This is a genomic window from Leifsonia sp. YAF41 (genome assembly GCF_052113185.1).
GTDB lineage: Bacteria > Actinomycetota > Actinomycetes > Actinomycetales > Microbacteriaceae > Cryobacterium.
Map to the genome: position 1 here is coordinate 284,218 of NZ_JBFRCS010000009.1, position 54,003 is coordinate 338,220.

58 protein-coding genes, 1 tRNA gene and 2 pseudogenes (1 of these 61 only partly in view) are annotated in these 54,003 nt (G+C 60.9%); 31 read left to right on the forward strand and 30 right to left on the reverse strand.

Features of this window, described 5'->3' with window-relative positions; all coding sequences use genetic code 11:
* Positions 1–363, reverse strand: partial view of a DMT family transporter gene (locus AB4Y63_RS11870; RefSeq protein ID WP_441791250.1) — the beginning only. Its footprint begins 579 nt before the window's first position; the window shows 363 of its 942 coding nt (coding positions 1–363); its start codon is at positions 361–363; the stop codon falls past the left edge of the window.
* Positions 364–426: 63 nt separating this feature from the next.
* On the opposite strand from AB4Y63_RS11870, the gene AB4Y63_RS11875 reads away from it, so the two are divergent.
* A complete protein-coding gene (locus AB4Y63_RS11875) occupies positions 427–1,365 on the forward strand; it encodes a LysR family transcriptional regulator (RefSeq protein ID WP_441791251.1) in 939 nt (312 codons plus the stop codon).
* 146 nt (positions 1,366–1,511) lie between these two features.
* Positions 1,512–2,105, forward strand: a complete 594-nt coding sequence (locus tag AB4Y63_RS11880) for a hypothetical protein (RefSeq protein WP_441791252.1) — start codon at positions 1,512–1,514, stop codon at positions 2,103–2,105.
* A 301-nt stretch (positions 2,106–2,406) separates the two neighbouring features.
* Here AB4Y63_RS11880 and AB4Y63_RS11885 read toward each other — a convergent pair whose 3' ends face one another.
* The 3 genes from AB4Y63_RS11885 to AB4Y63_RS11895 all read right to left on the reverse strand — a co-directional run bounded on the left by AB4Y63_RS11885 (position 2,407) and on the right by AB4Y63_RS11895 (position 5,382).
* Positions 2,407–3,168: an LmeA family phospholipid-binding protein gene (locus tag AB4Y63_RS11885; RefSeq protein ID WP_441791253.1), complete on the reverse strand. Its 762-nt coding sequence runs from the start codon at positions 3,166–3,168 to the stop codon at positions 2,407–2,409.
* 2 nt (positions 3,169–3,170) lie between these two features.
* Positions 3,171–4,847: an arginine--tRNA ligase gene (gene argS, locus AB4Y63_RS11890; protein WP_441791254.1), complete on the reverse strand. Its 1,677-nt coding sequence runs from the start codon at positions 4,845–4,847 to the stop codon at positions 3,171–3,173.
* A gap of 130 nt (positions 4,848–4,977) precedes the next feature.
* The gene (locus tag AB4Y63_RS11895) at positions 4,978–5,382 is read right to left on the reverse strand and encodes a cupin domain-containing protein (protein WP_441791255.1); all 405 of its coding nucleotides are present in this window, start codon (positions 5,380–5,382) and stop codon (positions 4,978–4,980) included.
* 241 nt (positions 5,383–5,623) lie between these two features.
* On the opposite strand from AB4Y63_RS11895, the gene AB4Y63_RS11900 reads away from it, so the two are divergent.
* The 3 genes from AB4Y63_RS11900 to AB4Y63_RS11910 all read left to right on the forward strand — a co-directional run bounded on the left by AB4Y63_RS11900 (position 5,624) and on the right by AB4Y63_RS11910 (position 7,717).
* On the forward strand, positions 5,624–6,283 hold the full coding sequence (locus tag AB4Y63_RS11900) for an iron ABC transporter ATP-binding protein (RefSeq protein ID WP_441791256.1): 660 nt from the start codon (positions 5,624–5,626) through the stop codon (positions 6,281–6,283).
* Between the two features lie 83 nt (positions 6,284–6,366).
* A tRNA-Arg gene (locus AB4Y63_RS11905) sits at positions 6,367–6,438 on the forward strand.
* A 718-nt stretch (positions 6,439–7,156) separates the two neighbouring features.
* Entirely contained in the window at positions 7,157–7,717 is a 561-nt protein-coding gene (locus AB4Y63_RS11910; protein ID WP_441791257.1) for a GDSL-type esterase/lipase family protein, read from the forward strand.
* 573 nt (positions 7,718–8,290) lie between these two features.
* Here AB4Y63_RS11910 and AB4Y63_RS11915 read toward each other — a convergent pair.
* The 5 genes and pseudogenes from AB4Y63_RS11915 to AB4Y63_RS11935 all read right to left on the reverse strand — a co-directional run.
* A pseudogene (locus AB4Y63_RS11915) lies at positions 8,291–9,235 on the reverse strand (manganese catalase family protein); the annotation flags it as partial.
* A 159-nt stretch (positions 9,236–9,394) separates the two neighbouring features.
* A complete protein-coding gene (locus tag AB4Y63_RS11920) occupies positions 9,395–9,973 on the reverse strand; it encodes a DUF3618 domain-containing protein (RefSeq protein WP_441791258.1) in 579 nt (192 codons plus the stop codon).
* Complete coding sequence (locus AB4Y63_RS11925) at positions 9,970–10,386, reverse strand: phage holin family protein (RefSeq protein ID WP_441791259.1); 417 nt, start codon at positions 10,384–10,386, stop codon at positions 9,970–9,972. The genes AB4Y63_RS11920 and AB4Y63_RS11925 overlap by 4 nt, the downstream gene beginning before the upstream one ends.
* Entirely contained in the window at positions 10,383–11,204 is an 822-nt protein-coding gene (locus tag AB4Y63_RS11930; RefSeq protein ID WP_441791260.1) for a hypothetical protein, read from the reverse strand. Before AB4Y63_RS11930 ends, AB4Y63_RS11925 begins: the two co-directional genes overlap by 4 nt.
* A 640-nt stretch (positions 11,205–11,844) precedes the next feature.
* Complete coding sequence (locus AB4Y63_RS11935; protein ID WP_441791261.1) at positions 11,845–12,954, reverse strand: YihY/virulence factor BrkB family protein; 1,110 nt, start codon at positions 12,952–12,954, stop codon at positions 11,845–11,847.
* 346 nt (positions 12,955–13,300) lie between these two features.
* Between AB4Y63_RS11935 and AB4Y63_RS11940 the strand changes: the two genes are divergently transcribed.
* On the forward strand, positions 13,301–14,188 hold the full coding sequence (locus AB4Y63_RS11940; RefSeq protein WP_441791262.1) for an SDR family oxidoreductase: 888 nt from the start codon (positions 13,301–13,303) through the stop codon (positions 14,186–14,188).
* 31 nt (positions 14,189–14,219) lie between these two features.
* The gene (locus AB4Y63_RS11945) at positions 14,220–14,717 is read left to right on the forward strand and encodes a DUF6328 family protein (protein ID WP_441791263.1); all 498 of its coding nucleotides are present in this window, start codon (positions 14,220–14,222) and stop codon (positions 14,715–14,717) included.
* A 70-nt stretch (positions 14,718–14,787) separates the two neighbouring features.
* Here the strand turns inward: AB4Y63_RS11945 and AB4Y63_RS11950 are convergent, their stop codons facing one another.
* Both AB4Y63_RS11950 and AB4Y63_RS11955 read right to left on the reverse strand, forming a co-directional pair.
* On the reverse strand, positions 14,788–15,132 hold the full coding sequence (locus AB4Y63_RS11950; RefSeq protein ID WP_441791264.1) for a hypothetical protein: 345 nt from the start codon (positions 15,130–15,132) through the stop codon (positions 14,788–14,790).
* Between the two features lie 468 nt (positions 15,133–15,600).
* Positions 15,601–15,780, reverse strand: a complete 180-nt coding sequence (locus tag AB4Y63_RS11955; protein WP_441791265.1) for a hypothetical protein — start codon at positions 15,778–15,780, stop codon at positions 15,601–15,603.
* 468 nt (positions 15,781–16,248) lie between these two features.
* On the opposite strand from AB4Y63_RS11955, the gene AB4Y63_RS11960 reads away from it, so the two are divergent.
* Positions 16,249–16,548, forward strand: coding sequence for a hypothetical protein (locus AB4Y63_RS11960; protein ID WP_441791266.1), 300 nt, complete (start codon positions 16,249–16,251; stop codon positions 16,546–16,548).
* Positions 16,549–16,673: 125 nt separating this feature from the next.
* Complete coding sequence (locus tag AB4Y63_RS11965; RefSeq protein WP_441791267.1) at positions 16,674–16,940, forward strand: DUF7218 family protein; 267 nt, start codon at positions 16,674–16,676, stop codon at positions 16,938–16,940.
* A gap of 104 nt (positions 16,941–17,044) precedes the next feature.
* Here the strand turns inward: AB4Y63_RS11965 and AB4Y63_RS11970 are convergent, their stop codons facing one another.
* Together AB4Y63_RS11970 and AB4Y63_RS11975 are read right to left on the reverse strand one after the other, a co-directional pair.
* Positions 17,045–17,521 carry a hypothetical protein gene (locus tag AB4Y63_RS11970; protein ID WP_441791268.1) on the reverse strand — a complete coding sequence of 159 codons (477 nt, stop codon included), beginning with the start codon at positions 17,519–17,521 and terminating at the stop codon, positions 17,045–17,047.
* Between the two features lie 66 nt (positions 17,522–17,587).
* A complete protein-coding gene (locus tag AB4Y63_RS11975; protein WP_441791269.1) occupies positions 17,588–19,474 on the reverse strand; it encodes a transketolase in 1,887 nt (628 codons plus the stop codon).
* Positions 19,475–19,861: 387 nt separating this feature from the next.
* On the opposite strand from AB4Y63_RS11975, the gene AB4Y63_RS11980 reads away from it, so the two are divergent.
* The 5 genes from AB4Y63_RS11980 (at position 19,862) to AB4Y63_RS12000 (ending at position 22,573) form a co-directional block, all read left to right on the forward strand.
* Positions 19,862–21,238, forward strand: a complete 1,377-nt coding sequence (locus AB4Y63_RS11980) for an Nramp family divalent metal transporter (RefSeq protein ID WP_441791270.1) — start codon at positions 19,862–19,864, stop codon at positions 21,236–21,238.
* Positions 21,239–21,532: 294 nt separating this feature from the next.
* Positions 21,533–21,703 (forward strand): hypothetical protein, encoded by a 171-nt coding sequence (locus tag AB4Y63_RS11985; protein WP_441791271.1) that lies wholly within the window; start codon positions 21,533–21,535, stop codon positions 21,701–21,703.
* Positions 21,704–21,749: 46 nt separating this feature from the next.
* Positions 21,750–22,046 carry a hypothetical protein gene (locus tag AB4Y63_RS11990; protein WP_441791272.1) on the forward strand — a complete coding sequence of 99 codons (297 nt, stop codon included), beginning with the start codon at positions 21,750–21,752 and terminating at the stop codon, positions 22,044–22,046.
* Between the two features lie 76 nt (positions 22,047–22,122).
* Complete coding sequence (locus tag AB4Y63_RS11995; RefSeq protein ID WP_441791273.1) at positions 22,123–22,305, forward strand: DUF2795 domain-containing protein; 183 nt, start codon at positions 22,123–22,125, stop codon at positions 22,303–22,305.
* 94 nt (positions 22,306–22,399) lie between these two features.
* Positions 22,400–22,573: a CsbD family protein gene (locus AB4Y63_RS12000; protein WP_441791274.1), complete on the forward strand. Its 174-nt coding sequence runs from the start codon at positions 22,400–22,402 to the stop codon at positions 22,571–22,573.
* Between the two features lie 89 nt (positions 22,574–22,662).
* On the opposite strand, the gene AB4Y63_RS12005 is transcribed toward AB4Y63_RS12000, so the two are convergent.
* The 6 genes from AB4Y63_RS12005 to AB4Y63_RS12030 form a co-directional block, all read right to left on the reverse strand.
* Positions 22,663–22,821, reverse strand: coding sequence for a hypothetical protein (locus AB4Y63_RS12005; RefSeq protein ID WP_441791275.1), 159 nt, complete (start codon positions 22,819–22,821; stop codon positions 22,663–22,665).
* Between the two features lie 45 nt (positions 22,822–22,866).
* On the reverse strand, positions 22,867–23,376 hold the full coding sequence (locus tag AB4Y63_RS12010) for a YciE/YciF ferroxidase family protein (protein WP_441791276.1): 510 nt from the start codon (positions 23,374–23,376) through the stop codon (positions 22,867–22,869).
* 924 nt (positions 23,377–24,300) lie between these two features.
* On the reverse strand, positions 24,301–24,813 hold the full coding sequence (locus AB4Y63_RS12015; RefSeq protein ID WP_441791277.1) for an RNA polymerase sigma factor: 513 nt from the start codon (positions 24,811–24,813) through the stop codon (positions 24,301–24,303).
* Positions 24,810–25,421, reverse strand: coding sequence for a hypothetical protein (locus AB4Y63_RS12020; protein ID WP_441791278.1), 612 nt, complete (start codon positions 25,419–25,421; stop codon positions 24,810–24,812). Before AB4Y63_RS12020 ends, AB4Y63_RS12015 begins: the two co-directional genes overlap by 4 nt.
* A 177-nt stretch (positions 25,422–25,598) precedes the next feature.
* The gene (locus AB4Y63_RS12025) at positions 25,599–26,024 is read right to left on the reverse strand and encodes a hypothetical protein (protein WP_441791279.1); all 426 of its coding nucleotides are present in this window, start codon (positions 26,022–26,024) and stop codon (positions 25,599–25,601) included.
* A 14-nt stretch (positions 26,025–26,038) separates the two neighbouring features.
* The gene (locus AB4Y63_RS12030) at positions 26,039–26,632 is read right to left on the reverse strand and encodes an RNA polymerase sigma factor (RefSeq protein WP_441791280.1); all 594 of its coding nucleotides are present in this window, start codon (positions 26,630–26,632) and stop codon (positions 26,039–26,041) included.
* Between the two features lie 1,072 nt (positions 26,633–27,704).
* Between AB4Y63_RS12030 and AB4Y63_RS12035 the strand changes: the two genes are divergently transcribed.
* Positions 27,705–27,800, forward strand: coding sequence for a hypothetical protein (locus AB4Y63_RS12035; protein WP_441791281.1), 96 nt, complete (start codon positions 27,705–27,707; stop codon positions 27,798–27,800).
* 668 nt (positions 27,801–28,468) lie between these two features.
* Positions 28,469–28,807 carry a hypothetical protein gene (locus tag AB4Y63_RS12040; RefSeq protein ID WP_441791282.1) on the forward strand — a complete coding sequence of 113 codons (339 nt, stop codon included), beginning with the start codon at positions 28,469–28,471 and terminating at the stop codon, positions 28,805–28,807.
* Positions 28,808–28,999: 192 nt separating this feature from the next.
* Here the strand turns inward: AB4Y63_RS12040 and AB4Y63_RS12045 are convergent, their stop codons facing one another.
* Positions 29,000–29,416, reverse strand: a complete 417-nt coding sequence (locus AB4Y63_RS12045) for a hypothetical protein (protein ID WP_441791283.1) — start codon at positions 29,414–29,416, stop codon at positions 29,000–29,002.
* Between the two features lie 109 nt (positions 29,417–29,525).
* Between AB4Y63_RS12045 and AB4Y63_RS12050 the strand changes: the two genes are divergently transcribed.
* From AB4Y63_RS12050 to AB4Y63_RS12070, 5 genes are all read left to right on the forward strand, one after another.
* Entirely contained in the window at positions 29,526–30,293 is a 768-nt protein-coding gene (locus AB4Y63_RS12050) for a TnsA-like heteromeric transposase endonuclease subunit (RefSeq protein WP_441791284.1), read from the forward strand.
* Positions 30,280–32,190, forward strand: coding sequence for a Mu transposase C-terminal domain-containing protein (locus tag AB4Y63_RS12055; protein WP_441791285.1), 1,911 nt, complete (start codon positions 30,280–30,282; stop codon positions 32,188–32,190). The genes AB4Y63_RS12050 and AB4Y63_RS12055 overlap by 14 nt, the downstream gene beginning before the upstream one ends.
* Positions 32,187–33,284, forward strand: coding sequence for an ATP-binding protein (locus tag AB4Y63_RS12060; protein ID WP_441791286.1), 1,098 nt, complete (start codon positions 32,187–32,189; stop codon positions 33,282–33,284). Before AB4Y63_RS12055 ends, AB4Y63_RS12060 begins: the two co-directional genes overlap by 4 nt.
* Positions 33,281–35,236, forward strand: coding sequence for a zinc-ribbon domain-containing protein (locus AB4Y63_RS12065; RefSeq protein WP_441791287.1), 1,956 nt, complete (start codon positions 33,281–33,283; stop codon positions 35,234–35,236). Before AB4Y63_RS12060 ends, AB4Y63_RS12065 begins: the two co-directional genes overlap by 4 nt.
* Positions 35,237–35,660: 424 nt before the next feature.
* Positions 35,661–35,990, forward strand: coding sequence for a hypothetical protein (locus AB4Y63_RS12070; protein WP_441791288.1), 330 nt, complete (start codon positions 35,661–35,663; stop codon positions 35,988–35,990).
* 517 nt (positions 35,991–36,507) lie between these two features.
* On the opposite strand, the gene AB4Y63_RS12075 is transcribed toward AB4Y63_RS12070, so the two are convergent.
* Together AB4Y63_RS12075 and AB4Y63_RS12080 are read right to left on the reverse strand one after the other, a co-directional pair.
* A complete protein-coding gene (locus tag AB4Y63_RS12075) occupies positions 36,508–37,140 on the reverse strand; it encodes an HD domain-containing protein (protein ID WP_441791289.1) in 633 nt (210 codons plus the stop codon).
* A 648-nt stretch (positions 37,141–37,788) separates the two neighbouring features.
* A complete protein-coding gene (locus AB4Y63_RS12080; RefSeq protein WP_441791290.1) occupies positions 37,789–38,130 on the reverse strand; it encodes a rhodanese-like domain-containing protein in 342 nt (113 codons plus the stop codon).
* 82 nt (positions 38,131–38,212) lie between these two features.
* Between AB4Y63_RS12080 and AB4Y63_RS12085 the strand changes: the two genes are divergently transcribed.
* Positions 38,213–38,656: a MarR family winged helix-turn-helix transcriptional regulator gene (locus tag AB4Y63_RS12085; protein WP_441791291.1), complete on the forward strand. Its 444-nt coding sequence runs from the start codon at positions 38,213–38,215 to the stop codon at positions 38,654–38,656.
* A gap of 171 nt (positions 38,657–38,827) precedes the next feature.
* Here the strand turns inward: AB4Y63_RS12085 and AB4Y63_RS12090 are convergent, their stop codons facing one another.
* The 3 genes from AB4Y63_RS12090 to AB4Y63_RS12100 all read right to left on the reverse strand — a co-directional run bounded on the left by AB4Y63_RS12090 (position 38,828) and on the right by AB4Y63_RS12100 (position 41,614).
* Entirely contained in the window at positions 38,828–39,436 is a 609-nt protein-coding gene (locus tag AB4Y63_RS12090) for a cysteine hydrolase family protein (protein WP_441791292.1), read from the reverse strand.
* Between the two features lie 212 nt (positions 39,437–39,648).
* Positions 39,649–39,879: a hypothetical protein gene (locus AB4Y63_RS12095; RefSeq protein WP_441791293.1), complete on the reverse strand. Its 231-nt coding sequence runs from the start codon at positions 39,877–39,879 to the stop codon at positions 39,649–39,651.
* Positions 39,880–40,729: 850 nt separating this feature from the next.
* A complete protein-coding gene (locus tag AB4Y63_RS12100; protein ID WP_441791294.1) occupies positions 40,730–41,614 on the reverse strand; it encodes an alpha/beta fold hydrolase in 885 nt (294 codons plus the stop codon).
* Between the two features lie 79 nt (positions 41,615–41,693).
* Here AB4Y63_RS12100 and AB4Y63_RS12105 point away from each other — a divergent pair, with 79 nt between their 5' ends.
* Positions 41,694–42,353 (forward strand): TetR/AcrR family transcriptional regulator, encoded by a 660-nt coding sequence (locus tag AB4Y63_RS12105; RefSeq protein WP_441791295.1) that lies wholly within the window; start codon positions 41,694–41,696, stop codon positions 42,351–42,353.
* Between the two features lie 25 nt (positions 42,354–42,378).
* Here AB4Y63_RS12105 and AB4Y63_RS12110 read toward each other — a convergent pair whose 3' ends face one another.
* Complete coding sequence (locus AB4Y63_RS12110) at positions 42,379–43,332, reverse strand: DUF5937 family protein (protein ID WP_441791296.1); 954 nt, start codon at positions 43,330–43,332, stop codon at positions 42,379–42,381.
* Between the two features lie 55 nt (positions 43,333–43,387).
* Here AB4Y63_RS12110 and AB4Y63_RS12115 point away from each other — a divergent pair, with 55 nt between their 5' ends.
* Positions 43,388–44,644, forward strand: coding sequence for an MFS transporter (locus tag AB4Y63_RS12115; RefSeq protein WP_441791297.1), 1,257 nt, complete (start codon positions 43,388–43,390; stop codon positions 44,642–44,644).
* 314 nt (positions 44,645–44,958) lie between these two features.
* On the forward strand, positions 44,959–45,198 hold the full coding sequence (locus tag AB4Y63_RS12120) for a hypothetical protein (protein WP_441791298.1): 240 nt from the start codon (positions 44,959–44,961) through the stop codon (positions 45,196–45,198).
* Positions 45,199–45,927: 729 nt separating this feature from the next.
* Here AB4Y63_RS12120 and AB4Y63_RS12125 read toward each other — a convergent pair.
* Positions 45,928–46,038 (reverse strand): annotated as a pseudogene (locus tag AB4Y63_RS12125) (IS110 family transposase); the annotation flags it as partial.
* A 331-nt stretch (positions 46,039–46,369) separates the two neighbouring features.
* Complete coding sequence (locus AB4Y63_RS12130) at positions 46,370–47,122, reverse strand: MBL fold metallo-hydrolase (protein WP_441791299.1); 753 nt, start codon at positions 47,120–47,122, stop codon at positions 46,370–46,372.
* Between the two features lie 613 nt (positions 47,123–47,735).
* Here AB4Y63_RS12130 and AB4Y63_RS12135 point away from each other — a divergent pair.
* Positions 47,736–48,521, forward strand: a complete 786-nt coding sequence (locus tag AB4Y63_RS12135) for a nucleotide-binding protein (RefSeq protein WP_441791300.1) — start codon at positions 47,736–47,738, stop codon at positions 48,519–48,521.
* 500 nt (positions 48,522–49,021) lie between these two features.
* Positions 49,022–49,300 carry a hypothetical protein gene (locus AB4Y63_RS12140; protein WP_441791301.1) on the forward strand — a complete coding sequence of 93 codons (279 nt, stop codon included), beginning with the start codon at positions 49,022–49,024 and terminating at the stop codon, positions 49,298–49,300.
* Positions 49,301–49,350: 50 nt separating this feature from the next.
* On the opposite strand, the gene AB4Y63_RS12145 is transcribed toward AB4Y63_RS12140, so the two are convergent.
* On the reverse strand, positions 49,351–49,590 hold the full coding sequence (locus AB4Y63_RS12145) for a hypothetical protein (protein ID WP_441791302.1): 240 nt from the start codon (positions 49,588–49,590) through the stop codon (positions 49,351–49,353).
* Between the two features lie 395 nt (positions 49,591–49,985).
* Between AB4Y63_RS12145 and AB4Y63_RS12150 the strand changes: the two genes are divergently transcribed.
* Positions 49,986–50,225, forward strand: coding sequence for a DUF2188 domain-containing protein (locus tag AB4Y63_RS12150; RefSeq protein WP_441791303.1), 240 nt, complete (start codon positions 49,986–49,988; stop codon positions 50,223–50,225).
* 414 nt (positions 50,226–50,639) lie between these two features.
* On the forward strand, positions 50,640–51,710 hold the full coding sequence (locus AB4Y63_RS12155) for a hypothetical protein (RefSeq protein ID WP_441791304.1): 1,071 nt from the start codon (positions 50,640–50,642) through the stop codon (positions 51,708–51,710).
* Between the two features lie 391 nt (positions 51,711–52,101).
* Here AB4Y63_RS12155 and AB4Y63_RS12160 read toward each other — a convergent pair whose 3' ends face one another.
* The gene (locus AB4Y63_RS12160) at positions 52,102–52,263 is read right to left on the reverse strand and encodes a hypothetical protein (protein WP_441791305.1); all 162 of its coding nucleotides are present in this window, start codon (positions 52,261–52,263) and stop codon (positions 52,102–52,104) included.
* Between the two features lie 150 nt (positions 52,264–52,413).
* On the opposite strand from AB4Y63_RS12160, the gene AB4Y63_RS12165 reads away from it, so the two are divergent.
* Positions 52,414–53,322: a nucleotidyltransferase domain-containing protein gene (locus AB4Y63_RS12165; RefSeq protein ID WP_441791306.1), complete on the forward strand. Its 909-nt coding sequence runs from the start codon at positions 52,414–52,416 to the stop codon at positions 53,320–53,322.
* 5 nt (positions 53,323–53,327) lie between these two features.
* Positions 53,328–53,981 (forward strand): hypothetical protein, encoded by a 654-nt coding sequence (locus AB4Y63_RS12170; protein ID WP_441791307.1) that lies wholly within the window; start codon positions 53,328–53,330, stop codon positions 53,979–53,981.
* The last annotated feature ends 22 nt before the right edge of the window (positions 53,982–54,003 follow it).

Sequence of the window (54,003 nt, forward strand, 5' to 3'; positions counted from 1 at the left end):
CAGGCCGGTGAGTCGCTCGCCCAGCAGTCCTGCCGCGATAGCGACGCTCACGAGCGGAGCGGCGGCCACGATGATGCTCGCGGTGCCGGCCGGAACGTCGAGTTCGCCCCAGTTCAGCAGCACTTGGTAGGCGGCCATGCCGAAGAACGCGCAGGCGAGAATCAGCGGGAGGTCGCGCCGGGCCGGAATGCGGACCTTGAGGATCGGGGCCAGCACCAGGAGCAGCAGGGCAGCGATCGCCAACCGGGCGAGGGAGAGGCCGGCCACGCCGAGCTCGGGGGCCGCAACGCGGATTGCCGGGAAAGCGCTCGCCCAGAGCACGACGACGGCCAGGCCGGAGAGGAGGGCTCGAGGGGATCGCATAACTTCAGCTTTGCCGACATTCGTCAACATATCTATTTACTTCTTCTGCTTAGAGGCGTAAGTATGGTTGATGTGTTGGACCTCCGAAAACTACGCATGCTCGCCGAGCTCGAGCGGCTCGGCACGATCGCCGCCGTCGCCCAAACGCTGCATTTGACCGCCCCCGGGGTGTCGATGCAGCTCGCCGCTCTCGAACGGGAAGTGGGACTGTCGCTCACCGAACGCAACGGTCGGCGGCTCACGCTCACGCCGGCCGGGCGGCTGCTCGCGTCACATGGGCGTTCTCTGGTGGAGATGCTCTCGCTGGCCGAAATGGAAGTCATCGCGCTGCAAGAAGGCTCGGCAGGCACCTACCGTGTGGCCGCGTTCCCGTCGATCGCGCGCTCAATCGTCGCCGACACCTGGGCGATCCTGCGCGAGAACCCGGAGTTGGGCGTGAGGATCGAACTCATCGAGATGGAACCCGAAGACTCGCTTCCGGCTCTCGCTGCCGGGGAGGTCGACATCGCGCTGAGCCACTCCTATTCGAATCTGCCGGCGACGCTTTCGCCCAATCTCGTGACCGCTCCCCTCGCATCCGAGACGGTATGGCTGGCCTCACGCGCCGATCCTTCCGATCCCTCCGATGTCGAGCTGGCCGGGTATGCGACGGCCGACTGGGTTGTTCCGCACCGCAACTGGTCCTGTTACGAGATGGTGCAGCGCGCGTGCGGCCTGGCCGGATTCACCCCGCGGATCGTCGCCGAGGCCACCGACTTCTCGGTCATTCTCGCGCTCGTGGCTGCGGGCGCTGGGGTCGCGCTGGTGCCGCAGCTCACCGTTGGCCAACTGCCGGCCGGGGTGACGCTGCGCTCCCTGACTGTTCCGGTGGTTCGGTACGACACGGTCGTGACGCGGCAAGCGACAGCCGCCGACCTGGGCGCGCAACGCATTCTCGCGCTTCTGGCCGACTCGGCTGGACGTCTGGTGCCGGCTCCAATCGGCTCCGGCGATGGCCACTGATCGGGGAACGCCGCCTCCACCTTGCACGGGGACTGCCCTTTTTCGCTTCTGAACTTCAGGCTCAATTGACCCTGTAGTTCAGAAGCGAAAATACACATCCCGATCTCGCGCCAGAGCGGCGCGGATCGACCCGGTACGCTCACGACATGACGGCCGACGACAAGGCGCACCGCGTAGAACTGCAACGCTTCGCGTTCGGGCGCGCCGACTCCCCCGCCGAGAAAACGCGCGCCGACGAGGCGCTGCGGCAGCTACAGGCGGAGGAAGCGGCAGCCGTCCGTGTTGCTGCCGATGCCCAGGATGCTGATTCCCACGACGCTGAAGGCGCCGCCACGGATGTTGGCGGCACTGGCTTGCAGCGCGCGGACGAGCCCGCGGGCAGGACTCCAATCGACGGCTTCGTCGAGCCAAACTCTCCCCATCGCCTGCTTCAGAGAGCTCCCCGTTGGCTGATCCCGGTGGTCGCAGTCGGCCTGGTCGTCATCGGAGCGATCGGTGGGGCCGCAGCGAGCGGCAGTGCGTCGGATTCAGCGGCTCGTCCGTCAGTGGCGCCGACGAGCCACGCTGCCGTCGCGCCGCTTACTGAGCGCGATTGGCCCGCTGATCCCCAAGCCGCAGAGCGTTGGTTCAACCGCGAACGAACCGCAGCGGACGAGCTCCCGTATCCGGTTGCCGATCTCGGATCGGGCAGCTCGATCGATCCGGCGACCTCCCGGCTTGTGATGCAGGCCCCCGGGTGAGTTCCCCTGGAACCTCTGGGTCGCGAGAACCAGCGCAGGCGGATACTGCCTGTACATGACGTACCCAAGCGACGGAACGTCGGATTACATCTGCAAAACGAGCGAGGTATTCGCCGCGTCAGGACTGGAATTCTTCTCCAGTCCCGGTGCACAAGTGCGCTGGGATGGAAGCAGGCTTTCTATCTACGATGAAAAGTAGCGGTGATCGAGCCTGTTAAGGAGCGAGCGCCAGCCAGCGTCTCGAGAACGGCGAGCGAGGTCTCGACAAGCTCGACCACCGGCCGGGCTCGACTACTGATCGCTAACCCGCCGAGCAGCTGCCCAACGTGTTCAGCGCATCCGGCGACAGCGAGAGCGTGTTCGACGCCAACGTGATCTGCAGGCGCTCCGGCGTGACGTCGACGCCGGTCAGGGTGACACCTTCCGGCAGGTACTCGGCGACGCAGATGGCCACCGGCTTCTGCCCGAGAATGAGGTTGACAACCCCGCTCACGTCGAGTGAGCCGAGCGAGCTGGTCAGTTCCGCCGAGGTCGGCGTGAGGTAGAGCGTGTCGCCGGCCGCCTGCGGAACCGCCGTCGCCGTGTAACCGATCGACGTTCCGAACACCTCGATCGAACCCGAGTAGCTCACGTCACCGTCGCGCAGCTCCAGCGTCGCATCCGGAACGTTGACGGCCTGGCTCAGCAGCGTGTTCAGCGACTTCTGGTCGAGATCGATCGTGCCCGTGACCGAGCCGATCTGCTTCGCGGTGTTGGTGGGAACATCCTTCGCCACGACATCGACCACGGCCGTCGCCCCGTTCACCGCGAGATTCGATGAGGTGAGCTGCACCTGCTCGAAGTTGCCGGCCAAGAACTGGCCGATCACCGAGAATCCGCCGATCGCCACGTTGACGTCGCCGGTCACGCCCTCCGGCAGGTTGCTGGAGATCTCTTGCTCGACCTTGCTCTGAGCGACGTTGCGCGCAATCGCATCGGCGACGAAGAACAGTACGATCAGTGCGACCACCGAGGCGCCGACAATGATCAGAACACGGTTGCGGCGACTCACAGTGGCGGCCATGACTACATCTTCTCGGGAGCGGAGACGCCGAGCAAGCCGAGGCCGTTGCGGATGACCTGACCGGTGGCGTCGTTCAGCCAGAGACGGGTGCGGTGCACGTCGGTGACGGGTTCTTCACCGAGCGGGATGACGCGGCAGTTGTCGTACCAGCGGTGGTAGTAGCCGGCGACCTCTTCGATGTAACGGGCAACGCGGTGCGGTTCACGCAGTTCGGCGGCCTGGGCGACGACGCGCGGGAACTCCTGCAGCACACCGAGCAGAGCCGACTCACTGTCGTGCACGAGCAGTTCGGGCGCGAAGACCGAGCGGTCGACACCGGATGCAGCAGCGTTGCGGGCCACCGAGCAGGTGCGTGCATGGGCGTACTGCACGTAGAAGACGGGGTTCTCGTTGGTGTGCTTGCCGAGCAGGTCGAGGTCGATGTCGAGCTGCGAGTCACTGCTTGAGCGCACCAGGGCGTAGCGACCGGCATCCACGCCCACGGCGTCGACGAGGTCGTCGAGGGTGACGATGGTTCCGGCGCGCTTGGACATGCGTACCGGCTCGCCGTCGCGCAGCAGGTTGACCATCTGACCGATCAGAATCTGCAGGTGAACGCCGGGGGTATCGCCGAACGCCTCGGCCATGGCCATCATGCGGCCGACGTAGCCGTGGTGGTCGGCGCCGAGCATGATGAGGTTTTGGTCGAAGCCGCGCTCACGCTTGTCGAGGTAGTAGCCGATGTCGCCCGAGATGTAGGCGGGTTCACCGTTCGAGCGGATGATGACGCGGTCGCGGTCATCGCCGAAATCGGTGGTGCGGAGCCAGATGGCGCCGTCTTCTTCGAAGATGTGGCCCTGTTCGCGCAGGCGCTCGATGGCCCGTTCAACCGCACCCGACTCGTGCAGCGAGTCTTCGTGGAAGTAGACATCGAAGTCGACGCCGAAGCCGTGCAGCTTTTCTTTGATCTCGGTGAACATGAGCTCGACGCCGACCGCGCGGAAGACTTCCTGCTGCTCGTCCCGCGGCAGGGCGGCGATGTCGCCGTCACACAGGGCGACGACGTTGGCGGCGATGTCGGCGATGTACGCTCCGCCGTAGCCGTCTTCCGGCGTGGGCTCGCCGAGGTAGGCGGCGAGAACGCTGCGAGCGAAGCGGTCGATCTGCGAACCGTGATCGTTGAAGTAGTACTCGCGCGTGACATCCGCGCCCTCAGCCTGCAGCACGCGAGCGAGGCTGTCGCCGACGGCGGCCCAGCGCACTCCGCCCATGTGGATCGGGCCGGTGGGGTTGGCCGAGACGAACTCGAGGTTGATCTTGATGCCGTCGTACATGTGCCCGGTGCCGTATGCGCTGCCGGCGTCGACGATGGTCTTCGCGAGCGCGCCGGCGGCGGCGGCTTCGAGACGGATGTTGATGAAGCCGGGGCCGGCGATCTCCACGGATGCGACGCCGTCGAGGGCTTCGAGTCCGGCGGCGAGTTCGGCGGCGACCTCGCGCGGGTTCGATCCGAGCGGCTTGGCGATCTTCATCGAGATGCTGGAAGCCCAGTCGCCGTGGTCGCGGTTGCGCGGGCGTTCGAGGGTGACATCGGCGACGGTGAGGCCGAGGTCTGCGATCTCGTTCCCGGCCTGGCGTCGTCGCTCAACGAGCGCGTTGACGAGGTCGAACAGGGCTTGGGAGAGTTCAGCAGGAGTCACACGCTCAATCTTACGGGCGCGAAGCTGAACGCCGTGAAAACGGCGAACTCTCTCGACTCGCTCGACTCTTCCCTACGGTCTCCCCCTCGGCAGGCGATCTCGCTCCTGGGGCCATCTCAAGCCGGTTGCGTTACCTCAGTCGCGGCCTCTGCAGGTGCTCTGCGCTCGGGACCGCGTAGTTCGGGGCGCCGATGAGCTCGAGCGAGACGAACGGGGCGTCTCCGACGACGTGGGCGTCGTGACCCGGCGGGATTGTGTAGGTGTCGCCTGCGGTGATCAGGATGCGGGCACCATCGGCGGTTTCGACCTCGATTTCGCCCGAGATGCAGTACCCGACGTGGTTCACTTCGCAGAACTCGGTGCCGACGACCGGTTTGATGCACCCTGACCAGCTCCAGCCGGGTTCGAAGGTGAGGCGCCCGATCGAGTAGTCGCCAAGCGTGTTGACGTCGATAGTGGTCTTGTCGGGGGTGCGGCGGTCGTCGGGAAAGTCGAGCGACTTGACTTCCAGGCGCTTCACGACGTTGTCGGCCATGACAATCTCCTTGGATTGCGTTCTGATGGAATTGTGGATTCGATCTGATCTGGGTTGGATCTGCGCTGGCCACGCCGACATTCGAGCAGGCACGTGGCCGCTCATTTCATGCTATTCCGGGCCGAACGGCTGTCAACCGGGTGGCGTGGCGGCGGCTGGCTGGTGGCCCGAATCTGGGAACCTGTCGCGTCGTGAAGTTGAATAGCCGGAACGGCATAGATCGCTTGCTAAGGTCAAACCCGTGCCAGCCCTCATGCCTTCTACACGCATCCACCCGTCAACCATCCGTCGCGTTCGTCGGAGCGCCGTCGCTCCCATGGCCGCCGGAATGCTCGTGCTTCTTGCCTTGACCGCCTGCGCCGCAGAGCCGCCGAAGGGTGGCTCATCGACGACGCCTTCCGCCGCTGCATCGGCGACCCCCGGTGCGACGGATGTCCCCAGCGCGACGCCGACGCCGACGCCGACGCCTGAAGCAACGGGAATCCCGGTCACGCTCACCTGCGACGAGATTCTGACGCCGGACGACGTCTATGCGTTCAACCCGAATTACGGCACCGACCCGGGTTTCGAGCCGAGTGGCGCTGCAGCGAAGACTGCGGTGAAGTATGACGGTGTGGCGTGTGGCTGGCTCAACCAGACCAGTGGCGCGATCATCGAGGTGTCGGTCACGCAGCCGAACGACGTGTTGCAGACCACGCTGATCGATCAGGCACTGAAGTCGAGCAAGATCGTTCCGACCTATGGTCCGCCGCCGATCGAGGGCTTCTTTGGCGTTGCCGATGGAGTGGGCACCGCACAGGTGCTGTCCGGCGCTCACTGGGTAACGGTGAGCTCGACCGAGTTCTTCGAGCCAGGCGACGCGCAGACCCTTGTGGCTTCGGCGTTGTCGCACCTGGGATAGTTTCGCGGGTCGCTTCGTTACCGGCGCCGTCGCGAGTGGCGGATTTTCGTCGCTCAGATACTGGTAACGTAGTGACCACCCTGGCCCCCATAGCTCAGGGGATAGAGCACTGCCCTCCGGAGGCAGGGGCCGCAGTTCGAATCTGCGTGGGGGCACATTTTGTCACGTGACACCCTAGTTCGGACTTTTGCCACCTAGTTCGGACTGCGCAATACCACGCAACTCAGGATTCCCCCGTAGATGAGACCTTTGGAGGCGAGCTTGATTCCTAGCTCGCTGGCCAGCGTCACTTCGGGTGCATCGGATGTCTAGGCCGACTCGCGCGAAACCGCGTGACCTGACTGAGTCTTGGCCGGATTCCCCGTCGTCTACAGCGCCTGGGGAGGTCGCTAGACAGTTCGCCCTCAATCTGAAGTCCTCCATTGGAGAGCGAAGCCTTCGTGCCGCGGCTGCGGAGTGCGGGCTTGTGCACGTCACGCTCGCCTCCATCCTTGATGGTCGTGTTTGGCCTGACCTGGAAACGATCGCGAAGCTCGAATCAGGTTTGAGCGCCCGGCTGTGGCCATCTTCCTGAGCCAAGTGTCCGACTTGTGAGACAGCCTTCTGCACGGCAGGGCCACCCGACATCTGGTTCGTACGCTTGTCGGCCGGCCTTTGAGCCGAGCATCGACTCGCTGCTTTGCAACAGCACAGATCTACCCCCAAACGGGGGGTGGAAGCGTTACGATAGCGGCGACAGTGTGGTCCAAGGAATACGCCAGATAACGTTCTTCAGCACCAAGCATCCCGCGAACCTGCGCCGCAGAGGCCGCGACGCAAAGTGGCTTCGGCTTCCCGCCCGTGCTCGACGCATGATGCGCATAGGAGGTCTCGATGTTGAGATCAATCGCCTTTCTCGGTGACGGGCTCATCGAGGGAGGCTTGTGGCAAGAATGGTTCCCGGATTTCGAGATACATAATCTGGGAGTAAGCGGAGACACCACTGCTGAGCTGAAGGGACGACTGGACGCGGTCTTCGCTCTCCAACCGGACGCCGTCGTTCTGCAGATTGGCGCCAACGATCTGAGCTGGCACCGATCAGACGAGTACATCGTGCGCAATATCGAAACAATCTTGTGTTCGATCCGCAGGCAGTTGCCGACGACACGTATCCTGCTGCAATCCGTTCTTCCGCGCGAGCGTGAGTTTGCTGAGACGATCCAGTCCATTAATCGTCACCTATGGCAGTTCGCGCCCACTCAATATGCGCAGTATCTCGACCTGTGGGCGGTGTTGGCGGATTCGGACGGTGAAATTGGTCACGCACTCTCAACGGATCGACTTCATCTGAGCGCTGAAGGCTACGACGCATGGCGGACCAAACTGAAGCCCATCCTGGAAAGCCTGTTCGAACTGCCATTCACGACGTCGGCGATCCAGATTCAGCAGGCCTGAGTTACTTCTGAGCGGTGCGCTCTACCCGCTCCAGGTGTGAAATTCCTTGGCTTGTGGCGCCTACGTGGAGATGCCCTCGGTGCTATCGGTCCCCGATCGCTTCCTGTACTGCGGCTGATACTTCCTCGGAGGAAGAGCTGAGTCCGGATTCGGCGCTCCGTTGGCGAACGACCGCCTCAATGTCGGTGAGAGGATGCTGTCCTCCGAGGTCGGAGAGAGTCTGGGCGACTATCCCACTCAGCTTTGTTCGTTCGGAAACGTCGTCTTGGTCCAGGACCGGTTTGTCTTGCGTATGAGCATCCTCTTTGCCAGGAACCTGACCTGCCTCATTCACGTTCGCGCTCCATCCATTTCCTTGATTCACCGGCACCAGCAAGCGCTTGGGCTTGGGCTTGGGCTTGAACCGGTTTGATCTGCACCTGCCCGTGCCGAGCCAACCGGCACATGTCGATCTCACTTCTTTTTTGATTTTGCAGCGGCCTTCGAGCGGGACGAGCCTTTCTGGTGGGCATTCGTCGAGGGGTTCGGAGTCCTCGTCACGGGAGGCTCCGAACCCGTAGTGGCCGTGCTCTTCAGCGCCCCGAACGTCATGTCGACATCTGCCATCTCCATGGCCGCGGTCGCCTGAATCAGCTCGAATAGCTCCGGGTCGAGCCCCGGGGGGAACTCTTCCAAGCGTTCGGGGGCAATCTCCGAGGGCACGCCCGCCGGGGCCTGCTCGCTGGTGTCCAGGGTCGTTCCATCGTTGGAGGGTGAGAGACCTTGGAAGATCTTGCCGGCCTCCGACTGATTGGCGAGGTCAAACGTGTACTGCTTGCTTTGCAGCCCGAGATCAAGAAGAAGCGCGACCTCGGGAAACTTCTCCGCGTTGGTCTTCGGAATCGGCAGCGCCTTCCTCCAATCCACTCCTAGTGTCTCCAACGCTTTCGCATACGCGTTTTCGTGTGCCTGGTCGCGAACGATGAGATAGGCGATGGTTGAGCGTGCCGTGGCGTTGTTCGTCATCTCATAGATGCGGCACTTCTGCAGGCGCCCGGTCGACTCCAACATGAGGTTGTACAGCAGATCCAGCACGAGATTGCCGGAGTTGTAGACGTAGCTACCGCTCCACGGGTTGCCGGCCGCGTCCACTGGGAGCGCCCCCTGGGCGCCCACCAGATAGTGGTGGACATTGCCCTGGGACAGCGCAATCTCCAATGGCATTGCGCCCCCAGCGCCGGGAGCGTCCACGGTGGCACTCGGCTTGCCCTGGTAGCGCGGTGACCCATCCAAGAGCCGGGAGATTGTCGTGCCGATCAACTCCACATGGCTGATCTCCTCTGTGCCGATGCCCTGGATCAGGTCCCGGTACGGCTTCGCACTAGCCCCTCGAAAGTTCATGCTTTGAAAGAGGTACTGCATCATCGTGCGCATCTCGCCGAATTGGCCGCCGAGCCCCTCTTGAAGGACGTTCGCGGCAGCTGGATCTGGTTCATCGGGAACGATCTCGTTGATCAATCGCTGCACATGAAAGAACATCTTTCCTCCTACGATGACTAAATTTCAGAGCGGAACGAGGGCGTTTCGAACGAAGCGAAGCGAAGCGGGTAACGGTCCTGAGCCGTCGGCAAGTTCAGACCACGTCGGTATCGCGGCGACCCGAAGGCGTGGACACATTGCGCCTGTGGCGTCTCCCGTCTATGGCCGTGAGCCTCCCTCCTGGACGGCTTGCGTCGCGTCGACGGTCTGGTCCTTCAGATCTGTGACGGCGGATGTCGCTTCCGACTTCACTGCGTCGACCCCTTCGATGGCTGTCTCCTTCACGGCCTCGGCAGCCTCCTCGGCAGGCTCGCGCAGGTCGTCAGTTATGTCCATCGCCGCGCGTTGCACTTCTTTGATGAGGGGCTCGGCGGCGTCTGTGAGCGACTCTGCGATCTCCTTTTCCATTGTGCTGGCCGGGACCAGCGACGCGGCGAGCCAGCCCACTCCGAATGCGATCAGGCCCACAGCCAGCGGATTTCCCTTGGCCTTCTCGACCGCCTTGTGCGGGGCATCGGCGAGAGCATCGACCACATCAGATCCCGCTTCACGAACATCTGCCGTTGACCCCATCACGCGTTCCGTCACCCTGCCGATGGCGCTCTTCACCTTCTCCGTCTGGCGGTGGGCAATCTTCGAGGGGGTCACCTTGTCCGCCAAGGCGTCCACATCACTTCCGAGTTCGGACCGCGTGCGCTCGATGTCGGCACGAATCTGGTCCGGGTCGCTGTTCGTCATCGGTTTTCCTCATTTCTTCTGAGTGTTTCGGGAATTTCTTTGAGTGTGTCGACCGTCTGGGGGGCACCCTTGACGGTCTTCATCTTGCGTTGGGCCGACAGGAACAGGACGAGGGCCACGACGGCCCACACCACCGCGATCACGACGGCTGACCAGGCGTTGCCGATGAGGTAGCCCAGGCCCCACCAGGCAGCGATCGACAGGAACAACACCGTCATCGTGCCGCCGTATGCCGCGGCACCATACATTCCGGCGGCCTTGCCGGTGCGAGTGGCAGATTCACGCAGCTCCGCCTTGGCGAGTTCGAGTTCCTGCCGGATCAGCGTGGAAACATCACGCGTGACCTCGCCGAGCAAGTCGCCCAGAGAGTTCTTCGCGGCCTGTTCCTCCGAAGGGGTAGGGGCGTCAGTCATCGCCGTTCGCCACCTTCGGTCGACTGGACACCGGCGTGCTGACCGTGCGCGAGGGACGCCCCGTCGTAGATCGGTGTAGCCGAACCCGCTTGAATATCTGGGTCGATGTTGACCGATGAGTACCTGGGACCCCGGGTGCCGACCGAGCCTGCCGTGGTCGAGCCGGGAGTGACGCCGGCCGGCGCCACGGCGTCCGTGGAGAGGGTCTGACCCGCTGCGCTCGCTTGCGACTCAGCGGATCCACTGGCAACCGACCGAGTAAGCCGACCAGCCAGCACGCCCGCAGCAGCGGCGATCGCGATAAAGGTACCGGGCTTCTCCCGGGCAAACCTGCGCACTTCCTCAAGGAGCGAGCCTGGATCACGATCACCGAGCCACAACGCAACGCTTCCGGTCTTTGCCGCAGCCTGCCGCACAAGGTCGGTAGCCATGCCGTCCTTTTCGGAGTTGTCAGCCATGCGCTGGAGCTCGTCGCTGATCGAAACCAGGCCAGCCGCGACACGTTCCTGCTGGGTGCTTGCCTGCTCGTAGAGCTCCTCCTTGGCTTCGGAGAAGAGGTCGCTGACCTGTACCTTCACTTCGGAGGCGACCTTCGCGGCCTCATCTTTGGCAACCCCCGCAACTCTCTGTCCCGACTCCGCCGCCTGCTCGCCAAGATGAGCTGCCTCGTCCTTGACGAGAGAAGAACGGTCGCCGGCGCTAGGGGTCGCAACAATCACCGATTCCTCGCCGGCAACCGGCGGTAGGACCTCTTCGCTAGGTAGGCCGGTCACTGCGTCGTCGTCTCGGGGCGGAACCGGCGGGTAAAGATTCGACATGTCATTTCCCTTTCTCTGGATCCGGCTGGCACGCCAAACGGCATGGTTCGTCGGTCGATTTCGCATGGGTATTTGGATTTGCGCATGCGTATTTTTGAAGGAGCGAGGGCCCCTTGAAACGAGGGCGTCAGYTCAGGCCCCGATGGCAAGCATTCGAACCGTCTTGACGGCGACTGTGCGCCTGGTGGTCTATTTGCCCGCTACAGTTGCCCGCTACATGGCCATTTGGACTTACTCGCTACGTCAAAACTGTCTGGCTTTTGCTAGACGAAACTGCTGGCAGCAACGCTGAATGAGGCGGTCACGCAGGATGCGCCATGCTCGGACAGCCGTTTATCACGCACCCGCCACGTTCCATCGCCGACCTCCTGCACATGGAGATCACCGAGGCTGCGCGGCCCGCATTCCCTTACTGTCGCTCCAGCGAATGGCCAGGCCTTGAGGAACATCGTGCATCATTCTTCATCCCTCCCATCGGTTGAAAACGTCGATTTCTGACACCCATTGTGGGGGCAAACTTTTTTCTCTGTCAAGAGGTGGAATGCCCAAAATGAGGATGTGAGAATGGCTGACGGCGCTCCGAAACCGAATGCTGTCGGGTGCGTCTTTCGGTCACCCTACTGGCCCAGGATCAGGGCTTTCACCGGGGTTCGCTGCCACCATCTGAAGGCGGGGCAGCCTGCTCCTCCCGTATAGCCCGGCCGCTTTCGACATCCCTTTTCTCCTTCTCGCGTGCCTTCTCACTCTGCTTCGTGTCGCGTGGCGGAAGCTGAATAGTTTCCTCCGCCTCGATCCCGCCCTGGAGTTCCCGGCCTCGTTCCATCTCGGCATTAAACTCGGCTCCGAAAAGGAGCGAGAGGTTTGCCAGCCACAGCCACAGGAGGAGCACGATTACCCCGCCGATGCTGCCGTAAGTGTTGTTGTAGTGGCCGAAGTTCGCCACGTAGAAGAAGAAGGCCAACGACGTCAACGCAAGCACGACGAGGGCGATCACGGAGCCCACGCTGATCCACCGAAATTTGGGCTGCTTGACGTTCGGAGTGCCGTAGTAGAGCACGGCGATCATGACAATGGCGAAGGCGATAAGGATCGGCCATTTGGCAAAATTCCACAGCTGCACTGCAGCATCACCCAGGCCGACGGCATCGCCGATTGCCTTCGTGACGGGCCCTGATATGACGAGCAGGAGTGCCACGACGACTGCCAGCACGAGCATCACCACCGTGATCAGAAACATCACCGGGCGGAGCTTCCACAGCGGACGGCCCTCGTCGACTTCGTAAATGCGGTTCATGGCCTGGGCGAATGCGCCCACGTAGCCCGACGTGGACCAGATCGCCCCGAGCAGGCCGACAGCAAAGGCGAAACCGGCCCCCGGCGCACTGGCCAATTGTTCAATGGGCTGCTGGATAATCCTCACTGTCGACTCATCCGCCACGCTCGCCACAATCTGTAGGACGGCGTCGGTGGCCTGCTTAGCCTGACCGAAAATCCCGAGAAGTGACACGAGCGCCAGTAACGCGGGAAAGAGTGCCAGAAGGCCGTAATACGTGAGAGCGGCAGCGAGCGTGGTGCATCCATCCCGGGAGAATTCGTGCAGGGTGCGCTTGAAAATGTATCTCCAGGCAGGCTTCGCCACTTCCGAAATCGCGTCAGGTTTGCGATTGTCCTCAGCGTCGGGAGCGCGTTGCTCCTTTGCGACGCTGTCGTGGCGACTCTCTCCCTGATTCCTCCGAGCATCATCTGACATGGTCCGCTCCCTTCGCATCAACGTGCCGATATTTCGGGGTGGCCTACGCCCGCGACTCGCCCTGAGCCAATTGGGTCGCTGGCGTAGCGGGTGATGATCCGTTTGGGATTGCCGCCTACGCCAGGCACGCCACGAATCACAACACGATGCTCTCAAGGTGCGCGGGAATTTCAAGGCCGTTCCGATGTTCCAAGGCCAGGCCTACACTTGCGTCGAACGAGGCGAAGCGGCCGACTGACGCAAACAGAACCAGTTTTTCCGCGCAGCAAAAGTGGGCAAGACAGGCACGCTCCGACCGCGACCAACTCAAGCCAAAAACAACCTACACGCGAGGGAGAGGACCGCCATGGCTCAGGCAAGGGACAACGCAAACCCCGTCACGACGTATCGAACTGAGGGTTTTCCCGAACAGCAACAGGATCAGCCGGGACTCACTGGATTGATGGATCCGCGACCTGACCACGGCGAGGAAACCTACGTCGGCTCCGGCCGACTTGTTGGCCGGGTGGCGCTCATTACCGGGGGCGACTCGGGCATTGGGCGTGCGGTAGCCATTGCGTATTCCCGCGAAGGAGCCGATATCGCGATCACCTACTTGCCCGAAGAACAGGCCGATGCAGAAGAGACGGTAGCGCTGGTGCGAGGCGCCGGCCGAGAAGCGCTCCTACTCCCCGGAGATCTCCGCAATGAGGGCTTCAGCCGAGGGCTTCCTGCCACAGTCATCGAAAAGCTGGGCGGACTCGACATCCTGGTGCTCAACGCGGCATACCAGCAGAACAGAGACGGGCTGGAGAATCTCAGTACCGACGAATTCACACGCGTCATGGAAACAAACCTGTACTCCACTCTGTGGATTGCCAGCGAGGCGCTCCCACATTTACGCCCAGGCTCCTCAATCATCACCACCTCGTCGATTCAAGCATTCAACCCGTCCCCGAACCTGATCGACTATGCAATGACGAAGGCGGCCCTTGTGGCGTTCACCAAAGCATTGGCGCTGCAGGTCGGGTCTCGAGGAATTCGGGTGAACGCGGTCGCTCCTGGCCCAATCTGGACACCGCTCATTCCAGCCACATCGTGGCCGAGCAAGCTACCCACGTTTGGCCAAGACACGCCGCTCGGCCGGGCAGGACAGCCCGCAGAATTGGCCCACACCTACGTGTACCTGGCATCCACCGACGCATCCTATGTATCGGGAGCGGTCATCCCAGTCACTGGCGGGAAGGGTCTCTGAAGCACCGGTTCGAAGAGAGAAGAATTTACCTATGGGTATACCGCCCCGCTCTTCGCAAGCCGGTGACGGGCGCGAGGAAACTCCAAACGAACGATTCGATCGGAATTGGAACGAAATTCTTCAGGAACTTCGGGTGACACAAACGGGAACCCAGATCATCAGCGGATTCCTTCTGACCGTGGCTTTCCAGCAGCGTTTCGCAGAGTTGGACAACTTCCAGATGACTGTGTATCTCACACTCGTGATCCTCGCCGCTTCGGCGACGGCTGTCGGCCTTGCACCGGTGAGCTTGCATCGAACCCTGTTCAGGCATCACGAGAAAAGGCAGACAGTCGAAATCGGTAATCGGCTCTTGGATGCCACGCTTGTCCTTGTCGCCCTTTTGACCGGCGGCGTCGTCCTGTTCATTTTCGACGTCGTGGCTGGTCTCTTCGCCGGTGTTATCGCCGGCACCGTCATTGTCGTGCTGCTCGCGTTTGTTCTCGTGGTGCTCCCCCGCTCCGCTCGGCATCGCGGTCCGGGGTATTAAGTCTGCCGCAGTACACACACCGCCGCAGCTCGGAGGCACTGCCATGAGTGGGATACCGTCGTGGACGATGTCATGAATCGATGAGCTTCAGCAAGTTCTTGGACGCGGTCGCAATCTCATCGTGATCGTTTTGTGCGGCGCGCGATTCAAGCGAGATGACCGCGCAACGATGCACCCGAGAGAAGTCGCCGAAGGGAAAGCTGTAGCGACCCTTCGTGTGAGCTGGCTTATCGGTATCAATTCCCAAATGCCATCGAGAATACGCACCCCACCCTTCGTTCTGGAGGAAGTCGTTCTGTTCGTCCGTGGAGGGCGCATCCTCGCTCCAGGCGTCGCGCTCGTCACGAACAACCTTGCCATTGCTGACGAGTTTGCGGGCAAAGGTGAGCGCGGCGCCATTCAGTTTCACCGTCATCATTTCTCCTCAGGGTGAGGGGACGGCGCGCGGTTCCTTACCGATTCGCATAGAGGTGCAATGCGAGAGCCGCGATTTGAGCTGCGAATGAACACCCACACTGTCCCGGCCGTCCAGATTCACGGCGACTATACGCCGCGCTTAGCCCAACCGAAAGACACTTGCCCAGGGCATATCCGAGGGCTTTGCCAGAGGGGTTGCTAGCAAGGGCGAAGGTCCGTCTCGAAGGCATGCTGCCGCGCTCAAACGAAGGGATGGGTCACCCCGACCATGGCCCACCCCCGGGGGTTGCGCGGTTATCGCCCGCGTCCAGATCTCCTCAACGAGATCTATGGGACGACCTTCGGGACGCTTCCCCCGGCTATGACCCAGTTTACGACCGCAAATAGCCCAACGAAAGGAAGCGAGGCACAGCGCTGCGGTCCAGAGACCGGAGCTGGGCGTGAAGGCCGCTCTACGAGGTCTTCATTAGCTTTCGTCGTCCTCATCGTCGAAGTCGTCGTCTGTGCCTTCGGGGCCGTCTCCGACTTCATCGAGATCAGGGATGGGGTTGCCGAGAGCGTCGCCCTTCATTTCTTCTGCCCGGTTGCGTTCCGGCGTCGTGCCTTCCTCCTCGTCAGGAGGGTTCTCATTCATCGGGTCGCTCATGTGCTCAACCTCCTCATTGCTTCTTAATCTACGGATCAGGCTAGGCAGGCTTTCCACCGCCGGCAAGAGTGTCGCAACCCCTCGCGCCCGCGCGGAGGTCCGGCCGCGGAGCCTCCAGACCTACCCAAATCACCCCTCGTCAGATCTGACAGGCGCGCGTACCGTGGAAGCATCCTCGTCGCAGCATCGACGGGGACTACTGATCGTTTCATCGTTCGTTCCACTGGTCCGGCCATGGGAGGTCGTTATGCAACTACGCAGCGTCATTCTGTGGAGCGCACTCGTTGGTTTCATCGCTGGCGTCCGGGTCAGCCGCCCGAAGGGCGAATCCGTCGGTCACCAGCTTGTCCGTCTCTTCACTGACCCGAAAGCCAAGCGGCAACGGACCGCATTGCGCCGCCGAGCCAAAGCTCGAGCCCGCAGAGCCTCGGCAAGATTCGCTCACCAAATCGCGAAGTAGGAGGCATCATGAGTTCAACCGGCGACAACCCGCTCGACCCACCTACAGGCGGGCCTGCCCGCCTTGCCCACGAAACAGCGGAGAAGCTGAAGGGAATGGCCGGCAACGTCGCGGAAGCTGTTGGGGATGTCGCGTCCCGCACCGGGGAGTCGGCGCCCGACGTCGGCTCACTCGTTCAGGGTTCTCTYGACGAGTCGGCAGGCTTTTTACGCCGACAATTGCGCGAACGACCTGCTGTCGTCGTGGCCGCCACGGCACTGGCCGCCTTTGTGGTCGGCCTCGCTCTCGGCCGCAAGTCGATGCGATGACCGAGCGAAGGCAAAAGACGGATCCGTCAGTTTTCGCAATTCGAGGTTTCACTGACCAGGTGCTTGGCACCGACGATGACCTACCCCGACCGAAACAGAGAGCGAAACAGAAAGAAGGTGTCCTGATGCCCAAGGACAAGACTTCCCGGCTCAAAGACCCGGAACTGTATGAGGCCCTTCGTGACGACGGAGCCTCCAAAGAGAAAGCCGCCCGAATCTCCAACGCTGCCGCCAAGCAAGGACGATCGGCTATCGGGCGCAAGGGCGGAACCGCCATCGACTATGACGAGCAGACCGTCCCAGAACTGAGGAAGCGGGCCAGCGAGCTCGGCTTGAGCGGCTACTCGCGAATGCGCAAGAGTGAACTCATCGATCTGCTGAGAAACCATTGAGCGTTGGTTCTACTGCGGCGCGCCTGAGCCTGTCGACCGTTGGTCCCCAGATGGTCGGTCAACCCCAGATAGGTCGACCGTCGCAAAGGCCATTCGCTTTCGCGCTAGCGATCTCCGCCACTTGTGATATCCGTCTGCGGATAATCTTCACCAGGATCAGTTTGCCCGGTTCTCGGATGCCCTGGGTAGTCACCGTTGGCCTGGGGCGACGTGCCCGGGTAATCTCCGCGAGGTCGATCGTCGGCTGTCGGGTCCAGTGTTTCCGCTTTCTTGGCCTGATCATATGAGTCGACGCGTTGGCCCTGGGCATCCGCCTCGCGCTGGGCGGACTCCCGGCGCAGTCGCTCGGCGTCGACCTCAGCCTGCTCCGCGTCTGCGCGGGCGCGGGCAGCTTTCGCCTCATTCTCACGCGCATCCAACTCAACCTTTTGGGCATTCTGACGCAGATTAGCGGCCTTCTGCCTATCAGCAGCACGCTGTTGCTCCTGCTTACGTTGGCGTGCAAAGTAGACGATCAATCCGACAATGATCACGACAACAACAATTCCGACGATGATCCAAACCAACGACGTTGTGCTCATGATATCCACCACTTTTCGTCTCCGGAGGAAGGATGCTCCCAGTAAACTCCGCTGGTAGCCGGGCGACTAGGGCGCAGAAACTCCAACGAGGTTACGTGCCGCTTCGACGATGTGGCGCGCGGAGATACCCGCGGCGTTGAGAAGCTCAGCAGGCTCGCCCGACGCGGGAAGGCCGTTGACGGCCAAAATTCTGACGTGCAAAGCTGGCAGGTCGGCGTCGGCGAGGGCTTCCACGACCGCACCGCCCAGACCGCCCTCCGGATAGTGGTCTTCGACGGTGATCAGGCGACCACCAGTTGCTCTGCATGCGTCAACGAGAGTGTCCCGATCGAGCGGTTTGATCGAGTACAAGTCGATGACCCGAGCCGCCACATCCTCTTTCGCCAGTTCCTCGGCCGCAGCAAGGCATTCATGCACGGTCACGCCCGCACCGATGAGGGTCACGTCGTCGTTCGGTGCGGCCCGATGAACCTTGCATCCGCCGATCGGGAATTGTTCATCTGACGGGTAGATCACGGGGTACGCCCCACGCGTCGCCCGCAGATAGACGATCCCGTCGGTATCAGCCATGGTGCGCACGAGGGAGGCCGTCGACGGGGCATCGCAGGGATACAGAACCACCGAAGAGTGGATGGCGCGCATCGCTGCAATATCCTCCAACGCCATCTGGGACGGCCCATCCTGCCCAATCTCAACTCCGGCATGGGTGCCCACCAGCCGAATGCTCACCTCGGAGACGCCGGCCATTCTGATGAAGTCGTATGGTCGCGCAATGAGAAACGCGGCGAAACTCGCGGCGAAGGGGATGTAGCCGCGCACGGCCAAGCCCACTGCAGATGCCATGAGTTGCTGCTCGGCGATGAACATCTCGAAATAGCGCTCCGGGCATACGTCGCGAAATTCGCCAGCATGGGTCGAGTTGCCGACTTCGCCGTCGAGCACGACCACCGTCGGTCGTGCGGCGAGGGCCGAAAGCGCGGCACCAAACGCTGCCCGTGTCGCCACCTTCTCTCCGACGTCCCAAGTAGGCACGGTCACCGGAGCATCAGGGCTCGGGGTGATGGCCGACGTGCCGGCTTCGGGGAGGGCCGTAGCGATTCTGAGGTGAGTCACCCCGCCCAACCCGGAAATGGCGCGATCAGCCAGGTCCGGTGGCAGCGCTTTCCCGTGCCAGCCGTTCTTGTCTTCGATCTCCGGAGCACCTTTTCCCTTGATAGTGCGGGCCAACACGACGGTGGGTTGATCGGGATTGGATCGGGCTTGGGTCAGAGCGCCATCGATCGCGTTCAGATCGTGACCGTCGATGACGATGGCACGTGCGCCGAAGGCCTCGACCCGTCGGGCATAACGGTCCATCTCCCACTGCAACTCGGTGGGTCCGTTTTGGCCGAGCCTGTTGACGTCGACGATGGCGGTGAGGTTGCCAAGCTTGTAGAAGCTCGCCTTGTCCAGCGCCTCCCAGACCGACCCCTCCGCCGTTTCACTATCACCGCAGAGCACCCACGTGTGGAAATCAAGCTTGTCCAAGTACTTTCCGGCCAAGGAGATACCGACCGCATCCGGCAGTCCCTGCCCCAGCGACCCGGTGGCGACATCCACCCACGGCAAGCGGGGCGTCGGATGACCCTCTAGACGAGAATTGAACTGGCGATAGCTGTAAACCAACTCCTTCTCATTGACGACACCAACGGCCCGGTACATCGAGTAGAGCAACGGGGAGGCGTGCCCCTTCGAAAAGATCAGGTGGTCGTTGTTGGGCCCCTCGGGTGCCGCCCAGTCGTACCGAAGATGACCGACCAGGAGCACCGCCATCAGGTCGCCCGCCGACAATGAGGATGTCGGGTGCCCGGAACCCGCTTGGGTGCTGCACCGGATCGAATCCACGCGAAGTTGGATAGCCAGGTGCCGAGCGAGGGCCAGCTGCTCGCTGGTCATTGCCGTCATTGCCGTCATTTCAATCGGTCCTTTCCGAGAGAGCAAAAATGTTGAAGCGCGCCCCCGCGCCATCGGCAGTCATTGCCGACAGGCCGCGTTCCCCATGAGTCGCGGTCGATACCGTCCAGCGGATTTTGCGCCGAGGTGGATTTGCGCGACGGGAGTAGGCGTTCCAGATTGAGGTCGGATCACTGATCCTCCTGGTCGCGCACGAGGACACACTCGACGCGACGCTTTCATGTTGCGCCTGGTGAAACGGGCGGACAAGCAATTCCCAGAAAGATACAGGAACCACGACCCCGGCCCATTTGGTACCCCACGGTGGCAGGATGACGATCGTTGACCGCCGACACAGCGCTGCGTAGTGTGAACAACGCAATTGGCGGATCTACGTCAGGAGTGGCTATGGGGAAGGACACCGAACCGGCCGGGGGCATTCAGCCCGACGGACGCCCTGAGAAGGACGAGGAGCCGAACGAGTCCAGCGAGAAGAAGCGTTCTCCGATCGTTCGTTTCTTCGCAGTTCTCGGGCCAGGAATTGTCACCGGAGCATCGGACGATGACCCGTCTGGCATTGCAACGTATGCGCAGGCCGGTGCGACGTACTCCTATGGTCTCCTTTGGACGGTCCCGGTCACTCTGCCGATGATGATGGCCGTGCAGGAAATTTGCGACCGAACAGCAGTTGCCACCGGTAAGAGTCTCGGCGCTCTCATGCGTGAGAAGTTCGATCGCAGAGCTCGAATCGTGCTCGCCATCCTCCTTGCAGCTCTCATCCTGGCGAATGTCCTCAACATCGCCGCCGACCTCATGGCTGTCGGAGAGGGAATGAACTTGGTCGGGGCCGGTCCTGCCCAGGTCTGGAGTGCCCTCGCCGGAATCGCAATTGGGCTCACACTGATTTTTGGATCGTTCGAGTTCATCTCGAAGATCTTCAAATGGTTGTGCCTAGCCCTGTTGGTATATGTCGCCGTCTTGTTCGTATCCCACGTGGACTGGGCGGACGTTCTTTCCGGATTGTTGGGTTTGCAGATCAGCCTCGAACCCGCCTACGTTGTTCTGGTCGTCGCCATCCTGGGCACGACGATTTCGCCTTACTTGTTCTTCTGGCAGAGCGCAAACCGAATTGAGGAAATGCGCGCAGAGGACCTCAAGGGGAGCCAAGCACCAGCGCTGGACGATCGAAGTTCTCTGGGAGCCGTCCAGAAGCTCCGCAACAGTCGGATCGATGTCTTCACCGGAATGGCGTTCTCGGCCCTCATCATGTTCGCCATTATCGTGGCGACGGGAGCGACGCTTGGTGTCAATGGCAAGACCGTGCAGAGCGCGGCCGATGCCGCGAAAGCTCTTGAACCAATCGCAGGGAGCGCGTCGACGTATCTATTCGCCGCTGGCTTCATCGGATCCGGCGTCCTAGCGGTGCCGGTTCTTGCCGCGTCGGGATCCGCAGGGATGGCTGGCCTTCTCGGCAAGAACTGGGGACTCGAACGCTCCCCGCGAAGAGCGCCCGTCTTCTACACGCTCCTCGGTACCGGAACGCTTCTCGGCACGCTCCTTAGCGTGTTCCGTGTGGACCCGATCGGTCTCCTCGTACTCAGCGCAGTGGTCAACGGGATTGCGGCGGGCCCGTTTCTGATCGTGACAATGCTGATAGCACGCGACGCGAAGATCATGGGCAAGTATCGCAACGGAAGGCTCGCCAGTACGCTCGGATGGGGAATCACCCTCATCATGTGCGTCGCCGGGATCGCCGGAATCTGGTTCACAATCTCCGGTAAGTAGCCGAGGGGGCGAATATCGCCGATCTACCTCGAAACAACGAATGCGCGCGTCTCAGTTCACGCTTCCTGCACAGCCAAATCCACCGGGTTGGGGCGCTCACCCTTGACAGAGACACAGTTCCCTTTTGTAATAGGAGCATTCAAACCGATTGTTCTGTACTGCATTCGAGAAACGTCTTTCGAGACGTCAACGGGGCTCCAGCGATGTGGAGATCAGGATCTTTCGAGCGCGATGGAATCTCTCAGCTGCTGCCGTTACAGGATCGTCGTATCCGAGGATTGGGGAGTGACTGAAATGACTACATTGGTTGTCATCGTCGCGATCGTCGCGATTGTTCTCATCTTTTTCGGCGGGTTTGTCCAAGCCGTTCAATGGTTGATCTGGGTCGGAATCATCCTTCTCGTCATCGCTGTCATCCTGTGGCTGCTCCGATACATCTCAGGGCGAAGCAACACCAGCGTTTGACGCCGATCGGCCATGTGTTGATATTGCTGATCGATGGAGATGCACTATGCGTAACGCTTTCTATGGCATCGACGGCGGGCGCAATTCAATGCCTCCCGTGTCCGCGACCGCGTCTGAAAATGACATTCTCGTCCAGTCCATCTCGGATTCTCAGTGGCGAGTTTGCGATAGACGATTCCCCGAACATGACGCGCATCATCTGCTCGGCTTCATTGAAAGAGTGGTCGATCGATTCGAGGTGATGCAGGTCGGAACGGGCTTCGAATGGTTTCAATTTGACACTTTGAACTCGGCGATCGCCCATTTCACGGGCGATTCAACGAGCTCCGTTAAACCAACGTGAACCGTGCGCATTCCCGTTCTGCCGTTACCGAATTTCCCCATTTTGTTCCTAGCACCGCAAAACTGGAGCTCGATAGATGGTCCTATCAAATGATGTTCAAAAGTACTTGACCGGCATCGACTACCCCGCAGATCGCGATGACCTTGTACGAGTCGCAAGTGGAGACGGAGCGCCGACGGATATTGTCCAGCTGCTTCGCGATCTCCCGGCTCGTAGCTTCAATGGCCTGAGAGATGTTGACGTGGCCTTGGCGGAGTAGACGAGAGTGAGGTGGCCGTCGCACCTGAAAGTCACGAAGGCGGAAGGCTGAGTTTATTGATCGGCTCGGGAACTACGAGAGGAGGTGGGAAACCATGAGCAAGGCGGACAAGGTTAAGAACGCGGCCGACGAGGTAACCGGCAAGGCGAAGGAAGCGGTGGGCGACGTAACCAATAACGACGAACTCCGTGCAGAAGGCAAGACTGACCAAGTGAAGGCCGACTTGAAACAGGCCGGTGAAAAGGTGAAGGACGCGTTCAAACACTGAGTGAATGGAAGAACCCCGCCGATCATGATCGGCGGGGTTCCCGTTGTTATCGACCTGCTGGCATCGGAGCCTACACAGATTCGATCAGGTCAAGTGAGGTCCTCATCCTCGCTGTCGTCGTTGGCCATACTCTCGGCCATTTCGTGTGCGCGGTCGGTTTCTCGAGCCTCATCCTCTTCAGGCTTCTCGGCCGAGGGCACGACGAGATCCTCCTCAGTGACTTCGTTCTGTTCTTTCGGGTCGCTCATTTCATTCCTTCCATGTGAAGTGGCTAACCAGGTCCATGCGATGCCCTAACGGGGTGGAATCTCCCGGGCGATGCCCTCCGAGGAGATCATCTCCGCGGCTTTCAACAACTTCTCGCTTGCTGCGACCTCTTGGTCGTAGTTCTGCTTCAACAGAACTAGGACTTCATCGGCGCCGCGGGCCTTGGCGTTGATCATGAGAGTTTCGTAGACGGCCATTTCATATCGTTCAGTCTCTAGGCCGCCTGCGAGTAGAACCGCGTCGACGATACTGGGCTCGGTTTTCGCGATTGACGCTTTGCCTTCTTTTGCGAGGCCTTTCGTGGTCGGAGAGGGAAAGTCGTTGATCTCCTCGCCCAGAAGCGCGAAGCACCTCTCAAGGTTCTCAATTTGGTGGCGCGTTTCTGCAGCGTGTGTGTTGAAAAGCTCCTTCAATCTCACACGCGGAGTCGTCGTCTCGAGCGTTTCGAGCATCTCCAGGGAGTCCCGTTCCATCGTCAGCGCCGAGCCAAGCTTGTAGCTGAAGAGCTCTTCCGGAGTATTGAAATGTTCAAACATTGATCTTCCCTTCGTCTCGAATGCGTTACGAGGTGGCAGGGAGCATGGGATGCGATCACGCTGTGGGCTAGGCACTGGGGGCTCCGTACAGTAATCGAACCGCACGTTGAATTGCCCCACGCGATACGGCTTCACCCAGCCGTCCCACCTTGTTTTTGTCGGTATGCGCACTAGTCAACCTCGGAAGATCCGAACCAGAAAGGGGTAGTAGAAGGCGCGGCCCCCGCGTACCATCCGTCGCTGCTGTCGCCGAAATCTAGCCCCGCCCGAAATAGATCGAGCACTGTGCTGTCTACGTGGGCTACGCCATCGCCAGCATAGAGAGATGGCAGGACGCATATCGTGGCGCAACCGCGCGTCGCGTTGCGTCTCGATGACTTCGATACCTGGCTTCGGCTCACGGCAAGTTTTCGCTAAATCTGATTACCCCTGCGTGCTCTGCGCCTGCAGTCTAAGAAGGCTTGTTACGACCGTGGCCGCTACCAGGCTCGCAGACAACAGGCTTTCGGCCCCAGAGTGATGACACTGATGATGTCAGTCGTCGGATGGTCCGAGTCAACGCCAATGAAAGACAGCACGATCATGAGGAGCCCGCGCGCGATACCGGACACGAGTCCGACTGTCGCCCAACGCTGCGCGAAAACAACTGCACCTGCGACGACGACGAGCGAGAGCAAGAGACCAAGGCATCGGATGTCCGGAATGGCGAAAAGTAGACCTGATAGGCCGGAGAGTCCAAAAATCACCGGCAAGAACCCCTATCAGAAACGCAAGATCGTCCCGTTGACGTTCGCGTCGTGTGCATCAATAGAAGCCGTGTTCGTCGGCTGATTGTCGTCCATGCCGCCAAAGCTAGGTGCAACCTGTGAGCGATAGCCAGGAATTAGGATGGCGGTTCGTTAGGGGATCCCCGTGCGGGATGCCCTAGAGATCACCGCCCTGCAAAGCGAGGCGCAATGCACTGCATGCGCGGCTGTAGCGGCTACGTATAGTCCCAGAGGGCCGGCCGAGGTGCCGCGCGATCTCAGCCAAGTTGAATCCGTCCCAGTGCAGCAGTCGGATGATCTCGGCATCGAGTGGCGCGAGGGCCGCGAGAGCCGTGTTCAGTTCGTCGTCGCGCGCCGGCGCGAACGGCGCACTACTGAGTGCGTCATCTCGCAAACGGTCAACGAGCGCTTGCCGCCGCGCGCGGCCCCTTCGGCTTGTGCCGAGTACCCGCCGGGCAATCCCGAAGAGCCACATGCGCGCTTCTACATCGTCGCCAGGCATGGCGTCCGCGCGTCTCCACGCTACGAGCAATGTTTCCCCGAGGAGGTCCGGTGCCTCCGCGTAGGGGCAGCGTCGCTCGAAGTAAGCGAGGAGCGCCGGTGCTTCTCGCCGCACCACGGACTCGACCCGGCCTCGAATGAGTGTGCTTTGCGTGGCATCGGCGGTCATCCGGCTAGTCCGAATGAATCCAGATCGTCTTCGCATACGCGGCTGACGGAGACGAGGTGCGGCTCACCCTGGCTGAACGGCTTGCTGGGGGCTGCGGCACCCCAGGTGATTCCGGGCACGAGCGGGTCGAGGTCCTCAAGGATTTGGTCTTGGATCGCCTGCCATTCCTCGTCATCAGTTGTCGGGATAACGCCGAGTCGGCTCTCGATGCCGGCCGCGAAAACCTCGGGGTCTGCTGATGCCCAGTAGTCACTCACCGCAGTGAATTCTTCGTCGGAGAGCCCGCCGAGGTCGATGTAGAGCGCGCACTGTTCGCCGCGATCAGTCTCGCCTTGAGATACATAGGGCAGTCCCGACACCGGCTGGACCGTTCCCTCTGCGAGCGTTGAGAACGGCGGAACCGACAGCAGATATGCATCGATGTCAGTCGCGGCCGCAAGCCCACCTGCCAGGACGAGCGCACTGCCCGTCGCAACCACGGGCAGCCACCAGCGACGTCGACGAGTAGTCGGCTGGGAGGCGAGCTCGTCGATCACCGCATTGAGCGAGACCGGAGTCGGTCGGGCGGGGTCGGCTGACTTCAGCCGGCGATGCAGTTCTTGGTCCAATAGGTTCTCCTTGCTCTCAGACAGAACATGGCCGGCAGCCGTCAAAGTGTTGCATTCGTTCGCCAAGTGAGCACATCCGATCGACGCCCGAAAGCCGAACGCTCAGGGCGACGCTTGGGACGGGCCGTGCTCGGTAATGCCTGCAACGCCGCGACCCGACTTGCTCGCTCGGTTCTGCTAGGGCAGGCCGATTACGTCGCTGAGCGCTGCGCCGGTCCTGCTGGCGACCTGGTCTCGGCAGAGTTCAACATCGTCCATAAAGGACACCTGTTCGTAGCCAGAGACTGAGAAATGAACAGTATCTGCGGAGCCGTCCGCCCAAGGGGTGCTAGCCGCGGGGGCCACCCATACATTCCACGATCCATTTTGGAGGCATTCGCTGACGGCCATCACGTACTCGGGGCCAGCGCCAATCTCGCCTTTCGCCTGCGGAGGAAGAAGGGTTGATGCAGCAGCGACACCCGCGAGTCCGAGAAAGGCGATGCCGCTGGCCAGCGCTAGATGCTTCGTGCGCTTGGCGCGCCTGATTCGAGTCGAGACACTGCGGTGCACGCGATCGGCGGCAGCAGAAAGGTCAGTTTCCGTCCAAGTGTGGTTGGGCATGGTATTCCTACTTCCTAGTTCTCAGTCTGAAGACCTGTTGGAGTTGAGCGGTGTGCCACGAGGCGCTGTCGGATCCGTTGAATGCGTTTGCGGGCGGCGGGAGGAGATAGCCCCAAGTCTGACGATGCGTCGTCGAATGACCTCCCCTCCACGAAGCACAGCTCGACCAGCTTCTGGTCGGTCTCACTGAGGCCTCCGATGAGGTCGCGCACTTCGGCCAGTTCGTCGGCGGCATCTCTTTGTGCTTGGCCTTGCGCCCATGCCTGGAGCGGAGGGACTGCGTCAAGGGATTCCGCTGCGTCCCGAGCGCGACGACGGTTCGCCGCGAGAGCGATATTCCGAGTGGTTACGAGCAGCCACGGAAGCATCGAACGTTCCGGTGAGAATCCGGCGCGACGCCTCCACGCAATCAGAAGAACCTCCTGTGCGACGTCCTCTACATCAGAACGGACCCGTGTTACCACGGACGCATATTTCAGCACAGAACGAATATGGAGCCTCGTAAGACCTTCGAAGGCGGCAACGTCACCGCCCTGCACCTTCGCCAGCAGTTCTTGTTCCGCGTCTGCGTAGCCTGCTCTTCGGTTCATGCACCCAACCCCGATCATTTCGCCGTCACTAGGGAAGTGCGTTCTGAAGTGCTGTTTGTGACATTTCTCGGCAAATAGAGTTTTCTTTGGGTGCCAGAAACGGCGTCAACCTAAGCTCGCTTCAGTGCCTTCGTCGACCCTAGTCTGTCGTGGACAGCAGTACTCCGGGGCAGGCCGACTCGGTAGTAGCCCCTTCGGCATTCTTTCGGTCTCGATGTGTGCCACTGGATTCCGGCGCCGTACATTCCATGCCCTATTCGAGGCAACGATGGCGCACGGCCCAAAATTGACCGACTTGGACGAAAACGAGGCGGGTGAGAGCGTAGCGGCAATTGCAACGCCTTCCTCCGGCGTCTCTGCTTTTGCTATCACGCCAGTGGGACCAGTGCTCCTCGACTAGCGCCTGCATGTATCCCGGCAACGGGTACAAAGGGCCAGGCGTCCTTCCCATCAACGTTTCTGGATTCAAGACCCGCGCCGGTGACCGAGGAATGACCTTCTGGGTTGGGAATTCGGCCATGTTCGCCGTGACACTTGAGTCCCCCTCCAGGCGGACCTTCACAAGGATCAATCGCGTCTAAGGACAGGATCCGCAAGAAGATTAGCTGGAGGCGACCCTGTGAGGGTCGCCTCCTTCGGTTGCGCCCATGCGATGGGTTCTACAACCGACTAGAGCAACTCACGAAGGACAGCCGAAGGAAGACACAACTCACAACGACAAGCTCCGTGCCGAAGGCAAGACCGGCCAGGTGAGGGTCAACATCGATCAAGTTTCCAAGATCGTCCCGATATGCGCAGGCAACTAGCTAGCACTTCTCGACAACAGCTCGGGTGGTTGAGTCAGGCCCATCCTGGAAAGCAACCTTGGGCCACTTTAGATGTGTGAATTGGCCGCCAACAGGCTGTAATCACCCAGGGCCTTGCTCTTCATCGCGTTCGCGTTCGCCGTGATGGCAGACCCGGTCTCATCCGTCGCCAACGGCGAAGCTGGTGACCGAGTCTCTGGGTATGGTACGACTCATCGCACCGTGGAACACCCCATCCAGCATACGATCGCGCCCTGATCGGCGCGATCGCCGCCGGCAACACCGTGATCCTCAAGCCGAGCGAATTGGCGCCGCGAACCTCTGCAGCACTGGCGGAGCCCATCCCTCGATACCTCGACCCGCAGGCTGCGGGCGGCTGAGGCGACTCACTGCCGGCGGAGCAAGATTTCTCTTGCGCCCTCGGCGTCTCCGTCGTTCCCAAAACCGCTGAGCAACGAAGTCGTGCAAGCAGCCGATGTCGTCATCACCGCGGACTGCGGAGATGCCTGCCCCATCTACCCCGGCGCCGCTAAATGGACTAGCCCCATCGACGCCCCAACGGGAATACACCCGCAGAAGTACGCGCCATCCGAGATGACATCCCACGTCGCGTGGAAGACCAGCTTCGCGGGTTGGGCCCGGAACTTACGCATTAGGACCGCGCGCATTGCCACACTCCGTATCCCCGACGAGCCGGCCCAAGAAATCGGCCGGCGAGGACCTTGAAGATTCCCTACTTGGTAATTACTATTACCAGTGATTGACTTCGGAGCTTGGAGGGAATCGGCATGAGTGACGACTATGGCAACCGGGATCCGATGAGTGGCCCGTGGTCAGGGTGCAACGTGGTGCAGACGCGCAGCGGATCTCGTTACTTCGTTGATCTCGATCTGATGTTGTTGCAGCGCATGCCCGCGCGGAGTGGCACATAAATCAGCCTGACGCTCAGCCCGGGTAGAACCACCACAAACCAGGTCGACCGAAGGGTGCCGGACAACGCGTCCCGAACCAAGGCAGGCCGCTCAGGCCATTTCAGGAAGGGCAAATCATGATAGAACACAGTCTCGAAACCACTGACGAGCTGCCGACCGGCGCTTCGGGCACCTGGCGTGTTTACACTCGTGACAGCTGTCATGTCTTCAATTTCGAGCAGGGCACTGTCACCCGTGAACCCGGCCCGAATACATACGGGATGTTCAACGACCAGCCCCTCCCGCTTCGATCCATCGATATCTGCAGGGTCGGGGAACGCGGGCGTTGGACCATGCACACCATTGGTTGGTCAGACGACATCGATTGGTATTGGGTCGACACGTCTGTCGTCAGGGAAATCGTCAAGGACGATGCATCCGAATCGCCGGAGACTAATCATGAGCTTGAACAGTGAGATTCGTCAAAGCCGCCACCTAATCTGTTGCGCTCAAGGGCTCGCTCTACCGATTTCGAGCGACGCACGGGCTGAGCCGCCTTCCACCTCGCCCAGCTGATGACTGTTCCTGACCTCCGGCTCCGCCGACGGGCCAGAACCCGTTCAACCCCTCCGCTGACGCGAAGGCGGCTATCACGTAGTCGACTGCAGTTATTGGCTCGACGGCGTCCTAATCTGTCTGCCGGGCTGTGCAAGTTCGCTGATCTCACCGAGCACCAAGTCGGCCCAAGCCAGATCATCCAGACGCATTACAACCTCCCCGCGAAGGCATCGCAGGAGCCTGGCGTAACTTGTACCCATCTTTTCCGCGAGCAACGCAAGCGGGGCCTTCGCCTTCTTCATCGGAACTGCGGCCAGTGGAAACCCTTTATGCGGTTTGACCTGACCTTTCGCGATTGCCTTCGCTCGGGACCGAATCCGGACGGCATACGAATGCTGGATCTGCGCAGCACGCGTCAGCGCGAAAGATCGCTCGTCCTTTGGCGGATGCCATCGCAACACCGCGGCCTTGCCGAACGCCTCCGGCTCAGCACAATACTCACGGGGTTCATATCGGGGCTCGGCCATGCACTTGACGGTACTCGAATAACTCTTAAAAGTGTTACTTCTCGGCTGTTGATGCCGACTCTCCCCCCTATTGGTCTGAATCGCGATTCACGCCGCGCACTCAATCTTCATGAACGAAGAACTCATGGAACTGATCGTTGACGAATCGCTGCGGTTCAGTGGCAACGCCCTGGTGCGGTGGGCGCCCACCGCCAAAACGACGAGCGAAGCGCCGGCCGACCGGCCTTTGCTGAGCCGCCACCTTTACCTTGCGGAACCATTCCGCAAACCGACGTCCTATCCACGGCAGCGGAACTACTACGGGCTCTATTTCTTCTCCCAGACCGGTTCCCACGTGTGGCACGAGTCGCTGAACGAAGCGAACATGATGATGTACCTCGACCACGTTGAGTCAATTTCGGCGATTGCATCTCAGCCGATGGAGATGGTCTTCGCCGATGGCGGACGCCACATCCCTGATCTGATCGCTCTCCATAGTGATTACCGTCAGGTTGTGTACGACATCAAGCCCGCCTCGAAGATCTCTTCCAAAGCATTGGAACAGTTCGCAAAGACTCAGGCGGTCTGCGCTGCGGTCGGGTGGGACTACCAGGTTCTTGCTGGCTTGCCCGATCAAGTGCAGTCCAACCTGACCTGGCTCAGCTACTTCAAACACCCGCTTTTCAGCCCAGTCGAAGATGCCACTTCTGAGTTGCTCGTGACATTGACGCCGTCAACACGGTTCGACGATGCCGCTCTGACGCTGTCCCCGGGTTCCCTCGCCGATGGCCGATCTGCACTGTTTCATCTTTTGTGGCTTCGCGTCGTGCACGTCGATATGACAACACCGATTGACGGCAACACCCTGATTGAACGGAGCCCTCATGCCCACGCTTGACATCACCGCACCAATCCAGCTCGATGACGGCGAATACACCGTGGTCGAACAGAGCGCAGCACTAGTGAAACTTCGATCCAGTGCGACAGGGCAATACGTGACTATGCACTTGGCCGAACTCTCCCAGAGAGTCGTCGGCTTGGAACCGACGACAATCGCCAGCGCACGATTGATCGATTCACTCTCTGACACTCAGCAGCGGCGCACCTTGACTCTCTCTGATCACCTGAGAGAAATCACTACCGGCGAACATCCCGGTCTCCGCCGGCCTCGTCCGCAATTCGACCCGGCGAGTACAACTCAGGAGCAACGCGTCCAAGCCAAGCTCGCCGAACTCGAAGCCACCGATCTGAAGATGGCCCGCTCGACGCTCATGGCCAAACTGGCTGCCTTCAAGAAGAACGGCGAAACCGCGATCATCGACGGCCGCGCGCTGAACAGCAAATCATCAGCGACAGCGGACCGCGCCAAGGTGATCGAGGCTCTGTGTGACGTCATTGCGGCCCAGCGCGGAGAATCAACCGGCACCGCCGAACGACTCATCCACCTGACCGGAAAGGAGCTTCTCCTCCAACACGGCAGCGAAGCCCCGGCCCTGCCTTCGAATCGCACGATGTACCGGCTGATCGACCTGTACACCCACAACAAGCACACCACCGGAAGCGCGAAAAACCGCCGCTCCCTCGCAGACCGCCCCAACCGACCATTTTCTAAGCACGTCCAGGTGCTGCCCGGCGCTGAGGTGCAGCTGGACTCCACCCCACTGGATGTACTGGTCAAAGTTCCCAACGGAAAGCCGCAACGTCCGACGCTGACGATCATGATCGATGTCGCCACCCGCAGCATCCTCGCCTATTCGTTTCGACTCGTCGCCGCCAAAAGCGTTGACCATGTCGGCCTCATCGCCCAGGCGTTGACACCGATACAGAACCAGCCCGACCGCACCCGGTTCCGCGAAATGGTGCAGAAGCAGAACTCCAACTGCGCCCTTCTCGGAGCCGACGAACTCGCACGCCTCGCTCACCACCGCCCCTACGTCTATCCGCGCATCCTGGTAATCGACAACGGAAAGGACTTCAAGTCGACTCCAACGATTCGCGCAGCGGAAGCATTCAAGATGCGCGTCATTTTCTCTCCCCCGCGAACCCCGACGACTAAGTCGATCGTGGAACGCATGTTCAAGACCATCAGCACGATGTTCACGCAGAACCTGCCCGGGTACGTGGGCCGGTCGGTGGAATTCCGTGGCGAGGACATCGACAAGCGCGACGACCTCCTGGACATTTACGCCGTACAGGAACTCTTCCACGACTGGGTGCTAAACGTATGGCAGAACCGCCCGCACAGCTCGCTGCGAGACCCCATGCACCCCAACGTGTTCTACTCGCCCAACCAGATGGCCGCGGCGGCCGCATCTGCCGTCGGCTCCATCGACATCCCGCTCAGCCGGAACCAATACCTCGAGTTGCTCCCCTCCACGAGGAAGGCGCTCACTGCTACCGGTCTGCGACACGCAAACCACTTCTATGACTCACCGGAACTACACCAATTCCGCGGCCGCGAAAAGTCACTCGTTCTCCATTACGACCCCTACAACCCATCAGCGATCTGGGCGAAAGCCCCCGACGGCTCCTTCATCGAATGCACCATTCGCGACTGGAACGCCCGCAACAGCCCCTTCTTCGCCTCCTTCCAACCCGACGGCACCGAACCCACAGAAGGGGATGCCCGCCTCACACAGCGAGCAGAAGTTGCCCTCGTCGGTGCAACCCTCGCCGGCACACCGCTCCACCAGCTCCCCACGCCCACACAACCCGCCCTCGTACCGACCGACTTCGATGACGACGACACCGAAGAAGAACTCCCCGAATTCGACCCAGAAGGAAACCACTCATGAGCACGCTCCTGTTCCACAACGCCGACCGCCCGACGTCCCTCCACGACCGCGACGGCCTGACCGCGTTCCTCGGCCGGCGCATCCCCCGCCCCGACATGCTCAGCGAGACCGACTACGCAGCACAATCCGATACCGCACGCACCGAGTACGATCGCTCCCGCATCGTGTACGCCTCGGGCGGGATCGTCATCGCCACCCCACATGTGACCGACGCCACCCGGCTACTCACGCAAGCGTTCGCCGTCAACGTCGGCCGCAACTCCGGCCACGCCGGACTGATGCTCAACGGCGACTCAACCGTCGGGAAGACCGAGACCGCGAAAACCCTCATGCGCACCGTGTTCTCCCAATACACCCGGATGTTTCCGGACTACCAAGAACACGGCCGGCTTCCCATCGTGTACGTGTCCGTTCCCGCAGCCTCCACCGGGAAATTGCTCATGAAGACATTCGCGGATTTTCTCGGGCTCCCCGTGACCGGCCGCGAGTCCATGGGTGAGATCCGCAGCCGCGTCGTACAGGCTCTGGTCGCCGCCGGCACCCAACTCATTGTCGTCGACGAACTGCAGAACCTCGTCGGGCGCAGCGTGGGGCTTGGCGAGTCCGTAGACGTTCTGAAAAACCTGCACAACGAAGTTCCAGCCACCTTCGTCTACGCCGGCTTCGGGCTCACCAACGGCGACCTTCTCTCCGGGCCGAAAGGGCAGCAGCTCCGCGGCCGCTTCACGATCCTCGACATGGAACGACTCAACCTCGGCGACATCACCGACCGGAAAACCTGGACCGGTCTCATTGCCGCATTCGAGAAGAAACTGCCCCTCCGCCACCAGGAGACCGGAACCCTCCGTGAGCTTCGCGACTACCTCTACCTCCGCACCTCTGGGTCCATCGGAAGCCTCGCAAAACTCCTCACTGGCGCAACCATCGAGCTGATCAGCAACCCGAAGTACACGCAAGAGCGCCTCACCGAGGAAGTCATGGACACCGTAAAACTCGACCAGTTCGCTGAGGAGAACTACAAAATCAAGAGGGCCGCTCTCAGCAAGGGCAGCAAAGCCCTGCGCTACCCCATGTCAGGGCTGGTCAGCGCATGAGCGCCGTCATCAAGCGACTTCCTTTCGACGTTCGCCCCGTTCACCGAGAAACCGTCGAAAGCTACAGCAACCGTCTCCTCGCCAAAAACTTCTGCAATGGCACCCACCGCACCGACCTAACCCGCACCTTCGCTGCCGACCAGGACGCGAAAGCGCAACGGGAAGGGTGGATGCGTGCGCTCACGACGGTCACAAAACGCGGCACTTTGTACCTGAAACCGCACCCCACCGGATGGCTCACCGACGGGTTCCAAGACTGCCAGCACTTCCATGAGACTCTCCCTCGACGGTTCGCGTGTACGCACTGCACATTCGGCGACACCGTGGAACAGAACCCCCATTTCGATGACATCGTCTGCGCCCGACACCAGCGATGGATCGGCCTCTGGGGCCACGCCGACGACCAGCACCGCGTCAGCCCCGAAACCGTCAACGCCCAACGAGTATTCGAGAAGCTGCGCCRCAAAGTCCTCATCGACGTACGCCTGTACCTGCTCGTCACCAAAGCCCTAGCCGAGGCCCAACACCCCGATCTTTCCCTTGAGGAGGCAGAATCCCACGTTTTCGCCGCTGCGATCACAACCATCCAGGCCATCACCACCGGCGACTTCGCCCTGCGATTCTTCGACCCCTCGGCGAGCTTCGCCGATGCGTTCGCCCACCTAAGCGCAGTCGTGAATGCGAGCGTCGGAGGAGCGCACCCCTCAGTGGTGCGAACACTATGGATCTACTTGCGCCCCACCGTCCTGGCGCTGCAAAACGCCATCAACCTGGAAGCCCCGTTCAGCCCCGATTGGTGCCACGACTACCCCCTCCAAATACACACCGCAGCGACCCTAACCGCGTACCGTGGAGAGCTGGAACCGGCCGGGAACTACCCGGCTGTCACGGGCGACACTGCGGTGACAGGCGCGATCGCCACCGCGGACTCGATCACGCTCCACGCTGGCGTACACAACACTGCCCCACGTGAATTCACCTGTCCCAACGGGCATACCTTCGCATACCTCCCTCCGGTGAATCTGCCGGGTACCACGACACCCACAATGTACGCTCCGACCTGCGGGCTCTGCATGGTTCGACGCGTCCGTGCCGGCGACAACGACCTCTGGACCAAGTCGCCCGCAGCGGCAGCCCAATTCGACATTTACCGCAACGGCGGGCTGAGCGCCGCCGACGTCGCGGCCAGCTCCAGTGCGAGGCACTGGTGGGTGTGCGCGAGAGGGCACAGCCACCAGGTCAGTCCCTCAAAGAAGACGCTTCCGACCTACAACTGCCCCGTCTGCTCCAACCGGCTGGTCCACTATCAGGTCAACTGTCTACTCACCACCCACCCCGATATCGCGGCGATGTGGGCAAATGGTTGGGCCGAGGGCCACTCCCCCATCGTTGTCAGCGCCGGCGCCAAAATGCTCGTCAGGTGGCGATGCAAAGACGGACATATATTCTGGGCCCGCCCATGGGAACTTGTCTCTGGAAGACGGGGCTGCAACATCTGTGTCCGCGAACGAACCGTCCCCTACGAAAAGAGCCTCGCTGCCACCCACCCCGCCCATGCCGCCCGTCTACATCCGAGCATGAACGGCAACCTCACCGCCGAGCACATCACTCACGGAGAACGCCGGGAAATGTGGTGGGAGTGCGAGAAAGGACATGACTACTCAGCTCGAATCGACAAGGTCACCCTCGGCCTCAGATGCAGCATCTGCGTCAGTCGCAAACTCCGACCAGGCGAGAACGACCTCGGCACCGTGGAACCAATACTCTCTCTCGAGCTCCACCCGTACTTGAACATGAAGCGCGCCAACGAGATCTTCCCGAGCGACCACAAACTCTGGTGGAAATGTTTGGCAAATGGACACGTCCACGACCAGACCACGCAAAACCGGCGCCAGTCAAAAGGGTGCCCGAAATGCGATTCGTCAGAGCGTATCCTCACGGATCGCCGCTAAGCGCTGTGATACCGATATCGGCCGACTTGCAGTTCCGCCCCCGGGAAACTCGCGGCGGGATCCATACTGCGAGCACGGCACAGCAACTGCAATTTCCGCATTTCTCAGCGGCCAACTCGCCGTTGCCGCAAATGACGGGTCCGAGTACCAAGGGGCAGCGCTAAATATCTGAAATCTTCAATTTGAGCGCATCAAGCAGGACCAGAAGGAAAAGCACTTCGATAACCATGTTGTCGCACCGCTGAGGGTGTGGCGCTTTAGATTTAGAAGTTTTTAGACTCTTTAGATTTATCTGCGCTCTCGAACGGACCATCGCCCAGAAAGAGAACCTCGCCACGACCCACCCGGACGAAGCAGCGCGCTGGCACCCCACACTAAACGGGGACCTCACCCCGCACACGTCACCCACTGAGAACGCCGGGACGTGTGGTGGATCTGCCAGCGTGAGCGGGGAGACGCCCACGCTTACAGAGCCCGTATCGACAAGATCAATGCCGCGCAAGGCTGCAGCGTGTGCTCCAGTCGCGAACTCGCCCGTGGAGAAAATGACCTCGGCACGGTGGAGCCCATGCTTTCAATCGAGCTGCATCTCACTCGGAACCACAAAGACGCCGACGAGATTTTCCCGGGCGACACCAAACCTTGGTTGCAATGCCTGGTCAACAAACACGTGCACGCTCAGACCATCCAGAACCGTCGCCAATCAAAAGGTTTCCCGAAGTGCAGGCTCAAAGATCGGATCCTTGTCTACTAACCGCAGCCATTGACGTCCGCCACTCAGCTCCAGCAGGAGTCACACCGTGCGGACCATTGCGCCGGCCGCTAATTAACTTTGAAGCCTAAAGTTAATTAGTCGCGCTGGGATTGAAAGGTTCCGACCAGGCGACACGGCGGCCGGAGACCGATTTCCATGTCGTACACCCAGGGAACAGATAGATTCCGGAGCAATGACCGAAGCGCACCCTGCCATAGCAATTGCTCCTATCGCAAATGCGCACGTTGTAGTTCACGAGCCCCGTGAAGTCGCTTCACTTGGTCGAGCCGGCGCGCATTGTGCTTCCGTTCAACGTCAGCAGTCCGTGGTCACGGGAACGACCCGAGCGGCGCGCAGGAACAGAACTCATTCCCCTGCGCTTCGGTCGCAGATCGAGCAGATCGGACTCCTCAACCATCGTTGCTCCGACAATGACCGGAGCAACGATGCCCTGGCGGGCCGAAGCAAGAGCGCATTATTCACGCCGCAAGTTCGCCACGGGTGTTCTGTGCAGAGGTCAGCTTCCCCACACAGAGGAAGACGCTGCCAGTTCCATGTTGCTGACACCCCGTTCTCTTCTTTCGCGGGCAAGCTCGCCCGGCAACGAATAGCGAGGCGCGGCGGCGGTCGAACGGGTGGCGTGAGCGACGATTGAGTTAGTGAGCGACTTGGCCATGTCGAGCCGCGGGTACCGTGCGTGAATGTGCCGCTGCTGTGACATGACGATGTCGGCCTTGTGGCCAAAGTCGATCCCAACCCCCTCCGTTGTCAAGTAGGCGAGGAGCCCTCGACGCTCGGCGATGCCCGGCGAACTGTGCAAGGCGATCGCTTCCCACACCCGGTCAACGTCCACCGCCGCCACACCATGCTCGGTCAAGATCTCGGCTGCCAGATCTGCACCTTCCACCTCGAACCGCTGCTCACCGGGTGCTTTGGTGCCAATACCCAGGTCGTGCATGACGCAGGCAGCAAAGAGAAGATCCCGGTCATACGCCGCATCGTCCAACGCCCCCTCGTGCCTCGCCAGGAGTTCCGCAAACAGGAAGCTCCGAATGCTGTGATTGGCTACCGACGTACTCTCTGAAGTCTGTGCTGCAATGACCGCCGCACGGGCAAGGGCGGTGGCTGGCAGGTCGATTGAAAATGTCATGGCCCCACGCTAAGGATTGGAGCTCGGTATTGGAATGGCAGAAGTGACAGCTCGGGACGAGATACTGCCAATCCATTAAGGCGTTTGCTCACCAGTTGAAGTGCCAGCACGCGCAAATGACCGCTGATACTGAACTCAAGGACATCACTGGGGTGCGCCGACGGGTCGGCTGCGGTAGGAATCAACCCCATGAAGACAGCGGTGACGATGGGAACGAAGGTGCCTTCCCCCCAGGCAATGCTGGGAGATCGCCATTCCAGAGATCACGGATGGTGCCTGCCCGGCCGAGCATCTGCTCAGACTCCGCGGTCGCTGAGTCGCCGTTCACGGTCGCCGGATTAACGATTGTCCACGGAACCGCCAGCCTTGAGGCGGTCGTCTGAACCACCGCGTCCGACTCGCCCTGGGAAGCCCCGTAGGCGCCTAGCCGCGAGTACTCGAATCGCCCCGTCTAACGGACCAGGGGACGTAGGCGGTTATCGAAGACCCCTGGTTTCCAAGGAAACCAGGGGTCAAGGTCGGGAGCTCAACTCGGGCGCGCGGTCGCATAAAGGCGACATGCGGTCTTCTTGCCAGCAAGAGCCCGGGTCATGGAGCCACGCCGCGGATATGCGCCCAGCGGCAGGCCCGACCGGATCGGTCATTTCATCAGGGGCGGATATACGCGCCAGACTCGATCGGCAGACCCGCTCCTACCCAATCCTGAATACCCTCGCTGTACTTGCGAATATTGGTGTACCCAGCTGCCGTGAGCATGATTGCGACGTTCTGGCTGTTCGGGCAGGAAGCATTCGAACAGTAGGTGATGATCGCGGCGTCTTTGTCCGGAAGCAAGCTCGAAGCCTGCTCCACGACATCCGCTCCCACGAGTGGCAGCGCTCCTGGAAGGTGCTGCTGCTCGTAGTACATGCCTCCCAGCGCGTCGATCACGGTGACAGTTCGGGAGTCGATGGCTGCCTTGAGGTCGTCGCGGGTGATGAGTTTGGTCATGATGCCCTTTCGTGGTTTATGTGCGTGCGCACACAACAATAGCTATGCGTGCGTGCGCACGCAACTCCGCTACATTTAGGGGATGCCGTCTCGCAAGAAGCTCGCCGCCGATGCCTGGGGCGCACTGCTCCAAGTGCACGCCGCCCTAGTCCCCGCGCTGGACAAGGAAGTCCAAAGGCAAACTGGCCTGCCCCTGTCGTGGTACGACGTGCTGCTCGAGCTAGCAGCGGAACCTGCCGGCCGACTGCGGATGACCGACCTCGCGGAACGGGTCGTCCTTAGCCGATCCAGGGTCAGCCGTCTCGTCGATGAGCTGGCGAGCCGAGGCATGATCACTAAGGAGGAGCATCCAGGCGACCGGCGCTCAGCGTACGCAGTAATCACGAAAGCGGGACTCGCCGAATTCCGTTCAACCGCCCCGGTCTATGTACGCGCGATCGAATGCCAGTTCGCGTCCAACCTCACCGACGAGGATTTAGCGCTATTGGGGCGAGTCCTCAACAAGATCCGGAAGCCCGCAGGGTGACCTCACTGTAAATAATGACCGGGAGCTTGGCGTTCACGGAATCATGACCAACGGGGGTCAAGTCCTGAATGCGTTTCCGCGCGAGGATCGCGTGCATGAAGGCGCCCATTCCTTGAAGAGCTCACGGCGACACGCCCATCGCTTCTAGGCCCGGTCTCAGGGGCGTACCGACTATCGGGCGGGCGGGCGGTGTCGTGGTACCTGTTCAAGCAGATCGGCGGTGGTAACGACCGTGCCAAATTCCCCGTGCAGGTTTACCCCGGTCATCCGAGAAAGGGTAGCCGCCGCGACGTTCTCACCGTCCTGAGCGTGGCGGTCAAAGGTATGTGTGGCGTCGAGGGGGAAATACACCCGGTAGCCGAGGTTGCCCCCGACTCGCGCCGTGGTCTCGCAGCAGTGGTTGGTCGTGATTCCACAGACCACCAGTTCCTCGATGGCGTTCTCCTGCAGCCAGGCGTGCAGGTCAGGAGTGCCGTGGAAGCTGGAATTAACACTTTTGGTCACCAGGAGATCCGGGGTGCCCGTAATGATGTCCTTGAACGCGTTTCCAGGGTTGTCCGGGTGGAGAGGCGAAGAGGGCGCGGTTGAGTCATGGCGGACGAAGATGACGGGTCGGCCGGTTTCCCGCCAGTGCGTCAGCAGCGCCTCAATGTTCGCCTCGCACGACGGATTATCTCGCGGACCCCAGTAGGCGGTCTCATCGAAGGCTTGTTGGACGTCGACAATCACAAGAGCAGCGCGCGGATCAAGGGCTCCAGGCGAGGATCGGTGGTCAGTCATGATGCTCCGTTCAGAGAGGTGCTTCGTTCAATGAGGATGGTGTCGCGCTATTGGCTGTGTTCTCGGTGCATCAGGTCATCAGCTGGGGATCCTGTACTGCGCGCTCGCTGTCGCTGCCCAGGCGATCGCTGCAGACACCGGCTTGAGCGTCGTGCTATCACCTCTGCTTCTCAGGCGGACTCAGGTGGTGGCATGAATCGAACCTTTTCGCGTCATTGGGCGGCAAGAACTAGATAAACCGTCGCGAGGGCGAGCGTGGTTGGGGTCATGATGAGGCGTTCAAGTTTGCTGCGGGAGATTCCGTTCATGACGACGCCGAGCACGAAGTATGCCGCCATCACCCACATGGTAATTGCTGTGAAGGATTCGTTGACCATTGGCGGGACAACGCTTGCCTTGGCCAGGGCCGCATAGGCGAAGAGGGCATATATGCCTATGGACATGCCGCTCCCAACCCTTAGCTTGGCAGGGAGGACGCGATGCTGACCGCCCCAAGCCATCCTCCCCAGAGGGGCTCCGGCAATGAGCGCACCTTGGAAAATGGTTAGGCCGGCCAAAACTGCACAGGCAAGTAGCGCAAGAAACTGATCCAACGGCATTACATGTCCATCCTCTTATCCGGCACACAGCGAGCACTCCCCCCGCTGGGGGGGGGGTCGGGACGCGTGAGTGCTGCCCAAAGCACAACTCATCAGCCGAAGTTGCTGGATGAGCGTGCCACAAGGGCATCTTTTCTGTGTCAGGTCTTGCGCTTCTCGGCATTCGCGGCTGCGATACGTTCCCGAGTTGCTGGGTTTTTCGGCGACGCACCCTGTCGCGGCTACGGAGTGGATGCGCGCAAGCGGAGGATCATGGCAACCACCATCCGCGGGATCATTGTCACATAGTTGGGTTTGGCGGCAGGAGGTCACGGGAGCGGGGCCCAGATCATCCGCTCAAAGTCATTCTCAGTCATAACCTGCGGAGGACAAGGCCCGCGCCTAGCCTCACGATGACTGGTCGCTTCCCCCTCTGCGGCGCAGCCCCCACACGCGCCGAGCGCCAGCACGGCCAGTCGAAACAAGACGAAACCGGTCAGGAATGCGGTGCCGACAAGGAGGGTGCCCCAGGCAAAGGGAGAGAATGACCTCGTCACGGGCAGCCCGGGACAAGTGACTCTCTCCGCTGCGATCGTGTGGCTGAGGTCGATCACCCGTCGTGTGTGGCGGTTAGAGGCTAGGGCATCAGTTTTCGTCGCATTCTTTGGCATCAGTTGTTGCCTTTTCAGGGCTTGCGAGTAGTGGGCGGCAGTCGTTAGCAAGCCCGGGGCCTTTCCACAGATCTCGCCTGGGCGACGGGAAGAGGCGCCGTGATGAACTCGAGCACTGCGTCCAGGGTGACGTCCGCCGATAGGATGCGCCGATGCCCGAGCCCCTCGGTGGCGATCAGGTGCGAACGCTCACCGTGGGCGGCGTGCAGTTGCTCCGACTGCTCGATGTCGACAACCGGGTCCACGCGGTCGTGCAGCAGCAGCAGAGCGACCGCGGCCGGAAGTGGGTTCAGGACCCCGGAGAAGCGTGCAAGTTCCTCGGGATCGTTCGCGAACACGCAGCGCACGAACGCCGCGCCCAACTCATCCGTCGCGGCCGGCCCCAGACCAAGTACCTGTCCGAAGTAGCTGAGCAGGTACCCGGGTTCGGCAACCCCCGAAATTCCAACTACTCGGTGCGCGTCAAGGCCATTGGCCACGGCGGATATTGCGCCTAGTACGCCGAACGAGTGGGCGACGACGGCTTCGAAGGGTCCGTGCTGGCGCTGTAGCTGGACCATTGCGTCGACGTACTCGCGCACGTCGGTGTAGCGCCCATCAGAGCTTCCGTTGGCGGGGGCATCGAAGGAGACGACGGTGTAGCCTTCGGCGTGCAGCTCACGGATGAGGCGGGCGAACTGGACGGCGCGGCCGCGCCAACCGTGCACCAGCAGCACTGTGCGGGCGCCGGTGCCCCACTGGTAGGTGACGACGTCCTTGTTGTTCACGGTGATGGTGCCGACGCGAGCGCTGTCGTGGGTTGCGCGTTCGTCGGGGCGCACGGGTATACGGCTGCCCACACGCCGGAAGAGCTTAAGAGCGAGTCGGCCAGCCAGGCGCGGCGAGAGAGTCTCAGCGGCGGAGAAGGCCACTCGGATGACATTGGGCATGCAGGACTCCTCATTAATGAACAATACGAACGGCCGTACTTTTAAACAATACGGATGATCGTACTACTAAACTGGTTTCATGCAACAACTTGACGGTCGAAGGGCCCGCGGCGACGAGTCACGCCGCGCTGTTCTCGCCCGTGCCGTCGACATTGCGTCAGTCAACGGACTTGAGGGACTCACTATCGGGCGCCTGGCAGCAGAGGTCTCCGCGAGTAAGAGCGGCGTGGCCGCACTCTTCGGCACCAAAGAGCAGCTCCAGCTCGCCGCGGTCGAGACTGCACGCGGCATATTCACCGCCTCCGTCATCGACCCGGCACGGATACAACCCCGTGGCCTTCGCCGAGTGTGCGCCCTCCTTCGAAGCTGGATCGATTACTCCGCCGGCCGTGTTTTCGAGGGCGGATGCTTTTTCTTCGCCGTCTCTGCAGAATTCGACTCGCGGCCCGGCGTTGTGCACGACGCAATCCTGCGTGCCGTGGACGAGAGAGACGCGTTCCTCGTCTCCAGCATCGGCCACGCGGTCGACCAGGGCGAGCTTGTCGGCATCACCGACACCCCACAGCTCGCGTTCGAACTCACCGCGCTGATTGAAGCGTCCAACTCATATTCGCTCCTACGCAGATCGGCCGAACCGTACGAATTCGCTCGCCGCGGCATCGTGTCCCGGTTGCAGGCTTACGGTGCCGACACCACAGTTCTCGCTAAGACCGGCTTCATGGACCCGCTGCCCGGGTAACCCCGACCCGGGTAGCACATATGCCCTATTCACCGAGGAATGCGGTCCCCAGCTCACTTCGGAAATAGAGCACAACGCGGCCATGGCGCGTCGAGGTAACGAGGCGTCCGGCGCGGAGTGCCCGCAGGTGCTGATTGACTGCGGACGTGGTAACGCCCATGCGTAGGCCAAGTTCTGTGGACGAGGCCGGCTCACCGAGAACTGCCAGCAGGGCAGCTCGAGTTCGGCCGAGTAGCTGAATGGCCCCTGCATCAGTCGCAGACGTGCTTGTCTCCCACATCGCGCCCTGGCCGCGTGCCGCGTACATAATCATCGGCGGTTCGTTGGGATCACTCGGCGCGCTGGCGCCGCTAGTGAAAATGGTGGGCACGAACGTCATACCGCGCCCTGCCACTGCCTTCGAGGCGGTTAGTTGGCACCTCACCTGAACAGAGACGACGGCGTTAGCGATGGACACCCGGGTGTCGATAGTGTTTATCATCGCCGACAATCCGAACTGGGCGATCTGCCGACCACGATAAGCGATGTCAGCCTCGAGAAGAGTGCGCATCCGAAGCCAATGTGGCTGAAAGCAGCTTTCCCAGTAGCGCTCAAGAACATCGACGGTTCGGTCGAGCGCCATTCCTGGATCGCCCCTGAGCGCGGTCGGTATCTCTCCATGCAATGCCTCGATCTGCCGCATGAATAGCGAAGGATCAGTAGCTCGGAACTGATCCAGTTCGTCGGCGATACGCGTCAGCGGAGATCCCGGTCGCGGATTGAGCAGGTCCGGCGTGCTCAAGCGCGTGTCAATCAGCGCGAACAGCAGCTCAGTGTCCAGGCGTGAGCGCGCCTTTTCGGTGAGTCTCAACCATGGAAGCTGGAGCGGAAACCGGGCCGGATCCTTGAGCGAACGCAGCGAGAGCCCCATCTCGCACAGGGGTGAGATACCGAACCGCACTTCGCCAACGTCTTCCTCGGTCAGCGTGTAGGTCAGCATGAAGCAATAACCTACATGAGTTCTTTTGCGCACTCACCTCTGGCAGAACTGACCTGTGCCTATTACAGCTCCCGCAACCGACAGCATCGAAGTGCAACCCGACGGCCCATCAAGCCAACAGATGCTTCGGATTCTCGCCACTCAGATTTTCTTGAACTCTCTTGGACGCGGTGTCTTCGTTGCGCTCACCGTCCTGTACTTCACGTTGATTGTCGGACTGAGCGTCACGGAGATCGCTGTCATTCTTACTATCTCAAGCGCATTGGGCGTCGTGACGTCGTGGCTCGGCGGCAGCCTTGCCGACAAAGTGAGCGCCAAACGACTCCTTCTCACTCTCTTGGCGGTGGAAGGGCTTGCCCTGCTGTCCTATGCTTTTGCCTCGTCGTTCATAGTCGCACTCGTTATAGCCTGCGTGGTGAACGGGGCCAGCAGTAGCAGCAAGGCCGTAAGAGCGACCATCGTCGGCCGGGCCTTCGAAGGCGAAGTCCGGATCAGGACACGAGCGATTCTACTGACTGTAGGAAACGTCGGAATTGCACTTGGCGGGGCGGCGGCGAGCATCCCGCTGTTGATGAACACCCCAGACGCGTACCGCATGACAATCGGTATCGCAGGTTTCGCGACCTTGATCAGCGCCGCCCGTATCGCCGCCCTGCCACCCCGCGTCGACGCTATTGTGCTTTCCAAGGTCGACCGGGCGGCCTCAGCTCACTTGGTTGGCCGGTCACCGTGGCGGGACCCACGCTATCTGGGGCTGGCAGTGCTCTCCGCTCTGTTCGGAATACAGTTCGGTCTCGCCGAAATCGGTATCCCGTTATGGGTATTGCACCACACCGAGGCCCCGGTGGTCGTCGTCTCCATAGCTCTGATCGTCAACACGGTGTTGGTCGTCGCCTTGCAGATTCCGCTCTCGCGCGGTAGCCATGACATACGACGCGCAGGAAAAGCGGTCTCCTTGGCCGGCATATTCATGGCCATTGCGTGCACCGTCTATGCGGCGTCTGCAGGAATGTCGCCCGTGCTGGCTATTGCGCTGATCCTCGCCGGAACTATTGCCCACACATTCGGCGAAATCCTCTCCTCGGCAGGAATCTGGGGCCTTAGCTATGAGCTCGCCGACCCGCGCAGGGCCGGCGCATACCAGGGACTATTCGCGATGGCGTTCTCAATCGGCACCATGGTGACCCCCTCTGTTATAGCCGCAACCGTCGTAGACAATGGAACAGCAGGTTGGGTCGTACTCGGCACCATCTTCCTTGCGTCATCGGCTGGTATTCGCGCGATCGCCCATCGTGCCCCGTCGGGCGCTTGATCGTGCTACATCGTCACCGCTGATTGCGTCTGAAGGGCAGCCGCAGAAAAAGAGGTGAATACGAATTCACGCCTCTTGAGAGGCGACCCGGGCGTGGCATGGATAGGATCCGCCCATGCGTCTTGACAGGTCGGGCTACGAAACTGATTTTCTCGACACCTTCGAGGGTGACGAACTTGACCGATCACGTTGGGTTCCGTCGCACCTTCAGTGGGTTAGGCGCGCGTTGTCAGCGGCGCGGTATGAGCAGCGGGACGGCAAACTCCGCCTTCAAATCGGATCAGCTTCCTTGGTCGCCGGAGCACAATGGCCGCTTGCGTGTGTCAAACCTGCAAACCGGGGTGTTCGCCGGATTGGTCGGCAGTGAGGTTGGCCAGCACCGCGGCACGGCGGGGCTGCGCGTCCTCGAGGCTCAGGAGGAGCAGCTCTTGTACACACCGCTGTACGGAATCGTCGAAGCGCAGGTTGCGGCGATCGCCGATCCGAACTGCATGGTGGCGCTGTGGATGCTTCGAAGCGCGACCCGACCGTTCGGCGAAGATCTGCATCTTTGAGATCTTCGGCAAGGAAATCGCCGCAGGCCATTGTGGGCATGGGGTTGCATCCGTTCGGTGACAAGCGAATCCGGGACACTTCGTCAAGATTCCAGTGACAATGGATGCCCTCGTGGTCCTCACTTATAGCGTCGAGTGGCTGCCAGCCGAAGTCAGGTTCTTCAGTGACGATGAGCTGGTCGCCTCCATGGAACTGTCTCCGGACTATTCGATGCAGCTCAGGCTGAACGTGTAAGAATTTGAGGCGACGGCCGCAGAAAACTACTCAAAAGTGTTTGAAGTCGAAGGAGTGCGGGACTGGCGACCATTCTCCGATACGACCGGTTCGTGACCACGCAGTGAGCACGCCGCATTCGCGGCCCTCCACTGAGGACCAGCGATAGGCGACGTTTGCAAACGGTGGGCTGTGCTTGAGGGCGACCGAGACACCTGGCGCTCAGGATCGCAACGCTCCGGTGTGGACTGATCAGGCTCACGGAAGCGCCTGGACGCTCCGCTCCGCTGCCGCGGCCCCCCAGCCAGGATCCGACTCAACCTACGTTGGCGTGCCCAGAGGCCAAAAGCGGGGGCAATAGGACGGCGGCCTGCTGGGCTCAGCCAGTCAAACTACCGCCGCCATCCCCGTGGATTCGGGCCGGGTGTGGCCTACCCCGAGCGCCTCAAGCTCTGCCGTACGGCGGTGCCGTTCGGCGGGGAGCGGAAGCTGGACGCCTCGGCAGCCGTCTGGCGCATCGAGAGTTCGGCAACCTGCTCATCGGCAAGCTGGATTGACCGCAGTGCATGTGGGAGCGTCAGCGCGGCTTGGGCGATGATCGCCGCGTCCCGGGCGTCGGTCTTGGCCCGATGAACACGTCAACGGTGCCGTAGTTCTCGATCGTGAATACTCCCGTCGCTCAACCATTTTGTTGGCCAAAACTGCGGCATCAAGTCCCGGCATCCACGTTACAAATGACCTTGGACGAGTCCGATCGGGCCCCTATTAGCGATCACCAGACACCAATCAGGCCCGGTGACAACACCCCCGGATCATGAACGACTGGAGGCAATTGTCATGCCGGGCCCAACAGGCCAACATCCTTAGACAGTCACACTGTCCAAGGACACGAACAAGGTAACGGGGCCGTCATAGAGTTGTTCCATTCAGAGTGCTGCAGCTGTCAGTGAGTGGGGCTCAGGCCCCAAGGTCTCGCGGCACGCCTGGGGTGAGCCACTTGAGGCGATCAGTCAGACCGGCTCCCGCAAATGAAGCCGCGATCTCATCTTCCGTTTCCGTGAAGTGTTCCCACGAGGAGAAATGGATCGGCACCACCATGTCGGCCGCGAGAGAGGCAGTGAACTTGGCTGCGTTCGCGCTGTCCATACTGATCATCTGGTCCCCGAGTATGGCAAACTTCGCCGCGCCGAGATGCAGCACTGCTACTCCGACCGAGAACATTTCGCCGATTTGGTCAAGGTCGCTTTCATAGGTGGTGTCTCCGGAAATGTAAAGGACCTTCTCTTCACCGGGGATCCGGAGGATGAATCCAATCACGTCCCCACCGGGACCGTGATGCGCAGGCGTCGCTGTGATGATCACGGACTTCTCCCCCACAGCGAACGTGTGGCTGCTCCAAGGGGCAATGCCAACCGCTTGGCCGCCCAGCCGCCCTGCGCCGCTTTCTGTGGTCATGACGGGCTTCCCCTCCAGCAACTTCCTGCCGGCCTCATCTAGATTGTCCGGGTGTTCGTCGTGACTGAGCAGCACAGCGTCAATGGGCGGAAGTTCGCTCGCGGATATGGCCGGCTCGATGGTGCTCCGCAGGACTACCGGCCCCGACACATACTCAGTCGGGGCGGGGTCAAACACGGGATCGGTGAGGAACGTCAGTCCCCCGAATTGAACGAGCATTGTTGCGGTGCCGATATGCGTCAGGGTTGTCTGCATGGGTCTTCCTCAAAATCTAGATTCTCAACGCTCGAACCGTTTGATCGGCACGGCATTCATGGTTAGGGGCCAAAGGGCTACATCGCTGACGAGAGGGCCAGCACACGAGCCATAAATAACTATACGCACGATCGTACAGTATGTTGCGAGCTTTTTCTTCCCCTGTCGATATTCGGAGAGCCATCGAGACAGAAGGCTGCATCTCGATTGCAGACTTATATGGCGGCGAAGCGGCACCAGCTCAGATCAGCCCGAGCCTTCGGTCTCCTCTTCACTCCGCATGGGCAGCTTCAGCAGACCAGCTACATCAACTCCACGATTACCGATGACCCCGACCTTGACCTGCTCGTTGCATATCTTCGGCTTCAACCTGTCGGCGAGAACTTCCGGAACGTGCCGCCGTCAGCACGGCGCCGCACGAAGAACCTGTGCGGACGGACTTGCTTGTTTCGGCCGCGGAAGTTAGAGAACAACGACGTGAGTAGCTCCAATTTGAATGTGCTGGTTGATTGGCGGCCGCGCGAACGCCCGAACCCGAGCTAACCCATCTCGGCACGAAGCACCGGTGCCTGGCGCATCGGTAGTAACGGCGTCGCCATCTACGATGGGAGGCATGAGCGGGGACAGATCAGGGCATCGAGTGACACTTCCGTCTGTCTTCATCGGTACCTCATCCGAAGGCTTGGACATCGGCCGGCATCTTCAACAAGCCCTCGAGGGGACTCGCGCCTGCACTGTTACGAGATGGGATCAAGGTGTATTTGAAGCGTCGAATTACACGATGGAATCCCTGACGAAAGCCGCCAAGCAAGCGGATTTCGCCGTCCTCATCGCAACAGCCGATGACACTGTCGAGTCACGTGGCGATTTGAGGGCGGTCGCCCGTGACAATGTGATCTTCGAGCTCGGCTTGTTCATTGGTGCGCTCGGAAGAGAGCGCACGTACATTGTCGCCGATCGCACTCGCGATCTGCAGCTTCCCTCGGACCTTCAGGGATTGACATGGTTGCCGTATGAACCACGTGAGGACGGTAACCAGAGCGCCGCTGTGAATAACGCAGTTTTGGGCATCACCGCGCGCATTCGTTCGCTCGGACCGCGCACGTCATTCCAAAGCGGATCACCTTCTCGGGAATCTCAAGACCAACGACACGCGCTTGACATCGAGATAGAACGAGTCTGCTCCGCAGCTCGAGCACAGGGTTGGCGTGTCAAAACAAACTCAGACACTGCACTGCGGCTACAAAACCGCACGGGTCTACGCTTCACCTTCCCCATCGGCGAATCGGCAGCATCCCGCGTAGCGTTCCGAAGTTTCGCTGCCCAACTCCGCGCGAACGGATTGCGGATCAGCCAAAGCGTGCGACGACCAGTAGGAGACGCTCCTCTACCGCGATAGGTGAGGTTCTCCCGTGGCCCCATTGCGGCGCCACGGGAGAACGGCGCTCCAACCCAGTCGCTACTGAGAACCCGTTGAGGACGCCGCGCCTTGGCCGTCAGTCGTGACCCGTCTGCGCCCGAATGTGTAGCCTTTGCATCACGCGCGGGCTTGCGGAGGCGCCTGGCCGCCGCCACTCGTGTCGCATTTGAAGTCACCACTCACGACTCCAGAATGATATCGGACCCGACGATCACCCTCGTCCCACCAAACCCTCGCACCGTGAAGCCGCAGCGTGCACCGCGTCAGCTACTGGGAGCTCCTTCCCGAAGACCGATCGCCAGCCCGTGTCCGGACAGCCAAGTGCTGCAGCGTCGCGACCGGAGACCCACTTTGAACGTCCGACTCGACCAGCCCCGTCTCCCATCGGCCCCGTTCCCTTGCACTTCAACCGAGGCCCCGGGTTCACATCAGTTGGTACCGTCAAAGGGAGTGGTCTCTGCCGCTTCGAAGGAGGCCTCATGAACGATCCCGATAAGAAGAAGAACGGTACCGGCAAGAAGAAGAAGGTGCGCGCGCTAATGGCCGAGATGGGAACGAACTACACGACGGCGCTTCGCGTGTATGAAGCGGCCGTCGCCAATCTGCACGCCGATGTGGATGCGGCCGCCGCGGTGAACCTATCTGGCAACGCTGGCCAGGGCCGCCGCCCGGAGTCGGCGCCTCCGTCAGCAGCCGCCAATGCGCTGAATCTCCAGTTCTCCGGCACCCCCGACGCCGAGGCGGATCGACGGGAGTGAGCCAGGGTGATCCGGCGGCGCACCGCTGGCGCCCCTAGCGTTGTAGTACGTCAGACCCGCGTGGAATCCCCGTCAAGGCCCAGACCCAGGCCGGTCCGGAAGTCCGCGAACGTTCCCCGGTCGACGTCATCCATTGACGTGGCCAGCCCGAGCATTGAGCACCACCGGTCGACGGCGTGCTCGACCTCGTCGGGCACCAGTCCAGGGATGAGTCGAGCGAGTTCCTCCGCTCGGCGCTTCCGGCGCTCGTCATCGATGAGGTCACTGGGCGTCTTGTAGTCGAAGCTCATGCGCACAGACTAGCCAAGGACCGGTCAGTGTGTGATTGATTGGTGGCGCCCGGGGCCGTAAACGCCGGTCAGGTGTCTGTTGAACACCAAAACCCATCACCCGAGACCCGAGACCCGAGACCCGAGACCCGAGACCCGAGACCCGAGACCCGAGACCCGAGAAATCATCCGCCTCGCGGATGAAGTTCGTTCCCGTTCACTTGATGGTATGAGATCAACCAACTCGTGACAGGTCGTGGTCAGGAGTACGCGGTCGATGGACTCTGGCTAGCCCATGTGGCGCGACCTCACAAGTTTTGCTGATCCTTCCCAGCAACCACGGCGTGGCGTTTGTGAAAGAGGAGTCTGCACCGTGGGACTCTTCCTCTAACTGACAGCGAGAGGAGGTGAATCAAATGACGACACAGAATCCAAGACATGTTGTGCCAAACCCTGGTGGTGGATGGGATGTGAAGGCGCCCGGAGCAACCCGAGCATCCTCACACCACGACACTCAGGCGGACGCGATCAACCGTGGACGCGAGATTGTCGGCAACGCCGGTGGTGGAGAACTCAACATCCATGGCCGCGACGGCTCAATCCGAGCGAAGGACACGATCCCGAAAGGGAACGACCCGCGGAACAGCAAGGGCTAGCTGACTCGTGGAGGCCGGTCATTCTCGGAGAAGAGAGTTGGCCGGCTTTCTACCAACTCCGATCAGGCGAACAGCGGGTTTGAATTTGTTCCTCAATTTCAATAAGCACGCATCAACAAAGTTACCCTCGGCCGCGGATGCGCGGCCTGCTGCAGCCTCGCCCTCATCCCCGGCAGGAATGACCTCGGTACCTGCGAGCCAATCCTCGAGCTCCACCCCTATCCGAACATGATGAAGGCCAACGAGATCTTCCCCAGCAACCACCTCCTTCACTGGCGGTGTCTGTTAATTGACCACTGCCAGGAAATGGGATGAACTCGTCGTGCAGCAGCGGAAGACCAGCCGTGCGGAACAGAACCTTTTTGGAAAGAGTGTTTTCAAGCCGGTGAGGCCACGGGCGACTATTCTTCACGGGTGACGGTTGTAATTCTTGACACCAACTCTTTGCCTCATGGGCACTACAGCGAGCGTGCTCTAGTGCGGCTGATCGAAATCGCCGGTCGAGGCGCATCGATCGTGGTTCCCGAGGTCGTGCTCTGGGAATGGGCCGAGCACGCGCGCGCGTCGCAGATGGAGTTTGCTGAGACAGTTCGGCAGCATCGAGTGGACGCGCAGCTTGTTACAAAGCCGAAAATTCCCGAGATCCCGTCCATCGATGGTGTCATCGCCAGTATCCGGAATCTTCTGAATGGGCGAGCAACGATCTGGTCCCCCGCACAAGACGTATGGCGTGAAGCTGTTCGTCAGCAGGTGCTTCAGATCGGTTCCGGGGAGACGAAGAAGGACGTGAAAACCGGAGCAGCCGATGCTGTCGTGTTTGCGTGCGTTGCATCGGAACTTGAGACGGCAGAAGGCGCGGTGATCCTTCTTACGAGCGATCAAAAACTGGGCGACAACTGCAAGAAGGTGTTTGACGAGGTGCTCGTAGCGAGCGGCAGCGGCAATCTGCTCACGCAGCTGAACAAGTTCGAGCCTGCAGAAGAGGATCTTTCTCTTCGAACAGAAGAAACTCTCACCGAATACCTAAACGAGAACATCGCCGACTTCGGCGACGCCCTTCCGTTCGAAGACTTCGGCTTCGAATTCCACTCAGGCTCGGAACGCTACAGCAGTGCTACGCCGATTCGAGTAACAGCGATGCAATTGGCACACATTGACATCGTGGAAACCCATGGCTTCCAAATCACGCGAACCGCAGATAGACGTTATGGAATCGCTAACCTGAGGCTATTCGGCGACATCTCTATCCTGTTCAGCGAGCAGTACGAGACCTCTCCAGGCATACACGAATGGTCATCCGAGCGAGTGCCGCTCTCGATGGCCCACATCGACGTCACCGTCACAACACGTTGGAATCACAACTGGCAGCTGGAAGGCGTTGAACCGACGGGGGTCGCCGTAATCGTGACTCCTTCACTTGAGGATGACGATTTCGATGATGAAGTGTCCCTTTTCCGCGCCGCCGAATCGGTACGAGTTGATTGAAAGTGACTCGCCACATATGCGCGTTGCAACCCATCGGTTGCAAGACGCTGACCGCCCGTTCTGGGCCAGCGCCGGTGAGGAATCGTCGTTCGCCCACGCCGCCGGCTACCTGGCAGGTACCTACGCACCGGTTGCAGGCGACAGATTAGGGGTGGGGCAACCCAACGTCTCAGACCCGGATTGAGAATCACATCGGATGATGACCATCTTTGTCATCATGCTCGTCTGCGGGATGCTTCTTGAGGAAGGCAGCGACGAGGCACTCGCCAGGTCCGTAGCCGATGCTTCCTTCGGCGCGCTGGTCTGAGCCATCTCCGTAACCGACGCCGATCGACGGACCCGACCGAGCACGGTCTCACGCTCCGAGGTCGCCGATCCGTCCCATCCAGGTCTATGCGCCGGCGAGCGGGGGAAACCCGAACTTGGCGTAGAGCCCACGGGCATCCTTTGTCGAGAGGGCGATGCGTCGCCGCTTGAAAGGGTCAAAGAACTTGGTGATACCGGCGACGAAGAGTGCGCCGATGCCGATGCCGCAAACCCTCGTTGTCGACATAGACGTCGCAAAGCGAGGTGAAGGTGACCAAGAGGAGATGCCGGGACCAGCACTCTGCACTGAATGTCGGAGCGCTGCGAGATACTGAGACAAACATTGTTGACGAAACGTCGCTGACAACTGGAACCTGATCGCGGAAACGGTATCCCTATGTCTTTCAGTACCGCCGAGCAGGAAGCCCTGCTCTCCTCCTGGATCAAGCCGTCAAGCACGGACGAGAAAACACAGCAAGATCGCGCCGAACGAATGGTAGCCGATGCGCTATCCGCACACCCAGGTCTCGCATCCGCTGGCTATCGGGTCTACGCCAAAGGCAGCTACGCGAACAACACCAACGTCCGACGCGATAGCGACGTCGACATCGCCGTCGAATTCACCGATTGCCAGTACTACGATCCGGCCAGCAACGTCACGCTGGCAGAACCGAAACCAGCCCCGTACGAGGGAGATTGGACACCGGCACGGTGGAGGCAGGAGGTCGTTGCAGCGCTGAAAGAGAAGTTCGGCAGTAGCTCGGTCGACATGTCGGGAAGCGTCGCGATCAACGTGCCTACGGTCATCGGCAGCAGGCCGAGCATCGACATCGTCCCCAGCTTCAAGTACGTGCTCTACGACAATTCCACTAGGACGTCCACGCGGGTCGGCAGCTGTGTCTTCCCGAAATCGGGGGTGAAGATCGTCAACTGGCCCCAGCAGCAGTACGACAACGGTGTGACTAAGAACACGGCCACCGGAGGACGATACAAGTACTACGCCAGAGCGCTCAAGAACGCGGAGAACAAGCTTGCAGCCGACGGCGTGATCACCGCACTGCCGTCCTATTTCATGGAATGCCTTATCTACAACGTAGACGACGAGTCTCTGACGTCTGGAGACCTGAACAAAGGTTTCAAAGCCAGCCTGCTTGCCCTCTACCAACGCCTGCAGAACGAGAGCGCCGACCGCATGCTCGAGCCGAATAGGAACAAGTACCTGTTCAACGGTACTCAGAAGTGGACGCTGGACGACGGGTTGAAACTCGTCGCGGAAACGTGGACGTATATGGGATACGGGAAGTAACAGGCATGGTCCGTCCAACCGCTCTCGTGCGGTTTGTCGTACTCGCCTGCACCGGCGTGTATACCGGCCTGCTTTTCCTCTCAGGGGCAGAACTCAGCACCTTTGCCAGTCGGCTCCTCGCGTCCTTGCCTTTCATCAGCGGAGCAACCGTTCTGCTCTGGGACGCCTGGTTGTGGAAGATCTTCGGACTGCAGCAGCTCACCCACCGGCCGTCAATTCGAGGTCTATGGCGCGTCACGCTGACACCTACCGCTGAGAGCCAAATTCCGCCCGGCGGCAATCGTGGGCCCATCGATGCGTACTTCGTCATCCGCCAGACATTCTGGAGCTTGAGCGTGCGCTCCCTCACGAAAGAAAGCACGAGCGACAGCCAGGCGTTCTTTTGGAACCTTCGCAAGAACACCGATGTGTCAACGCTCACCTATATTTTCGAGAATACGCCCAAGATGTCGCAGTCGAATCGAAGCCCCCGCAGTCTGGGTACGTGCCTGCTAGACCCGACGTCGCTGTCTCCGACGGAGATGGTGGGGTCGTACTTCACGGACAGGTACACCAAAGGCGACATTACCGCCGAGCTCGTCGACCGTTCACGCAGCCACGCGTCATTTGACGCTGCTGACAGGCATTGGGCCCGCAACGTTGGCGAACCGACCGCATAGGTGACGACACTCAACCTCAAGG

What these genes read in the sequence shown, in the direction of transcription:
- AB4Y63_RS11925 (WP_441791259.1), bottom strand. Translation starts at nt 10,386, where the DNA reads ATGACTGACGCCCCTACCCCTTCGGAGGAACAGGCCGCGAAGAACTCT.
- AB4Y63_RS12160 (WP_441791305.1), bottom strand. Translation starts at nt 52,263, where the DNA reads ATGTCGACAACGAGGGTTTGCGGCATCGGCATCGGCGCACTCTTCGTC.
- AB4Y63_RS11985 (WP_441791271.1), top strand. Translation starts at nt 21,533, where the DNA reads ATGACTACATTGGTTGTCATCGTCGCGATCGTCGCGATTGTTCTCATC.
- AB4Y63_RS12105 (WP_441791295.1), top strand. Translation starts at nt 41,694, where the DNA reads ATGCAACAACTTGACGGTCGAAGGGCCCGCGGCGACGAGTCACGCCGC.
- AB4Y63_RS11945 (WP_441791263.1), top strand. Translation starts at nt 14,220, where the DNA reads ATGGGTATACCGCCCCGCTCTTCGCAAGCCGGTGACGGGCGCGAGGAA.
- AB4Y63_RS12050 (WP_441791284.1), top strand. Translation starts at nt 29,526, where the DNA reads ATGAACGAAGAACTCATGGAACTGATCGTTGACGAATCGCTGCGGTTC.
- AB4Y63_RS12095 (WP_441791293.1), bottom strand. Translation starts at nt 39,879, where the DNA reads ATGTCCATAGGCATATATGCCCTCTTCGCCTATGCGGCCCTGGCCAAG.
- AB4Y63_RS11930 (WP_441791260.1), bottom strand. Translation starts at nt 11,204, where the DNA reads ATGTCGAATCTTTACCCGCCGGTTCCGCCCCGAGACGACGACGCAGTG.
- AB4Y63_RS12010 (WP_441791276.1), bottom strand. Translation starts at nt 23,376, where the DNA reads ATGTTTGAACATTTCAATACTCCGGAAGAGCTCTTCAGCTACAAGCTT.
- AB4Y63_RS12040 (WP_441791282.1), top strand. Translation starts at nt 28,469, where the DNA reads ATGATAGAACACAGTCTCGAAACCACTGACGAGCTGCCGACCGGCGCT.
- AB4Y63_RS11920 (WP_441791258.1), bottom strand. Translation starts at nt 9,973, where the DNA reads ATGACGAACAGCGACCCGGACCAGATTCGTGCCGACATCGAGCGCACG.
- AB4Y63_RS11995 (WP_441791273.1), top strand. Translation starts at nt 22,123, where the DNA reads ATGGTCCTATCAAATGATGTTCAAAAGTACTTGACCGGCATCGACTAC.
- AB4Y63_RS12090 (WP_441791292.1), bottom strand. Translation starts at nt 39,436, where the DNA reads ATGACTGACCACCGATCCTCGCCTGGAGCCCTTGATCCGCGCGCTGCT.
- AB4Y63_RS12135 (WP_441791300.1), top strand. Translation starts at nt 47,736, where the DNA reads ATGAGCGGGGACAGATCAGGGCATCGAGTGACACTTCCGTCTGTCTTC.
- AB4Y63_RS11895 (WP_441791255.1), bottom strand. Translation starts at nt 5,382, where the DNA reads ATGGCCGACAACGTCGTGAAGCGCCTGGAAGTCAAGTCGCTCGACTTT.
- AB4Y63_RS12150 (WP_441791303.1), top strand. Translation starts at nt 49,986, where the DNA reads ATGACGACACAGAATCCAAGACATGTTGTGCCAAACCCTGGTGGTGGA.
- AB4Y63_RS11910 (WP_441791257.1), top strand. Translation starts at nt 7,157, where the DNA reads ATGTTGAGATCAATCGCCTTTCTCGGTGACGGGCTCATCGAGGGAGGC.
- AB4Y63_RS11955 (WP_441791265.1), bottom strand. Translation starts at nt 15,780, where the DNA reads ATGAGCGACCCGATGAATGAGAACCCTCCTGACGAGGAGGAAGGCACG.
- AB4Y63_RS11940 (WP_441791262.1), top strand. Translation starts at nt 13,301, where the DNA reads ATGGCTCAGGCAAGGGACAACGCAAACCCCGTCACGACGTATCGAACT.
- AB4Y63_RS11935 (WP_441791261.1), bottom strand. Translation starts at nt 12,954, where the DNA reads ATGTCAGATGATGCTCGGAGGAATCAGGGAGAGAGTCGCCACGACAGC.
- AB4Y63_RS11990 (WP_441791272.1), top strand. Translation starts at nt 21,750, where the DNA reads ATGCGTAACGCTTTCTATGGCATCGACGGCGGGCGCAATTCAATGCCT.
- AB4Y63_RS11875 (WP_441791251.1), top strand. Translation starts at nt 427, where the DNA reads ATGGTTGATGTGTTGGACCTCCGAAAACTACGCATGCTCGCCGAGCTC.
- AB4Y63_RS11970 (WP_441791268.1), bottom strand. Translation starts at nt 17,521, where the DNA reads ATGAGCACAACGTCGTTGGTTTGGATCATCGTCGGAATTGTTGTTGTC.
- AB4Y63_RS12000 (WP_441791274.1), top strand. Translation starts at nt 22,400, where the DNA reads ATGAGCAAGGCGGACAAGGTTAAGAACGCGGCCGACGAGGTAACCGGC.
- AB4Y63_RS12030 (WP_441791280.1), bottom strand. Translation starts at nt 26,632, where the DNA reads ATGATCGGGGTTGGGTGCATGAACCGAAGAGCAGGCTACGCAGACGCG.
- AB4Y63_RS12055 (WP_441791285.1), top strand. Translation starts at nt 30,280, where the DNA reads ATGCCCACGCTTGACATCACCGCACCAATCCAGCTCGATGACGGCGAA.
- AB4Y63_RS11965 (WP_441791267.1), top strand. Translation starts at nt 16,674, where the DNA reads ATGCCCAAGGACAAGACTTCCCGGCTCAAAGACCCGGAACTGTATGAG.
- AB4Y63_RS12085 (WP_441791291.1), top strand. Translation starts at nt 38,213, where the DNA reads ATGCCGTCTCGCAAGAAGCTCGCCGCCGATGCCTGGGGCGCACTGCTC.
- AB4Y63_RS11880 (WP_441791252.1), top strand. Translation starts at nt 1,512, where the DNA reads ATGACGGCCGACGACAAGGCGCACCGCGTAGAACTGCAACGCTTCGCG.
- AB4Y63_RS12140 (WP_441791301.1), top strand. Translation starts at nt 49,022, where the DNA reads ATGAACGATCCCGATAAGAAGAAGAACGGTACCGGCAAGAAGAAGAAG.
- AB4Y63_RS12110 (WP_441791296.1), bottom strand. Translation starts at nt 43,332, where the DNA reads ATGCTGACCTACACGCTGACCGAGGAAGACGTTGGCGAAGTGCGGTTC.
- AB4Y63_RS12025 (WP_441791279.1), bottom strand. Translation starts at nt 26,024, where the DNA reads ATGCCCAACCACACTTGGACGGAAACTGACCTTTCTGCTGCCGCCGAT.
- AB4Y63_RS12045 (WP_441791283.1), bottom strand. Translation starts at nt 29,416, where the DNA reads ATGGCCGAGCCCCGATATGAACCCCGTGAGTATTGTGCTGAGCCGGAG.
- AB4Y63_RS12075 (WP_441791289.1), bottom strand. Translation starts at nt 37,140, where the DNA reads ATGACATTTTCAATCGACCTGCCAGCCACCGCCCTTGCCCGTGCGGCG.
- AB4Y63_RS12005 (WP_441791275.1), bottom strand. Translation starts at nt 22,821, where the DNA reads ATGAGCGACCCGAAAGAACAGAACGAAGTCACTGAGGAGGATCTCGTC.
- AB4Y63_RS12060 (WP_441791286.1), top strand. Translation starts at nt 32,187, where the DNA reads ATGAGCACGCTCCTGTTCCACAACGCCGACCGCCCGACGTCCCTCCAC.
- AB4Y63_RS11885 (WP_441791253.1), bottom strand. Translation starts at nt 3,168, where the DNA reads ATGGCCGCCACTGTGAGTCGCCGCAACCGTGTTCTGATCATTGTCGGC.
- AB4Y63_RS12130 (WP_441791299.1), bottom strand. Translation starts at nt 47,122, where the DNA reads ATGCAGACAACCCTGACGCATATCGGCACCGCAACAATGCTCGTTCAA.
- AB4Y63_RS12100 (WP_441791294.1), bottom strand. Translation starts at nt 41,614, where the DNA reads ATGCCCAATGTCATCCGAGTGGCCTTCTCCGCCGCTGAGACTCTCTCG.
- AB4Y63_RS11950 (WP_441791264.1), bottom strand. Translation starts at nt 15,132, where the DNA reads ATGACGGTGAAACTGAATGGCGCCGCGCTCACCTTTGCCCGCAAACTC.
- AB4Y63_RS12170 (WP_441791307.1), top strand. Translation starts at nt 53,328, where the DNA reads ATGGTCCGTCCAACCGCTCTCGTGCGGTTTGTCGTACTCGCCTGCACC.
- AB4Y63_RS12145 (WP_441791302.1), bottom strand. Translation starts at nt 49,590, where the DNA reads ATGAGCTTCGACTACAAGACGCCCAGTGACCTCATCGATGACGAGCGC.
- AB4Y63_RS11980 (WP_441791270.1), top strand. Translation starts at nt 19,862, where the DNA reads ATGGGGAAGGACACCGAACCGGCCGGGGGCATTCAGCCCGACGGACGC.
- AB4Y63_RS11975 (WP_441791269.1), bottom strand. Translation starts at nt 19,474, where the DNA reads ATGACGGCAATGACGGCAATGACCAGCGAGCAGCTGGCCCTCGCTCGG.
- AB4Y63_RS12165 (WP_441791306.1), top strand. Translation starts at nt 52,414, where the DNA reads ATGTCTTTCAGTACCGCCGAGCAGGAAGCCCTGCTCTCCTCCTGGATC.
- AB4Y63_RS12015 (WP_441791277.1), bottom strand. Translation starts at nt 24,813, where the DNA reads ATGACCGCCGATGCCACGCAAAGCACACTCATTCGAGGCCGGGTCGAG.
- AB4Y63_RS12080 (WP_441791290.1), bottom strand. Translation starts at nt 38,130, where the DNA reads ATGACCAAACTCATCACCCGCGACGACCTCAAGGCAGCCATCGACTCC.